Annotated in this window: 53 protein-coding genes, 1 rRNA gene and 1 riboswitch (1 of these 55 only partly in view); of the genes, 28 read left to right on the top strand and 26 right to left on the bottom strand. The window is 70.6% G+C overall.

Features of this window, described 5'->3' with window-relative positions; all coding sequences use genetic code 11:
• Positions 1-2294 carry the 5' portion of a hypothetical protein gene (locus ABZ459_RS28150; RefSeq protein WP_357976192.1) on the bottom strand. The gene continues 739 nt to the left of window position 1, outside the view, so 2294 of the gene's 3033 nt are visible here — the first part of the coding sequence; the start codon lies at positions 2292-2294; its stop codon lies off the left edge, out of view.
• Between the two features lie 82 nt (positions 2295-2376).
• Complete coding sequence (locus ABZ459_RS28145) at positions 2377-3177, bottom strand: DUF3027 domain-containing protein (protein ID WP_357976190.1); 801 nt, start codon at positions 3175-3177, stop codon at positions 2377-2379.
• Positions 3178-3344: 167 nt separating this feature from the next.
• Here ABZ459_RS28145 and ABZ459_RS28140 point away from each other — a divergent pair, with 167 nt between their 5' ends.
• Positions 3345-4811: an MFS transporter gene (locus tag ABZ459_RS28140; protein WP_357976187.1), complete on the top strand. Its 1467-nt coding sequence runs from the start codon at positions 3345-3347 to the stop codon at positions 4809-4811.
• On the opposite strand, the gene ABZ459_RS28135 is transcribed toward ABZ459_RS28140, so the two are convergent.
• The gene (locus tag ABZ459_RS28135; RefSeq protein WP_352320910.1) at positions 4808-5203 is read right to left on the bottom strand and encodes a cold-shock protein; all 396 of its coding nucleotides are present in this window, start codon (positions 5201-5203) and stop codon (positions 4808-4810) included. The two genes, ABZ459_RS28140 and ABZ459_RS28135, sit on opposite strands and share 4 nt — an antisense overlap.
• A gap of 90 nt (positions 5204-5293) precedes the next feature.
• Positions 5294-5902 (bottom strand): haloacid dehalogenase-like hydrolase, encoded by a 609-nt coding sequence (locus ABZ459_RS28130; RefSeq protein WP_357976184.1) that lies wholly within the window; start codon positions 5900-5902, stop codon positions 5294-5296.
• A gap of 112 nt (positions 5903-6014) precedes the next feature.
• Here ABZ459_RS28130 and ABZ459_RS28125 point away from each other — a divergent pair, with 112 nt between their 5' ends.
• The 3 genes from ABZ459_RS28125 to ABZ459_RS28115 all read left to right on the top strand — a co-directional run bounded on the left by ABZ459_RS28125 (position 6015) and on the right by ABZ459_RS28115 (position 9974).
• Positions 6015-6407, top strand: coding sequence for a hypothetical protein (locus ABZ459_RS28125; RefSeq protein ID WP_357976181.1), 393 nt, complete (start codon positions 6015-6017; stop codon positions 6405-6407).
• Between the two features lie 34 nt (positions 6408-6441).
• Entirely contained in the window at positions 6442-7059 is a 618-nt protein-coding gene (locus ABZ459_RS28120) for a helix-turn-helix domain-containing protein (protein ID WP_357976178.1), read from the top strand.
• 584 nt (positions 7060-7643) lie between these two features.
• A complete protein-coding gene (locus tag ABZ459_RS28115; RefSeq protein WP_357976175.1) occupies positions 7644-9974 on the top strand; it encodes a helicase-associated domain-containing protein in 2331 nt (776 codons plus the stop codon).
• A gap of 25 nt (positions 9975-9999) precedes the next feature.
• Here ABZ459_RS28115 and ABZ459_RS28110 read toward each other — a convergent pair whose 3' ends face one another.
• On the bottom strand, positions 10000-11346 hold the full coding sequence (locus tag ABZ459_RS28110; protein ID WP_357976172.1) for a hypothetical protein: 1347 nt from the start codon (positions 11344-11346) through the stop codon (positions 10000-10002).
• A 422-nt stretch (positions 11347-11768) separates the two neighbouring features.
• On the opposite strand from ABZ459_RS28110, the gene ABZ459_RS28105 reads away from it, so the two are divergent.
• From ABZ459_RS28105 to ABZ459_RS28095, 3 genes are all read left to right on the top strand, one after another.
• Entirely contained in the window at positions 11769-13244 is a 1476-nt protein-coding gene (locus ABZ459_RS28105) for an AMP-binding protein (RefSeq protein WP_357976169.1), read from the top strand.
• Positions 13245-13312: 68 nt separating this feature from the next.
• Positions 13313-13666, top strand: coding sequence for a hypothetical protein (locus ABZ459_RS28100; protein ID WP_357976166.1), 354 nt, complete (start codon positions 13313-13315; stop codon positions 13664-13666).
• A gap of 67 nt (positions 13667-13733) precedes the next feature.
• Entirely contained in the window at positions 13734-15386 is a 1653-nt protein-coding gene (locus ABZ459_RS28095) for a DNA repair helicase XPB (RefSeq protein WP_357976162.1), read from the top strand.
• Between the two features lie 219 nt (positions 15387-15605).
• Here the strand turns inward: ABZ459_RS28095 and ABZ459_RS28090 are convergent, their stop codons facing one another.
• Complete coding sequence (locus tag ABZ459_RS28090; RefSeq protein ID WP_357976159.1) at positions 15606-15941, bottom strand: hypothetical protein; 336 nt, start codon at positions 15939-15941, stop codon at positions 15606-15608.
• 120 nt (positions 15942-16061) lie between these two features.
• Between ABZ459_RS28090 and ABZ459_RS28085 the strand changes: the two genes are divergently transcribed.
• Positions 16062-18062, top strand: a complete 2001-nt coding sequence (locus tag ABZ459_RS28085; protein ID WP_357976156.1) for an AAA family ATPase — start codon at positions 16062-16064, stop codon at positions 18060-18062.
• Positions 18063-18123: 61 nt separating this feature from the next.
• Complete coding sequence (locus tag ABZ459_RS28080) at positions 18124-18654, top strand: YbhB/YbcL family Raf kinase inhibitor-like protein (protein ID WP_357976154.1); 531 nt, start codon at positions 18124-18126, stop codon at positions 18652-18654.
• A 100-nt stretch (positions 18655-18754) separates the two neighbouring features.
• Here the strand turns inward: ABZ459_RS28080 and ABZ459_RS28075 are convergent, their stop codons facing one another.
• The 6 genes from ABZ459_RS28075 to ABZ459_RS28050 form a co-directional block, all read right to left on the bottom strand.
• Complete coding sequence (locus tag ABZ459_RS28075) at positions 18755-19249, bottom strand: hypothetical protein (protein ID WP_357976151.1); 495 nt, start codon at positions 19247-19249, stop codon at positions 18755-18757.
• Between the two features lie 152 nt (positions 19250-19401).
• On the bottom strand, positions 19402-21030 hold the full coding sequence (gene groL, locus ABZ459_RS28070; protein ID WP_357976148.1) for a chaperonin GroEL: 1629 nt from the start codon (positions 21028-21030) through the stop codon (positions 19402-19404).
• Between the two features lie 342 nt (positions 21031-21372).
• Positions 21373-21573 (bottom strand): cold-shock protein, encoded by a 201-nt coding sequence (locus ABZ459_RS28065; protein WP_106250594.1) that lies wholly within the window; start codon positions 21571-21573, stop codon positions 21373-21375.
• Between the two features lie 243 nt (positions 21574-21816).
• Positions 21817-22092, bottom strand: a complete 276-nt coding sequence (locus tag ABZ459_RS28060; RefSeq protein ID WP_357976145.1) for a MoaD/ThiS family protein — start codon at positions 22090-22092, stop codon at positions 21817-21819.
• A 25-nt stretch (positions 22093-22117) separates the two neighbouring features.
• Positions 22118-23350, bottom strand: coding sequence for a threonine synthase (thrC, locus tag ABZ459_RS28055; protein ID WP_357976142.1), 1233 nt, complete (start codon positions 23348-23350; stop codon positions 22118-22120).
• Positions 23351-23363: 13 nt separating this feature from the next.
• Positions 23364-23504: riboswitch (SAM riboswitch) on the bottom strand.
• 79 nt (positions 23505-23583) lie between these two features.
• Positions 23584-24138, bottom strand: coding sequence for an RNA polymerase sigma factor (locus ABZ459_RS28050; RefSeq protein ID WP_189654051.1), 555 nt, complete (start codon positions 24136-24138; stop codon positions 23584-23586).
• A gap of 31 nt (positions 24139-24169) precedes the next feature.
• On the opposite strand from ABZ459_RS28050, the gene ABZ459_RS28045 reads away from it, so the two are divergent.
• Entirely contained in the window at positions 24170-25594 is a 1425-nt protein-coding gene (locus ABZ459_RS28045) for a trehalose-6-phosphate synthase (RefSeq protein ID WP_357976139.1), read from the top strand.
• Positions 25595-25635: 41 nt separating this feature from the next.
• Positions 25636-26820: a hypothetical protein gene (locus ABZ459_RS28040; RefSeq protein WP_357976136.1), complete on the top strand. Its 1185-nt coding sequence runs from the start codon at positions 25636-25638 to the stop codon at positions 26818-26820.
• Here ABZ459_RS28040 and ABZ459_RS28035 read toward each other — a convergent pair.
• From ABZ459_RS28035 to ABZ459_RS28025, 3 genes are all read right to left on the bottom strand, one after another.
• Positions 26798-27382: a hypothetical protein gene (locus tag ABZ459_RS28035; RefSeq protein ID WP_357976133.1), complete on the bottom strand. Its 585-nt coding sequence runs from the start codon at positions 27380-27382 to the stop codon at positions 26798-26800. The genes ABZ459_RS28040 and ABZ459_RS28035 overlap by 23 nt on opposite strands.
• Before the next feature lie 107 nt (positions 27383-27489).
• A complete protein-coding gene (gene otsB / locus ABZ459_RS28030) occupies positions 27490-28260 on the bottom strand; it encodes a trehalose-phosphatase (protein ID WP_352361731.1) in 771 nt (256 codons plus the stop codon).
• 39 nt (positions 28261-28299) lie between these two features.
• Complete coding sequence (locus ABZ459_RS28025; RefSeq protein WP_357976129.1) at positions 28300-28599, bottom strand: DUF3263 domain-containing protein; 300 nt, start codon at positions 28597-28599, stop codon at positions 28300-28302.
• A gap of 120 nt (positions 28600-28719) precedes the next feature.
• On the opposite strand from ABZ459_RS28025, the gene ABZ459_RS28020 reads away from it, so the two are divergent.
• From ABZ459_RS28020 to ABZ459_RS28000, 5 genes are all read left to right on the top strand, one after another.
• On the top strand, positions 28720-29526 hold the full coding sequence (locus ABZ459_RS28020) for an SAM-dependent chlorinase/fluorinase (protein ID WP_357976126.1): 807 nt from the start codon (positions 28720-28722) through the stop codon (positions 29524-29526).
• A gap of 129 nt (positions 29527-29655) precedes the next feature.
• Positions 29656-30219, top strand: a complete 564-nt coding sequence (locus ABZ459_RS28015) for a hypothetical protein (RefSeq protein WP_357976123.1) — start codon at positions 29656-29658, stop codon at positions 30217-30219.
• Positions 30216-31400, top strand: a complete 1185-nt coding sequence (locus tag ABZ459_RS28010) for a S8 family serine peptidase (RefSeq protein WP_357976120.1) — start codon at positions 30216-30218, stop codon at positions 31398-31400. The genes ABZ459_RS28015 and ABZ459_RS28010 overlap by 4 nt, the downstream gene beginning before the upstream one ends.
• 26 nt (positions 31401-31426) lie before the next feature.
• Positions 31427-31834, top strand: coding sequence for an OB-fold domain-containing protein (locus tag ABZ459_RS28005; protein ID WP_357976117.1), 408 nt, complete (start codon positions 31427-31429; stop codon positions 31832-31834).
• Positions 31831-33018: a lipid-transfer protein gene (locus ABZ459_RS28000; RefSeq protein WP_357976114.1), complete on the top strand. Its 1188-nt coding sequence runs from the start codon at positions 31831-31833 to the stop codon at positions 33016-33018. The genes ABZ459_RS28005 and ABZ459_RS28000 overlap by 4 nt, the downstream gene beginning before the upstream one ends.
• 48 nt (positions 33019-33066) lie before the next feature.
• Here ABZ459_RS28000 and ABZ459_RS27995 read toward each other — a convergent pair whose 3' ends face one another.
• From ABZ459_RS27995 to ABZ459_RS27975, 5 genes are all read right to left on the bottom strand, one after another.
• Positions 33067-34083 (bottom strand): dipeptide ABC transporter ATP-binding protein, encoded by a 1017-nt coding sequence (locus ABZ459_RS27995; protein WP_352320859.1) that lies wholly within the window; start codon positions 34081-34083, stop codon positions 33067-33069.
• Positions 34067-35104: an ABC transporter ATP-binding protein gene (locus ABZ459_RS27990; protein WP_357976111.1), complete on the bottom strand. Its 1038-nt coding sequence runs from the start codon at positions 35102-35104 to the stop codon at positions 34067-34069. The genes ABZ459_RS27995 and ABZ459_RS27990 overlap by 17 nt, the downstream gene beginning before the upstream one ends.
• A gap of 13 nt (positions 35105-35117) precedes the next feature.
• Entirely contained in the window at positions 35118-36098 is a 981-nt protein-coding gene (locus ABZ459_RS27985) for an ABC transporter permease (RefSeq protein WP_357976108.1), read from the bottom strand.
• A complete protein-coding gene (locus ABZ459_RS27980) occupies positions 36091-37035 on the bottom strand; it encodes an ABC transporter permease (protein WP_352320853.1) in 945 nt (314 codons plus the stop codon). The genes ABZ459_RS27985 and ABZ459_RS27980 overlap by 8 nt, the downstream gene beginning before the upstream one ends.
• A gap of 130 nt (positions 37036-37165) precedes the next feature.
• On the bottom strand, positions 37166-38800 hold the full coding sequence (locus tag ABZ459_RS27975) for an ABC transporter substrate-binding protein (RefSeq protein ID WP_357976104.1): 1635 nt from the start codon (positions 38798-38800) through the stop codon (positions 37166-37168).
• 470 nt (positions 38801-39270) lie between these two features.
• Between ABZ459_RS27975 and ABZ459_RS27970 the strand changes: the two genes are divergently transcribed.
• From ABZ459_RS27970 to ABZ459_RS27960, 3 genes are all read left to right on the top strand, one after another.
• Complete coding sequence (locus ABZ459_RS27970; protein ID WP_357976101.1) at positions 39271-40206, top strand: ABC transporter permease; 936 nt, start codon at positions 39271-39273, stop codon at positions 40204-40206.
• A complete protein-coding gene (locus ABZ459_RS27965; RefSeq protein WP_357976098.1) occupies positions 40199-41065 on the top strand; it encodes an ABC transporter ATP-binding protein in 867 nt (288 codons plus the stop codon). Before ABZ459_RS27970 ends, ABZ459_RS27965 begins: the two co-directional genes overlap by 8 nt.
• Before the next feature lie 133 nt (positions 41066-41198).
• Positions 41199-41354, top strand: a complete 156-nt coding sequence (locus tag ABZ459_RS27960; RefSeq protein ID WP_185845322.1) for a hypothetical protein — start codon at positions 41199-41201, stop codon at positions 41352-41354.
• Between the two features lie 510 nt (positions 41355-41864).
• On the opposite strand, the gene ABZ459_RS27955 is transcribed toward ABZ459_RS27960, so the two are convergent.
• Entirely contained in the window at positions 41865-42788 is a 924-nt protein-coding gene (locus ABZ459_RS27955) for a hypothetical protein (protein ID WP_357976095.1), read from the bottom strand.
• A 465-nt stretch (positions 42789-43253) separates the two neighbouring features.
• Complete coding sequence (locus ABZ459_RS27950) at positions 43254-44570, bottom strand: lysine 2,3-aminomutase (RefSeq protein ID WP_357976092.1); 1317 nt, start codon at positions 44568-44570, stop codon at positions 43254-43256.
• Positions 44571-44745: 175 nt separating this feature from the next.
• Here ABZ459_RS27950 and ABZ459_RS27945 point away from each other — a divergent pair, with 175 nt between their 5' ends.
• The 5 genes from ABZ459_RS27945 to ABZ459_RS27925 all read left to right on the top strand — a co-directional run bounded on the left by ABZ459_RS27945 (position 44746) and on the right by ABZ459_RS27925 (position 51992).
• A complete protein-coding gene (locus ABZ459_RS27945; protein WP_357976090.1) occupies positions 44746-45306 on the top strand; it encodes a DUF1707 domain-containing protein in 561 nt (186 codons plus the stop codon).
• 154 nt (positions 45307-45460) lie between these two features.
• Entirely contained in the window at positions 45461-46480 is a 1020-nt protein-coding gene (plsX, locus tag ABZ459_RS27940; RefSeq protein ID WP_357976088.1) for a phosphate acyltransferase PlsX, read from the top strand.
• A 41-nt stretch (positions 46481-46521) separates the two neighbouring features.
• Positions 46522-48813: an HAD-IC family P-type ATPase gene (locus ABZ459_RS27935; RefSeq protein WP_357976085.1), complete on the top strand. Its 2292-nt coding sequence runs from the start codon at positions 46522-46524 to the stop codon at positions 48811-48813.
• Entirely contained in the window at positions 48810-50537 is a 1728-nt protein-coding gene (gene argS, locus ABZ459_RS27930; protein WP_357976082.1) for an arginine--tRNA ligase, read from the top strand. Before ABZ459_RS27935 ends, argS begins: the two co-directional genes overlap by 4 nt.
• Before the next feature lie 162 nt (positions 50538-50699).
• Entirely contained in the window at positions 50700-51992 is a 1293-nt protein-coding gene (locus tag ABZ459_RS27925; protein ID WP_357976079.1) for a hypothetical protein, read from the top strand.
• Between the two features lie 6 nt (positions 51993-51998).
• Here the strand turns inward: ABZ459_RS27925 and ABZ459_RS27920 are convergent, their stop codons facing one another.
• Complete coding sequence (locus ABZ459_RS27920) at positions 51999-52382, bottom strand: cell division protein SepF (RefSeq protein ID WP_352320833.1); 384 nt, start codon at positions 52380-52382, stop codon at positions 51999-52001.
• A 170-nt stretch (positions 52383-52552) separates the two neighbouring features.
• Here ABZ459_RS27920 and ABZ459_RS27915 point away from each other — a divergent pair, with 170 nt between their 5' ends.
• The 4 genes from ABZ459_RS27915 (at position 52553) to ABZ459_RS27900 (ending at position 55151) form a co-directional block, all read left to right on the top strand.
• Positions 52553-53323 carry a PhzF family phenazine biosynthesis protein gene (locus ABZ459_RS27915; RefSeq protein ID WP_357976077.1) on the top strand — a complete coding sequence of 257 codons (771 nt, stop codon included), beginning with the start codon at positions 52553-52555 and terminating at the stop codon, positions 53321-53323.
• A 98-nt stretch (positions 53324-53421) separates the two neighbouring features.
• Complete coding sequence (locus ABZ459_RS27910; protein ID WP_357976074.1) at positions 53422-53856, top strand: Hsp20/alpha crystallin family protein; 435 nt, start codon at positions 53422-53424, stop codon at positions 53854-53856.
• 56 nt (positions 53857-53912) lie between these two features.
• On the top strand, positions 53913-54224 hold the full coding sequence (locus tag ABZ459_RS27905; protein WP_357976071.1) for a MerR family transcriptional regulator: 312 nt from the start codon (positions 53913-53915) through the stop codon (positions 54222-54224).
• A gap of 471 nt (positions 54225-54695) precedes the next feature.
• A complete protein-coding gene (locus tag ABZ459_RS27900; RefSeq protein WP_357976068.1) occupies positions 54696-55151 on the top strand; it encodes a hypothetical protein in 456 nt (151 codons plus the stop codon).
• Positions 55152-55291: 140 nt separating this feature from the next.
• Here ABZ459_RS27900 and ABZ459_RS27895 read toward each other — a convergent pair whose 3' ends face one another.
• The 3 genes from ABZ459_RS27895 to rrf form a co-directional block, all read right to left on the bottom strand.
• Complete coding sequence (locus tag ABZ459_RS27895; protein ID WP_357976065.1) at positions 55292-55822, bottom strand: hypothetical protein; 531 nt, start codon at positions 55820-55822, stop codon at positions 55292-55294.
• On the bottom strand, positions 55819-56172 hold the full coding sequence (locus tag ABZ459_RS27890) for an ATP-binding protein (RefSeq protein WP_357976589.1): 354 nt from the start codon (positions 56170-56172) through the stop codon (positions 55819-55821). Before ABZ459_RS27890 ends, ABZ459_RS27895 begins: the two co-directional genes overlap by 4 nt.
• Before the next feature lie 747 nt (positions 56173-56919).
• Positions 56920-57006 (bottom strand): 5S ribosomal RNA (gene rrf, locus ABZ459_RS27885); the annotation flags it as partial.

The following is a 57006-nucleotide window of genomic DNA, read 5'->3' as shown; positions in this document are numbered from 1 at the left end:
ACCGGATGGTTGGCCAGCCACCACGCCGTGTAGGAGGGCACCTCCACGCCCTCGACGCGCAGCGGGTGCAGCGCGGCCCGCAGCGGCGGGCGGGTCAGCAGCGGCAGCGCGGCCGCCCAGTCGGCCACCAGCTCAAGGTCGCGCACCGCCGCGAACTCGGCCACCACCGGCGGCACCGCGAGGTCGGGCAGCAGGTCGAGCACGTGGTCGAGCCAATCGTCCTCGCCGTCGAGGTCGTGGTCGCAGTCGTCGTGGTCGAGCAGCACGTCGGAGTCGTGGGCGACGGCGAACCCGTCGAGCACGCCCGCCGCCGCCAGCACCCGCGCCCCGTAGGTCTCCTCCAGCTCGGGCGCGGCCACGCCGAGGTGGCTGTCGGCGGCCAGCAGCCCGGCCAGGGCCCCGTCGGCGAGCATCAGCTCACCGGCCGCGTAGAGCTCGCCGTCGGCGCCGCGCAGCGCCAGCTCGGCCAGCCACGGCGCCTCGCCCGGAACCAGCCCGGACGCCGCCACCAGCGACAACACGGCCCGCGCGACCGGCTCGGGGTCGGCGCTGTCGAGCGACTGCGCGACGGCGGCCTTGGTCAGCGGGTCTTCGAGCACCGTGCGCGGGGTGGCCTCGGCGGCGCCCAGCCGCAGCAGCGCCGGATGGGCCGCCTCCGGATGCACGATGCGCAGCCCGAGCGGGGTGAGGTCGAGGTCGGCGCCGCCGTCGGTCAGGATCAGCGTGCCGCGCGGGCCGCGCACCACACGGCCGTCGGTCAGCGGCACCGGCAGCGCGCCCAGCGACTCGGGATCGTCGGCGGGCAGCACCGCGTACAGGGAGCGCCACCAGGACGGCTCACGCGCCTCCACGGCCTCCCCGGACAGCAGGTCGACCACGTCGGCCAGCTCCACCCGGCGCACGCCCAGGGCGACCATGGCCGGATGCCTGGCCGGCCACCCGGCGGGCAGCAGCCCCGGCACGAAGGCGGCCACGGTGTCGAGCAGCTCGGCGGTGGCCCCGGCCACGACGGCCGCCTCCCGGCCCGCGACCACCCAGCCGTCGCCCTCGGGCTCTCGCGCCGGATGCTCGACCCGCCACTCGGCGTCGGGCTCGTAGACCTCGGCCTCGGCGAAGGAGGGGGTCTGGACCGCGGGCGCGGGCGCCGACAACGCGGGCAGCAGCGGCGCGGACGGCAGGCGTTCGAGCACGGCCCGCCGGACACGCGCGTCGAGCTCGCCCTTGCCCATGAGGGACGGCACCAGGTCGAGCAGCCTGGACGTGCGAGGCAGCTCGCCCAGCAGCCGGACGTAGGCGTCGGCCGCCCGCTCGACCAGGAAGTCGGTGAGCGGCCCCTTGGCGACGTGCCGCCGGTCGGTGGCCATCGGGAAGGACGCGATCAGCAGCGCGGGCAGGTCGACGGGCTCGTCGCTCGGCGTCGGGGCGTGCACGACGGGCGGCACGGCGGCGGGCAGCGGGCCGGGCTCGCCGGTGCCGGTGACGGGCACCGCCCAGCGCAGCGACCAGAAGGGCCGCGCCCGCTCCTCGGTGGGCCGGTCGGCGAACAGCCTGGCGACCTCGTCGGCGGTGAACTCGCCGGAGTCCGACACGACGTGCCAGCCGTCGGCCACGACCGTGCGGGTGGCGCCGTCGAGGTCGATCTCGATGGCCTCCAGCGCGGGCAGGCCGAGCAGCAGCGCCGGGCTGGTCTCGGCCAGCATGACCCGGACGGCGTCGACCGCCGCGGCGTCGCGCAGCGGCAGCCGGACGAGCGTGTCGAACCCATCGGGCACCTCCAGCGGCGGCGCGTCGAACGGCAGCCTGAGCAGCGGCACGTGGCCCGCCCGGTCGGCCAGCTCACCCGCCAGCACGGGAATGCCCGCGACCAGCTCGGACGTGCCGGCCCGCGACCAGCGCACCGAGCCGCCGCCGCGCGAGCCAATGGCCGGCTCGTCGCAGACGGACACGACGGCCGCGAAGCCCACGCCGAACCTGCCGGCCGCGCCGATCTCGTCGCGCTTGCCCGACACGCGCAACGTGGACAGACCCTCCACGCCGGTCGCGTCGAGCGGGGCGCCGGTGTTGGCGGCCGTCAGCACGTCGCCGCGCAACGTCAGCCGCAACACCCCTGGCACCCCCGCGCGCAGCGCCGCGTCGGCGGCGTTCTGGGCGAGCTCGACGATCAGCCGGTCGCGGTAGCCGCCGAGCGCGAAGTCCTCCTCGGCGTTGGCGTCCTCGCGGAACCGGGCGGGCGAGGCCGTCCAGGCGGAGAGGACGGCGGCTCGCATCCGGTCAGTGCCAAAGGTGTCGGTCATCGATCACGATCCTGGTCGAGTGAAGAGGGGCCAGGGTAGGTTAGCCCCCCTGACCGACGAAACCGCCGTGCTCGTGCTCCGGTCAGGAGTGGCCGAGCTCCTCGGTGGCGGATCCGTCCACCGAGCCCTCTTCCTCCTCGATCAGGTCGTAACCCAGGTCGTCGAGGATGGGGATGGCCTGCTCGACCGGCGGGGGCAGCACGGCCGCCTCCGAGTGGGCGCCGCAGCCGTGGTCGGCGGCGACGACCTTGCCGTCGTCGGGGGCGTACTCGTTGGTGCAGACGCCGAACGACAGCCGCAGCTCACCGGAGAGCAGCCAGTAGAACCCGCAGGTGGAACACTGCGCGGGCGCGGCGTGTGCGATCGGAGTGTGTGGCCCGTGCTCGCCCGCGTGCCAGCGTCTGGCAGCCCGGTCTCTGCCGATGGCCGAGAGCACACGGGCTCGGCCCAGGCCGTACTCGAAAACCATCTGGCGATCGGCGTCTTCGTCGAGCTCGGTGAAACCGGGCGCCAGCCTGTCGTCGTCGTCGGGGGTCGGCAGCAGGTCGCCGACGCCCAGGTCGCCCGGCCGCAGCCGCTCGCTCCACGGCAGCCACTCGGGGGCGAGCAGCGCCCCGGAGCCGGGCAGCAGCACGGCCTCGCTGACCGTGACCTTCTTCGCGCGCGAGGCGCGGGTGACCGTGACGGCCCACCGCCAGCCGCGATAGGCCCGGTCGAGGCAGGCGAAGTAGTGGGTGACGATCCGGTCGCCCTCGCTCTCGAAGCCGAGGTGCTCGCCGGCCTCGCCCGGGTGCGCCAGCTCCTGCGCCGCGGCGCGCGCCAGATCGACTGCGGCGACGCAGGCCTGGTCGGGAGCGGGGACGCGGGCCCGGGTGCGGCTCATCGGGCCGCCTCCGCCTGAAGGTGCTGTTCGCTCACACTTCATTCTCACCCATAGGCGGACCTGGCAGACCCACAACCGCCGATCCGAAGCTGAGAAGAGGGGTGAATCGGGTAAGACTGGTAGGCGTGGGGGGTGGCTGGGAGCAGGCTCGGGACATCTCGCGGCGGATGGGTCATGCCATCGGCGGCGCGGGACGCGCCGGCGTGCGCGCGGGCCGGGCCACCGCGAGCGGCACCGTCCGGGCCGGCCGCGCCACCGCCGCGGGCGCGCGCAAGGCGGGCAGGGCGACCAGGAAGCTGACGTACGCGGGCGGCGCGGGCCGTACGGGGCTCGGCCGGCTGATCGAGCTGTCGGCCGGCAACAGCGCCGCCGACGCCCTGGTCACGGTGGCCCTGGCCAGCACGGTGTTCTTCGGCGTGCCGGTCGGCGAGGCGCGCGGGTCGGTCGCGCTCTACCTGGTCATCACGATGTTGCCGTTCGGGCTGCTCGCGCCGTTCGTGGGGCCGATCCTCGACCGGTTCAGGTCGGGGCGCCGCTACGTGATGGCCGGCACGCTGTTCGGCCGCGGGCTGCTCTGCTTCGCCATGGCCGCCGCGGTGGGGGCGGGCGACCTGCCGACGCTGTTCATCGGCGCGCTGGGCGTGCTGGTGTTGTCGAAGGCGTACAACGTGTCCAGGGCGGCGATCATGCCGAGCGTGCTGCCCGCCGACATCACCCTGGTCTCGGCCAACGCGCGGGTGGCGCTGTTCACGCTGGTCGCGGCGGGGGTGGCGGTGCCGGTCGGCGCGGGCCTGACGGCGTGGCTGGGCAGCGCCGTGGTGCTGCGCATTGCCATGCCGGCCTTCCTGCTGCTCGGCGTCGCCGCCGTACGCCTGCCGCGGCACGTCGACTCGCCCGACCAGGAGGAGGAGGGCGTGGCGCCGCGCTGGCGCACCCTGCTCAAGGTGGGCCCGGCCGTGGCCGAGGCGGTCTGGGCCAACGTGGCGCTCCGGATCTTCTCCGGTTTCCTGGTGTTCTTCCTGCTCTTCCTGGTCCAGGACAAAGCGGTGCCGTGGCTGGCCGCGCCGGCGGCGGCCGGCTCGTTCCTCGACGTGCCCAAGACGATCGCGCTGCTCGCGCTGGCCGCCGGGCTGGGCGGCCTGGCCGGCGCCGCGGTCGCCAACTGGACGCGCAACCACGCTCCCCAGGTGATCGTGCTGGTCACGCTGGCGGTGACGGCCGCGACCACGATCGCCACGGCCGTCCTGTTCGGCCTGTGGACCGCGCTGGCGGTCTCGCTGGTCACCGCGTTCGCCCAGGAGCTGGGCAAGCTCGCGCTCGACGCGATCGTGCAGCGGGAGATCGGCGAGGAGGTGCGCTCGTCCACGTTCGGGGTGGTGGAGGCGGTGCTGCAGTTCGCCTGGGTGTTCGGCGGCCTGCTCGGGCTGGTGTTGTCGCTGACCCGCAGCTCCATGGCCGGCTTCGTCGCGCCGGCCGTCGTGCTGACCGGCGCGCTCGGCTGGCTGCTGGTCACCAGGCGCGGACGGGTGCGGGCGGCCGAGGCCAAGCTGGCCGGGCAGCGGGCCGAGGCCCCCGATCAGCAACGGACCGAGACCCTCGACCACACCAAACCCCTGACGAACCCGGGCGGTTAGGCGTCGAGGTCGTCCGCGACGGCCCTGAGCACCTGGGCGATCTTCTTGGCGTGCGCCGCCTCGGGGTGCTTGCCCCGCTGGTAGGAGGTGGAGACGCCGTCGAGCAGCTTGATCAGGTCTTCGACGATGACGACCATCTCGTCGGGCGTCTTCCGCTTGCCCTTGGGTTTCGTCTTGGCCAGGGTCGGCGGCTGGTCCAGGATCCTGACCGACAACGCCTGCTGGCCCCGGCGTCCCTCGGCCACGCCGAACTCCACCTTCTGGCCTGGCTTGAGCGGGCCGGCGTTTGTGGGAAGCGCGGAGGAATGCACGAAGACCTCACCGCCGTCGTCACGGGTGAGGAAGCCGAAACCCTTGTCGGCGTCGTACCACTTGACCTTGCCACTCGGCACAGGAGGACCTCGTTCAAACAGTCGAAAAGGATGAATGGATGTAGGTTATGCCCCGAAGCGCGCGGAGGCGACCGGGAAAATGCCGGGCAATTACCGTAGTTCGGCGCGCGCACGCCATCCGGCGAACCAGTCGGCGAATTCGGTCAGGTCGGCGAGCGCCACATCGGCTCCGTGCTCACGCAGCTCTCCCACCGTGTAAGGGCCCGTCGCGACGGTCACGCTCATGGCGCCGCCCGCGCGTGCCGCCTCGATGTCGGCGACATGGTCACCAACATAAGCCGCCGCGCCGAAGCGCGCGAGTGCCGTTCCCTTGGCGGCCCCGAACACCGATCCGACCACTTCGTCCACGGCCAGCCCGAGCAGTTCGACGGTGCCGGCGGCGTCGCGCGGGTTCTTGCCCGTCACCACGATCACCCGGCCGCCGCGGGCCCGTACGGCGGCGATGGCCTCGTACGCGCCCGCCATCGCGGTGTGCACCGGAACGCCCACCGCGGGATAGATCTCCCGGAACAGCTCGGCGGCCGCGGGAATGGCCGCCGCCGGCATCCAGTTGGCCAGCTCGTACTCGAGCGGCGGCCCCAGCCGGGTGACGATCTCACCGCTGTCGATGTGCACGCCCAAACGGCTTGACAGCTCGTCGTAAACGGCCGCGATGCCTGATCGCGTGTCGGCCAATGTCATGTCCAGGTCGAAACCCACTGAGGTAGTCACCCGTGCAGGATGCCAAACGCCGCATCGACGTCGGTAACGGCCCTTGTTGTGGGACTCTGGGAATGGGCAGAAAGGAATTACTTATCGGAGAGGAGTGACCGTGTCAGAGACCCCCCGCACGACCGGCACGGGAGACCGGCTCGTCGCCGCCGCCGCTCCCCGTCCCCACCGGCCCGCCCGGCCGCGCGGCACGCCGGTGACGGCCTGGCGGCGCGTCGTGGCGTCGGTGGCGTACGCGGTGCGGCTGGCGTCCAGGCTGGCGGCGCTCTCCCTGGCGCTGCACGCCGTCTTCACGGTGTTCCGGGCCAACCCGGCCAACGGCTGGTACCAGCTCGTCGAGTCGCTGGCCGCGGGGCTCTCGCTGGGCCTGGCCAACCTGTTCCAGCTCACCGACCCGCGCTGGACCACGCTCGTCAACGACGGGCTGGCCGCGCTGGTGTGGCTCGTGGCCGGTTCGGCGCTGGCGGGCCTGGTCAGGCGCGCTGCGCCCTAACGACTACTCTCGTTGCGGAGGTATCTGCACAGACATGACCAGATCGACCCGTGAGCGGATCATCGACGAGGCCCTGCGGCTGTTCGCCGAGCGTGGCTACGCCGCCACCTCCGTGGCCGAGATCGAGGCCGCCTCAGGGCTCTCCCCCGGCGCGGGCGGGCTCTACAGGCACTTCAAGTCCAAGTACGAGGTGCTCGCGGCCGCGATCAACGAGCACGCCGCCCGCACCAGGAGCCAGGTCGCCGAGAGCCTGGCCGAGCTGAGCACCATGGAGGCCGCCGCCGGTCTGGAGGACCGCCTGTCGCTGCTGTGCCGGGCGGGCCTGGCCAAGGTGCGGGAGGAGTCGGAGCTCACCCGGGTGTTCTTCCGGGACCTGAGCCAGTTCCCCGAGCTGGTCGCGGTGGTCCGCGAGGGGCTGCTGCAGCCCATGTTCGACGCGATCACCACCTGGTTCCGCGCCCAGCCCGAGTACGCCGACGCCAAGGTCGACTGGACGGGCATCGCCGCGGTGCTCGGCGGCTCGGTGGTCCACTACCGGCTGTTCCAGGAGACCGTGGGCGAGATGCCGGGCCACGCGGAGAAGGACCAGTTCGTCGCCGCCTGGGTACGCCTGGCCGTCGGCCTGCTCCCCAGCCCCGCGCCGGTCAGCTGACGTCGAGCAGCCGGTAGGCCGGCCAGACGACGCCCAGAGCCGTACCGATCATGAACATGACTCCGCTGACCTCGAAGAACCGGGCGACGAACGCCTCCAGCCCCGGCCCCGGCCAGCTTGTCGCCCACCGTCCACGTGTCGCTGAACAGCACGGCCACCGCCCCCGCCGCCCACACCAGCACCGGCACCTGGAAGATCGCCACGGCCGGCAGCCCCACCGGCACCAGCAGCGCGGCCAGCGCCAGCACCACGACGGCGGCGACGTCGCGCGGCCGCCCCCTGAGCACACTGCCGGCGGGGTCCGCGGGTGGGTGGGCCAGGCGGCGGGCCTCGCGTTCCACCAGGGCCGCCGGGTCGCCGAAGCGCGTCAGCACCTTCGCGACGTCCCGGGCGTCCTGGCTGCCCCGCCGCTCCGCCTCGATCCTGGCCCGCAGCCGCCGTGCGAAGTCGAGCCGCTGGTCGGGCCTGAGCACGCCGTGCGCCGCGTCGGCCGCCCTGCTGACGTAGTTCAGGACCATTTGGTCCGCGCGCTCTATCACGTCTGGCAATGCTGCCCCGATCAGGGGGGACATACCATGGCAACGATGGAGTTCACGGAGTGGATCAGGGGGCGCACCGACGAACAGCTTCGGGCGCTCGTCTCCGCGCGGCCTGAGTTGATCACTCCGGTGCCCGCGCATCTGGAAGGGCTGGCCGCGCGGGCCGCCAGCCCTTCGGCGATCGGCAGGGTGCTCGACCGGCTCGACCGGTTCACGCTGGCCGTCGTCGAGACGCTGGCCGTACAGGACGGGCCGGTGACGAAGGCGGCGCTGCGCGGCCTGGTCGGGCGGGCGCTGGCGGCGGGCAGGCCCGAGCCCGCGCTGAGCGCGGCCCTCGACCGGCTGCGTGACCTGGCGCTGGTCTTCGGCCCCGACAACGCCCTTGACCTCGGGCCGGGCGTGCGCAAGGTCCTGGAGGAGCCCGCCGGGCTCGGCCCCAGGGTCGTCGACGTGTTCCGGCACCACCCGCCCGAGCAGCTCGACGAGATGGCCGACGACGTCGCCCCCGGCACCGACGGGTCCGGCAAGGAGCGGCTGGCCGCCGCGCTGGCCACCCCCGAGACCCTGGTGGCGGCGGTCTCGGCCGAGGCCAGGGGCGCGCTCGACCAGCTCGTGTGGGGGCCGCCGACCGGGCGGGTGCCCAACGCCAGGCGCGAGGTGCGCGTGTCCTCGGCCCGTTCGCCCATCGAGGAGCTGCTGGCGCGCGGGCTGCTGGCGGCCACCGGCGAGGAGAGCGTGACGCTGCCCCGCGAGGTGGGCCTGCACCTGCGCGGCGGGCGCGTCCACCGCGACCTGCTCGCCGTGCCGCCCGCGCTCGGCGGGGCCGCGCGCGACCGCGAGCTGGCCGACCGTACGGCGGCGGGCCAGGCGTTCTCGTTCGTCAGATCCGTGGAGGAGCTGTGCGAGCGGTGGAGCATCGATCCGCCGGGGGTGCTGCGCACCGGCGGGCTCGGCGTACGCGACATGAAGCGCACCGCGACCGACCTCGACCTGCCCGAATGGGCGGCGGCGCTGGTCGTCGAGGTGGCGCACGCGGCGGGGCTGGTCGCCGCGGGCGGCGGCGTCGACGGCGAGTGGCTGCCGACCTCCGGCTACGACCTGTGGCGGGTCAGGGCCACCGCCGACCGCTGGGTGACGCTCGCCGCGGCCTGGCTGCACATGGACCGGGTGCCCGGCCTGGTCGGCGAGCGCGACGACCGCGACCGGCCGCTCAACGCCCTGCACACCGACCTGCGCCGGGCCTCCGCGCCGGGGGTGCGCACGGCCGCGCTCGGCGTGCTGGCCGCCGCGCCGGGCCTGGCGCCCGACCGCGACTCGGTGCTCGAACGCCTGGCCTGGGAGCAGCCGCGCCGGCGCGGGCCGCTGCGCGAGCAGCTGACCGAGTTCGCGCTGCGCGAGGCCGAGCAGATCGGCGTGACCGGGCTCGGCACACTGTCCGGCCACGGGCGGGCGCTGCTCGACGGCGGCGACGCGGCCGGCCTGCTCGCACCGCTGCTGCCCGAGCCGGTCGACCACGTGCTGCTGCAGGCCGACCTCACCGCCGTCGCCCCCGGGCCGCTGACCAGCGAGCTCAACCGCTGGATGACGCTCACCGCCGACGTCGAGTCCAAGGGCGGGGCGACCGTCTACCGGTTCGGCGAGGGCTCGATCCGGCGGGCGCTCGACGCCGGGCACGGCGGCGAGGAGCTGCTGGCGATGCTGGCCCGCCATTCGGCCACGCCGGTGCCGCAGGCCCTGTCGTACCTGGTGACGGACGTGGCCCGGCGGCACGGGCGGATCCGGGTGGGCACGGCGAGCGCCTACGTCCGGTGCGACGATCCGGCGCTGCTCGACCAGATCACCGCCGACCGCCGTGCCGCCGCGCTGCGCCTGCGCCGGCTGGCCCCCACGGTGATCGCCTCGCGCTCGTCCAGGGCGGCGCTGGTGGACTCGCTGCGGGCCATGGGGTACGCGCCGGTCGCCGAGTCGCTCGACGGCGACGTGATCATCTCCCAGCTCGACAGCAGGCGTACCGAGGGGGTGGCGCCCGTACGCGCCGTGGCCTCGGCCGGCGGGCTCGATCCCGAGGTGGCCTCGGCGGCCGTACGCGCGCTGCGCGCGGGCGACGCGGCTCACCTGGCGCGGCGCGAGCCGGTCGACGCCCCGGGCGGCGCGGTGCCCCGCGGGCCCGCCACGGCCACGATCTCGGCCCTCCAGGACGCCATCAAGCAGGGCGTACGGGTGTGGATCGGTTACCTCGACTCGCAGGGCAACGCCACTTCGCGCATCCTGGAGCCGGCCCGGATGGAGGGCGGCTACCTGACCGCGTACGACGAGACCAGGGCGGCCGTCCACCGCTTCGCCCTCCACCGCATCACCGGCGTCGCCGGCCTCTGACCCGCCTTCCAGGCCCGCGTCCTGGTCAGGGATGGGTGAGCGCGTGGGCCGCGAGCCGGGCCGCTGGGCCGTCCCCGGCGGCCAGGCGGCGCAGGTGGGCCGCCGCGTCGGCCGGGTAGCGCAGCGACAGGCCGCCGCACAGTCCGGCGACCGCCGCGACCGCCCGCGGGTCGGCCGGGTCGCGTGCCCAGGTGAGCGCGAGCCGCAGGGCCTCGGGGGCGAGGGCGTCGTCGGCGCACATGTACGACAGCGCACCGCCCGCCGTCAGCCGTTCGCCCGCCCGCCCCCGGGCCCACACCTCCAGGAACTCCTGCCGCGCCTCCCTGAACGACCAGGCGGCCAGCAACGCCACCCCCTCGGCCGCCCGCGCGCGCACGTCGTCCCCCTGCAGGGCCAGCGAGCGCGCCCACTCGCGCAACGGCTGCCACAGCCAGTAGCCGTACCGGGCGACCAGCTCGCCGAGCACCTGGGCGCGGTGGTGCGGGAGGCGGAAGACGACGAGACCGTCGTGCACGGCGATCAGCGGATGCGGCGCGCCGGTCGGCCCCGGCCCCGCCTCGTGGGCCTCCCGGACCGGCTCGAACGCGGCGAGCCGGCGGGCGAACTCCGGCTCGGGCAGCCCGTGCGCGAACGCGAGCGCCGCCACCGCCCGCACCTCGTGCATCGGCGGCTTGGTGTCGAACCAGGCAGCCACCTCCTCGCCCACGGGCTCGTCCCGCACCAGGCGCGTGGCCAGGCGGACGACCTCGGCGGGCGTGGGCAGCGCCAGCGCGCGGACCCGGGCGGTGGCGGCCCCGGCCGGTACGCTCCGGCCGCCGAACGCGCTCAGGTACAGGTCGAACAGGTCGCCGGAGTCGGGCGCGCACCACGGCTGCTCCACCTCGACCGCCTGCGACGGGACGCCGTTCCGGGTGATCACCAGGTACGACCCCAGCTCGGCGAGCTTGCGGGCCAGGTCGAGCAGCTCGCTCCGGTCGGTGCTCCCGGCGATCCAGTCGTGCAGCAGGTACGCCCGCCCGGGCCCGTACTCCGTCCTGGAGAGCAGGTCGGCGGCGCTGCCGGCGGGCGAGAGCACGGTGATCCTGCCCTCGGCCAGCGACATGCGCGACAGCAGGGCGATGGCGCCGAGCCGCTTGCCCATGTCCGCCTCCCCCACCAGGACGAGCAGGTGGCGCATGGACAGCCGGCGCACCGCGTCGGCGAAGCCGGCGGGCTCCAGGTAGGAGCGCAGCAGGGTGTCGGCCGCGCGCCGGTCGAGGTCGCGGGCCACCGGGCCGACCAGAGGCCGGAGCTGCTCGTTGATGGCGGTGACGCGCTCGATGAGCGTTTTGTCGTCGAGATCGCTCTCGCCCTGTTCAAGCGTGTCGCTCACGAAGTCACCTCGGACCTGACTGGAAAGTTGTCTACGGAAAATGTCTTTCGTGAAAGTTTTTGTCCGGCGACTTGTTTCCGCGGCTTATGGATTGCCCGTGCGCCTCCCGGGAGCCACCGTTCTGACCAGGCATTACTCGCGAAGCTCGCGGCCACGGCCGCCGGCGCGCGCATGTCGATCATGTCCTCCATTGCTCTGGGCGACGGGCCGGTGACAAGAACCGCAGCAGGCCATCTGGTAGCACGGAACCCTAGTTATCCCACCAATACACGATCTAGCGCCACTCGAAAACTCGAATGATCCTCTAGGCCGATATTGGACATTTACTCGGCATGAGAGCATCGTCCACAATCGTCAGTCAAGGGCGGACGTGCGAACGTTCAGGGTTGACTGCGCGCGGCGCCTCCGATCAGGTTGTGCATGTGACCGAGCAAACGCTGGGCCAGCTGGCCGAGGAGTCATGGAACCGCTTCGACGACCACGACTCGGTGTTCTACGAAGGGGTCTGGCACCGCAGCCACGCGCTGGCCGAACGCGCGCGCCGGATGTGCGGCGGGTTCGTCGAGGCCGGGATCGGGCCGGGCGACCGGGTGGTCGTGATGATGGCCACCTCCCCCGAGGTGCCGATCGTCTACCAGGCGTTGTGGGCGGCGGGCGCGGTGGTCACGCCCGTGGTCTTCCTGGTGGGGGCCGAGGAGCTGCGGCACATCCTGCTCGACAGCGGCGCGTCCGCCGTCGTCACCTCGCCCGAGCTTGTGGAGACCGTACGGGCCGCCGCGGTGGACGTCCCGATATATGTGGACACGGCCGAGCTGGAGAGCGCCACAGAGCACGAACGGGTGCGCAGGGACCCCGGCGACCTGGCCGCGCTCATGTACACCGGCGGCACCACGGGCGTCGCCAAGGGGGTCATGCTGAGCCATCGCGGGCTCTGGCAGGTCGCCAAGGACGCGTACGAAATATCCCATCAAGAGGGGAAAAATCGTGCGATCGTGCCTGTGCCGCTCTCGCACGCGTACGGGTTGATCATCACCGTGGCCGGCCTGCACGCGACCGAGCCCCAGCAGGCCGTGCTCATGCGCTGGTTCGAGCCGGAGGCGTTCCTGAGACTGGCCGCCGAGCAGCACGTCCAGTACGGCACCGTCGTGCCCGCCATGATCCACATGCTTCTGGCCCAGCCGCTGGAGTCGCACCCGCTCCCCGACCTGGCCTACCTCACCTGCGGCGCGGCGCCGCTGGGCCGGGAGGCGCTGCAGGAGTTCGAGCGCCGGATGCCGGGCACGCAGATCCTGGAGGGCTACGGCCTGACCGAGACCAGCGCCGTCACCACCTTCAACCCGCCGGGCAGGCGCCGGGCCGGCAGCGTCGGGCTGCCGCTGGCCGGCTACACGATCACCATCCGCGACTCCGCGGGCGAGGCGGTGGAGTGCGGCGACGTCGGCGAGATCTGCGTCAGCGGCGACTCCCTGATGCTCGGCTACTGGGGCGAGCACGAACCCGACCCCGAGGGCACCGCGCTGGTCGGCGACGAGCTGCGCACCGGCGACGTCGGCTGCGTGGACGACGACGGCTACCTCTACATCGTCGACCGCAAGAAGGACCTGATCATCCGCGGCGGCTTCAACGTCTTCCCGCGCGACGTCGAGGACGCGCTCAACCAGCATCCCGACGTGGTCATGTCGGGCGTCGTCGGCCGTCCCGACCCGCGGCTGGGCGAGGAGGTCGTGGCGTTCGTGCAGCTCAGGCCGGGGGCCGAGGAGAGCGCCGAGGAGCTGATCGAGTGGGCGCGCGACCGGGTCGGACGGGTGAAGTACCCGCGCGAGGTGCGTTTCGTCGAGTCGATCCCGGTCACCAGTGTGCTCAAGCTCGACAGGAAGGCCCTGCGCCGCCTGTTGTGACCGTGCGCGCACACCAAGTCGGGCGCGTCCGTATTCCGTGATAAACGTTGACCTGTCTGGAGGTGAACGTGAGTCAAGAAGATCCGTCCGGCTACCCGCACCTGCCTTACGGGGCGCCCTACGGCGAGCAGCCGCCTCCGCAGTACGGCTACGGCTACGGCGTGCCGCCGCGGCGCGACGAGGGCCCGCAGGCCGCCGCCATCGTCGCCGTCGTGCTCAACTTCCTGTCCCTCGCCTCCTGCCTCAACGTGCTCGGCCTGCCCGGCGGCATCCTGGCCGCCGTGGCGCTGACGCGGGCCCGCGAGCAGCCCGGAAGCGCCCGTTCGCTGCTGGTCTGGAGCTGGGTGTTGTTCGGCGCCGGTTTCGTGCTGAACGTCGGGCTCTTCCTCTTCCTGGGCCTCACCGGCCGCCTGGACGACTGATCGATTACCCGTTCCGGGACTGTTCCTGCCGTCGTGTGTGTTGGATAAGGGTCAACCGTAGGAAGGGATGTCCGTGAACGACGGCCCGCTCATCGTCCAGTCGGACAAAACGCTGCTGCTCGAGGTCGACCACGAGAAGGCCGACGCGTGCCGCAAGGCGATCGCGCCGTTCGCCGAGCTCGAACGAGCGCCTGAACACGTCCACACCTACCGCGTCACGCCACTCGCCCTGTGGAACGCGCGTGCCGCCGGCCACGACGCCGAGCAGGTCGTCGACGCGCTGATCGGCTTCAGCCGCTACCCGGTGCCGCACGCGCTGCTCGTCGACATCGCCGAGACCATGGCCCGCTACGGCCGCCTGCGCCTGGAGAAGGACCCGGTCAACGGGCTGGTCCTGACCTCGACCGACCGCGCGGTGCTCGAAGAGGTGCTGCGCTCGAAGAAGATCCAGCCGATGCTGGGCGAGCGCCTCGGCGCCGACTCGGTCATCGTGCACCCGAGCGACCGCGGCAACGTCAAGCAGGCGCTGCTCAAGCTGGGCTGGCCCGCCGAAGACCTGGCCGGCTACGTCGACGGCGAGCACCACCCCATCAAGCTGCTCCAGGACGGCTGGGAGCTGCGCAACTACCAGCGCGAGGCGGCCGACGCCTTCTGGCACGGCGGCTCCGGCGTGGTCGTGCTGCCCTGCGGCGCGGGCAAGACCATCGTGGGCGCGGCGGCCATGGCCCACGCCCAGGCCACCACGCTGATCATGGTGACCAACACGGTCAGCGCCCACCAGTGGAAGACCGAGCTGCTCAAGCGCACCTCGCTGACCGAGGACGAGATCGGCGAGTACTCCGGCAACAAGAAGGAGATCCGCCCGGTCACCATCGCCACGTACCAGGTGATGACCACCAGGCGGAAGGGCGTCTACAGCCACCTGGAGCTGTTCGACGCGCGCGACTGGGGACTGATCGTCTACGACGAGGTCCACCTGCTGCCCGCGCCGATCTTCCGGATGACCGCCGACCTCCAGGCCCGCCGGCGGGTGGGCCTGACCGCGACGCTCGTGCGCGAGGACGGCCGCGAGGGCGACGTGTTCTCCCTCATCGGCCCCAAGCGCTACGACGCGCCGTGGAAGGAGATGGAGAACCAGGGCTGGATCGCGCCGGCCGACTGCGTCGAGGTGCGGGTCACGCTGACCGACGAGGAGCGGCTGGCGTACGCGATGGCCGAGGCCGAGGAGCGTTACCGCTTCTGCGCCACCACGCCGTCCAAGACGTACGTGACCGAGGCGCTGGTCCGGCGGCATCTGGGCGAGCAGGTGCTGGTCATCGGCCAGTACATCGACCAGCTCGACGAGCTCGGCGAGCACCTCAACGCGCCGGTCATCAAGGGCGAGACCAGGGTCAAGGAGCGCGAGCGTCTCTACCAGGCGTTCCGCGACAAGGAGATCCAGGTCCTGGTGGTGTCGAAGGTGGCGAACTTCTCCATCGACCTGCCCGAGGCGGCCATCGCGATCCAGGTGTCGGGCACGTTCGGGTCGCGGCAGGAGGAGGCCCAGCGGCTCGGACGGGTGCTGCGGCCCAAGGCCGACGGCGGTGGCGCCCGGTTCTACACGGTGGTCAGCAGGGACACCGTCGACCAGGAGTTCGCCGCCCACCGGCAGCGCTTCCTGGCCGAGCAGGGATACGCCTACCAGATCATCGACGCCGACGACGTGCACGGCGGCGTGTGACGGGTTGAATGCCCGGCCGCTCGTTGCCTGAGCGGCCAGGCACGGCGTTTATGTCACGTCCACGAGACTCCACGGGTCGTCGACATCGAACCACCCCCCTCACCTGCGTACTATCACGCCGCCTGCGACATACCCCCATGATCCGACAATCGCACCTGAAATGCCCGACTTTTTCGGTATTCCCACGTTCACTCAGAGATACGGTCTTTGCCGGGTTCGCTAGCCGGCCAGCAGGCCGCCGAGGAACAGCACCGCTCCGGCGACGATCCACGCGGCGACCCCCGTCCCCATGAGGCGGCCGAACGTGCGCGGGTCCTGCCGGAACGCCGGGACCAGCCAGGCGGCCAGCGTGGCGCAGGCGGCCGGCACGGCGAACAACCCCGAGGCCGTGGAGACCGCGCCGAGCCGCCGGGAGCACGCCGACGGAGACTCGCCTCCCGCGCAAAACGCCTCCAGCCCCCAGCCGGCGAAGACCGACATCCCCCAGAGCGCCGCCAGCAGGAAGCTCGCGACCGTGGGGATCATCGGCGAGAGAACCAGGCGAAGCCGCGCCACCTTCCCTCTTTACCCCGCCGCGCGCCGGTAAATGCTTTGGAGGCACCGGACGGCCGCCGTTAAACTAGTCGATTCGCTGCCTTGACCACCTCCGTTTTCGACCCTGGGAGGCGCTTTCGCATGCCCACACATCAACTGGCTCCCGACATACCCTCCGACGTGCTCGCCGCCGAGCAGGCCCACCTGGCCGAGTCCAGGGCCGCGCTCAAGGCGATGCGGGCCCACGCCCAGTCGTTGTCGGCCGACGCGGCCGGCGACTGGGTCTCGCAGCAGATCCTCCAGTCGCTGCTGGACCAGCGCGTGGCCGCCCTGGCCGACCATCCGGACACCCCGCTGTTCTTCGGCCGGCTCGACCGCGAGGGCGGCGACGACCTGCCGGGCACCATCTACGTCGGCCGCCGCCACGTGCACGACGGCACCAGCCGGCCGCTGGTCATCGACTGGCGCGCGCCGGTGTCCCGCGCGTTCTACCAGGCCAGCCCGGCCGACCCCATGGGCGTCGTCCGCCGCCGCCGCTTCGGCTACCACGGCGGCGCGCTGACCGCGTTCGAGGACGAGCCGCTCGGCGACGGCGGCGAGGTCGGCCCCTCGAAGATCCTCACCGAGGAGATCGAACGCCCGCGCACCGGCCCGATGCGCGACATCGTGGCCACCATCCAGCCCGACCAGGACGAGATCGTCCGCGCGACGCTGGCCCAGACCGTGTGCGTCCAGGGCGCCCCCGGCACCGGGAAGACCGCCGTGGGCCTCCACCGGGCCGCGTACCTGCTGTTCACCCACCGCGAGCGGCTGGCCCGGTCAGGCGTGATGATCGTGGGCCCGAACCGGGCGTTCCTGTCCTACATCTCCTCCGTCCTGCCCGCGCTGGGCGAGGTCAAGGTCGACCAGACCACCGTGGCCGGACTGCTCGGCGAGCACGCCGCCGAGGAGGACCCGATGGTCTCCGCGGTCAAGGGCGACGCCAGAATGGCCGCGGTGCTCGAACGGGCGCTCTGGATGCACATCGTCAAGCCCGAGGACGGCCTGGTGTTCAGCAAGGGCGCCTACCGCTACCGGGTCGCCGACCACGAGGTGCGCGAGATGGTGGCCTCCCTGCGCGGCACCACCCGCTACCTGCCGGGGCGGGCCGCGCTGGCCCAGCGCCTGGCCCACCAGGTGCTGGTACGGATGGAGCAGCGCGGCGAGTCGCCCGACGACCGGGTCCAGGACGCGGTGGCCAGGTCGAGGCCGGTCAAGCAGCTCGTCGACGCGGTGTGGCCGAAACTGACGCCGGAACAGGTTCTGCACCGCCTGTTGTCCGACCCAGAATTCCTCACAAAGGCCGCCAAAACTGATTTGTCGCCTGACGAGCAGGAAATGCTGCTTTGGCGGAAGCCTTATCGGAGCTGGAAGTCCGCCAAATGGTCGGCCGCCGACGCCGCGCTCCTCGACGAGCTGCGCGACCTCATGGAGCGCACCCCGTCCCTCGGCCACCTCGTCGTGGACGAGGCCCAGGACCTGTCCGAGATGCAGCTGCGGGCGCTCGGCCGGCGCTGCCGCAACGGCTCGGCCACCGTGCTCGGCGACCTGGCCCAGGGCACCACGCCGTGGTCCACCAGCTCGTGGGAGACCGTGCTGAAGCACCTCGGCCAGGACGAGGGCGAGGTGACCGAGCTGACGCTCGGCTTCCGCGTGCCGCGCGAGGTGCTCGACTACGCGGCCCGCCTGCTGCCCTCGATCGCCCCCGCGCTGGCCGCCCCGCGGTCGCTGCGTCCTGGCGCGGGCTCGCTCACGGTCCGGCCGGGCGGCACGGTCGCCGAGGCGGCCCGGGAGGTGCTGGCCAGGGAGGGCTCGATCGGGGTCATCGTCCCCGACGCGATGGTGGCGGCGGTCTCCGAGTCGCTGTCCGGCCTGCCGCACGCGGTTCTCGACCCCGACGCGACGCAGGAGCACCGCCTGCTGATCGTGCCCGCCACGCTGGCCAAGGGCCTGGAGTACGACCACGTGATCGTCGTGGAGCCCGCCGACATCGTCGAGGCCGAGCCCCGCGGCCTGGCCCGCCTGTACGTGGTCCTGACCCGCGCGGTCACCTCGCTCACCGTGCTGCACGACAGGCCGCTCCCGGCGCAGCTCGGTACCTGACGGAGGGCGGGCACGGCCGCTTCTAGGATGGCCTGAAGGACTGTCGACCTAGGAGGATGCCGTGCCCGCACCGCTTCCGCATGAACACCTGCCCCCGGTCCCCGCGCTCGTGGTGGAGAGCGACGACATCCGCGACGGCGAGCGGCTGAACGACCTCCACGTCTTCGACGACTGGGGGATGACCGGCGGGAACGTCTCGCCCCAGCTGCGCTGGTCGGGCGCCCCCGAGGGCACCCGCGGCTACGCCGTCACCTGCCACGACCCCGACGCCCCCACCGGCAGCGGCTTCTGGCACTGGGTGCTGTTCGACCTGCCCGGCGACACCGCGGAGCTGCCCAGAGGCGCGGGCACCGGCCCAGACTTCAAGGGCCTGCCCGCCGGCGCGGTGCACGCCCGCAACGACTACGGCACCAAAGAGTACGGCGGCGCCGCTCCCCCGCCCGGCGCCCCCCACCGCTACGTCTTCACGGTGCACGCGCTGGGTGTCGACGAGCTGGGCGTCGGCGGCGACGCGAGCCCGGCGGTGGTCGGCTTCAACATCACCGCCAACACGCTGGCCCGCGGTCACATCGTCGCGCACTTCGGCGTCTGAGACCGGCACAACACCGCGGCGAAGGCGCCCCGTTCACGTACGGGGCGCCTTCGCCGTGGTGCCGCGTCGGGTTCGTACGCCCGGCGTCACCAGACGGGGTTCAGTCGCCCTGCACCAGTTCGTCGGCGAACGTGATGTCCCCGGGCGCGTTGGACGACAGGTCCTCGCTCTCGCCGGCCATCTGGCCCTCGAAGGCGTCCGAGGCGTCCTCGCGCTCACCTGACAGGTCCGTGCCTTCGTCCGAGGTGTCCTGGCGCTCGCCCGACGTGTCCGTGCCCTCCTCCGAGGCGTCCTGGCGCTCGCCGGACCTGTCGTCGGCCTCCTCCGACGACCCGTCCTCGCCTTCCTCCGACGACCTGTCCTCGCCCTCCTCCGACATCTCCCCGCGCTCGTCCGACGACGTCCACCTCGACGGCGAGGCGCAGTAGTCGCGGTCGTACAGTTCCAGGTAGCCCGCGCAGTAGGGTACGTCGACGTACTCCAGGGCCTCGTCCAGGTAACCGTGGTCGTCTGCCTGGGCGGGCATCGTCATGGCGGCCGCGGCGGCCATCATGACGGCTCCGAGCCCGAGAACGCGCGCGGTGCGGGAATTCATGTAACTACTCCTTTGTGCGGTGAATCGTCACTTCGTTTCGTTACTGTCCGTAGTCAATAACTACTAAACGTGACGCGACCGGACACAACAAAAGGCGGCCGGATCCTTGGAGATCCGAACCGCCTTCTGATGCGTCAGCGACCAGGCGAAGCCTAGAAGTCCATGTCGCCGCCGCCGGGCATGCCGGCCGGAGCAGCAGGGGTCTTCTCGGGCTTCTCGGCGATGACGGCCTCGGTGGTGAGGAAGAGCGCCGCGATGGAGGCGGCGTTCTGCAGCGCGGAGCGCGTCACCTTGGCCGGGTCGATGATCCCGGAGTCGAACATGTTGACGTACTCGCCGGAAGCGGCGTTGAGGCCCTCGCCCGGGGTCAGGTTGCGCACCTTCTCCACGACGACGCCGCCCTCGAGGCCCGCGTTGACCGCGATCTGCTTGAGGGGCTCCTCAAGAGCCTTCTTCACGATCGCCGCGCCGGTGGCCTCGTCGCCGTTGAGCTCGAGCTTGTCGAACGCCTTGGCGCCGGCCTGCAGCAGCGCCACGCCACCGCCGGGGACGATGCCCTCCTCGACGGCCGCCTTGGCGTTGCGCACGGCGTCCTCGATGCGGTGCTTGCGCTCCTTGAGCTCGACCTCGGTCGCCGCGCCGGCCTTGATGACCGCCACGCCACCGGCCAGCTTGGCCAGGCGCTCCTGCAGCTTCTCGCGGTCGTAGTCGGAGTCGGTGCGCTCGATCTCGGCGCGGATCTCGTTGACCCGGCCGGAGATCGCCTCGGCGTCACCGGCGCCGTCGACGATGGTGGTCTCGTCCTTGGTCACCACGACCTTGCGGGCGCGGCCGAGCAGGTCGAGGGTGGCGGTCTCGAGCTTGAGGCCGACCTCCTCGGCGATGACCTGACCGCCGGTCAGGATCGCGATGTCGCCCAGCATGGCCTTGCGGCGGTCGCCGAAGCCCGGGGCCTTGACGGCCACGGAGCGGAACAGGCCGCGGATCTTGTTGACCACCAGGGTCGCCAGGGCCTCGCCGTCGACGTCCTCGGCGATGATCAGCAGCGGCTTGCCGGACTGCACGACCTTGTCGAGCAGCGGCAGCAGGTCCTTGTTGGCCGAGACCTTGCTGTTGACGATCAGGATGTACGGGTCTTCGAGAACGGCCTCCATGCGGTCGGAGTCGGTCACGAAGTACATCGACGTCATGCCCTTGTCGAAGCGCATGCCCTCGGTGAGCTCGAGCTCGAGACCGAAGGTGTTGCTCTCCTCGACGGTGATGACGCCTTCCTTGCCGACCTTGTCCATCGCCTCGGCGATGAGCGAGCCGATCTCGGGGTCGGCGGCGGAGATGGAGGCGGTGGAGGCGATCTGCTCCTTGGTCTCCACGTCCTTGGCCAGCTTGGAGAGCTCCTCGCTGACCCGCTCGACGGCGGCCTCGATGCCCTTCTTCAGGGCCATCGGGTTGGCGCCGGCGGCGACGTTGCGCAGACCTTCGCGCACCAGAGCCTGGGCGAGCACGGTGGCCGTGGTGGTGCCGTCGCCGGCGACGTCGTCAGTCTTCTTGGCGACTTCCTTGACCAGCTCGGCGCCGATCTTCTCCCACGGGTCCTCGAGCTCGATCTCCTTGGCGATGGAGACACCGTCGTTGGTGATCGTGGGAGCGCCCCACTTCTTCTCCAGCACGACGTTGCGCCCCTTGGGGCCCAAGGTCACCTTGACGGCGTCGGCGAGCTGGTTCATACCGCGCTCGAGACCGCGCCGGGCGTCCTCGTCAAACGCGATCATCTTGGCTGCCATAAGGCTAGACCTCCCAGATGCAGGGTGGCGTGTCCTGGACCGAGCCGACGCCCGCGACGGCATAGGCCTGCATCTCCGTTCGGCAGACCCCATCGTCTCGATCCGAGTTGTTGGCACTCTGCCACACAGAGTGCCAACGAACTGTTTAGCACTCTACCCTGCCGAGTGCAAGCCACGGGCACCCCACCCCAGCTCATCGGGCAGGTCATCGGGTGCGCCGGTTCGTACGGCGAGCCGCCCCGGAGGTGCGACCCGCCGTGCGAAGCCGACGGAGGAAACAGTGGCGAGCCGTACGGACTGCGCTGCCGCACGTCCCACCTGGTGCATACCAGCGAGGGTGAATCAGACCGTGCGGACGGACTCCGCCTGCGGCCCCTTCTGGCCCTGCGTGATCTCGAACTCGACACGCTGTCCCTGTTCGAGAGAGCGGTACCCGTCCATCATGATCGCTGAGTAATGGACGAATACATCCTTACCACCGTCTACCGCGATGAAGCCGTAGCCCTTGTCCGCGTTGAACCACTTGACGGTGCCCTGCGCCACTTCCGACTCCTCTTACTGGGCTCGCAGATCTCGCCCATTCCTTCGCGAGACCCGTAATCGCATGACTTTTGGGAAAATCAGCCAGACGATCGCCCTCGACCATACCTGTGGCACGGGGTTTGGCAACAGAGTCAACCGACAAAACGCTAATTTCATCGAAGGCTGAGTCGTTCGAGGTTGAATTTGGTTCTAAAACAAGAAGGCGCCCACAAGGGGCGCCTTCAAGAGTCGGTGGTCCGGCGGTCAGCCGCCCGCGACGGCAGGGATGATGGAGATCTGAGCGCCTTCAGGGGCGGGAGTGTCCAGCCCCTCGACGAAACGGACATCCTCTTCACCAACGTATACGTTGACAAAACGACGAATCTTGCCCGATTCATCCAGAATTCTCGCGCCGATCCCCGGGTAGTCGGAGTCGAGCTTGGCGAGAACGTCACGAAGAGTCGCCCCTTCGCCACTCACCTCGGCGTTACCCCCGGTGTAAGTGCGCAGAATGGTGGGAATCCGCACAGAAACGCTCATGGTTTTTGTTGCCTTTCCTGGATTGTCAGACAGTCGCGCGGAACGCGTCGAGAGAGGGCCGGATCACGGCGGTGGGCCGCGCGTCGTCGCTGATCGCGTCGAGCGTCTTGAGGCCGTCGCCGGTGTTCAGCACCACGGTCTCGGCCTCGGGGTCGAGCCTGCCCGTCTCGACGAGCTTCTTCAGCACGCCCACCGTGACGCCGCCCGCGGTCTCGGCGAAGATGCCCTCGGTGGAGGCCAGGAGCTTGATGGCGGCGACGATCTCGGGGTCGGTGACGTCCTCGACGCCCCCGCCCGTGCGCCGGGCGATGTCCAGCACGTACGGCCCGTCGGCGGGGTTGCCGATGGCCAGCGACTTGGCGATCGTGTCCGGCTTGACCGGCTGGACCACGTCGTGCCCCGCCTTGTACGCCGTCGAGACCGGCGAGCACCCGGCCGCCTGTGCCCCGAACACCTTGTACGGGGTGTCCTCGACCAGCCCGAGCGCGATCAGCTCCTTGAACCCCTTGTCGATCTTCGTGAGCTGGGAGCCGGAGGCGATGGGGATGACGATCTGCTCGGGCAGCCGCCAGCCGAGCTGCTCGGCGATCTCGTACGCGAGCGTCTTGGACCCCTCGGCGTAGTAGGGCCGCAGGTTGACGTTGACGAACCCCCACTGCTCGCCCAGCGGGTCGCCGATCAGCTCGGAACAGAACCGGTTGACCTCGTCGTACGTGCCGTCGATGCCGATCAGCCGGCCGCCGAACACCCGGGCCATGGCGATCTTGGCCGCTTCGAGGTCGGCCGGGATGAACACGCACGCGTCGAGACCGGCCCGCGCGGCGGCGGCGGTGACCGCGCCGGCGAGGTTGCCCGTGGAGGAGCAGGAGAGCGTGTGGAAACCGAAGTTCCTGGCCGCCTCGACGGCGATGGCGACCACCCGGTCCTTGAAGGAGTGGGTGGGGTTGCCCGAGTCGTCCTTCACGTGCAGGGACCGGATGCCGAGCGCCTTGCCGAGATTGCCGGCCTTGACCAGCTTCGTCCAGCCCGGGTTCATGTTGGGCTTGCTCGCCACGTCGGCGGGGACCGGGAGCAGGGAGCGGTAGCGCCAGATGTTGGCGGGGCCGGACTCGATGTCCGCGCGCGTCACCTGGCCGAAGGAGTAGGCCGCTTCGAGCGGCCCGAAACACTCCAGGCAGGCGAAGCTGGGGCCCAGGGGGTAGCGCGTGCCGCACTCGCGGCAGGACAGAGCGACGGCAGGACCAAAGTCGAGCGACATGAAGCGAGGCCTTCCCTCATCTTCGCCCGCGGCCACCTTGACCGCGAACCGGAATTGGCACCTTGTCCCGGTCGGCCTCGCCAGGTCGCGAGTACAAGCCGGGAGGGTTGCCGGGGCTTCGCAGGGCCGGTCCCTCCACCCCTCTGGATGAGCAATATTCAGTTGTCGAAAAGGACTCTACCTTCTCAAGTGGCGGAAACAACCGCCCGTCTCACGATTTGAGAGGACACGTCTCACCGATAGTCCTCCCCGAGGACTCCCTGCACGTACTTGCGGGCCTGGTGGATGCGGGACTTGGCCGTGCCGAGCGGGATGTTGAGCTGCTCGGCCACCTCGTTGTAGTCGAGCTGGACGATGTCGCGCAGCACCAGCGCCTGGGCCAGGTCGGGCTTGTCGGCCTCCAGCGCCTCCATCGCGTCGAGCAGGTCGAGCCGCGAGCCGGCGATCACGCTGACCCGCCGCGCGTCCGGCTTCTGCATCGGCAGCTCCTCCGACGTCTGCTCGGCGGCCCTGCGCTTCAGCGAGCGGTACGTGGTGCGCGCGCAGTTGGCGGTCACGATGTGCAGCCAGGTGCTGAACCTGGCCCGCCCCTCGAACCGGCCGATGTTGCGCGCCACGGCCAGCAGAGTGTCCTGCGAGGCTTCTTCCGCGTCCTGGTGATAGGGCAGGATCCGGGCGCAGTGGCGCATCACGTCAGGCTCGATCCTGGCCAGGAGCTCGCCGAGCGCGCGATGGTCTCCGGCCGCGGCCGAGCGGGCGAGTTCCTCGGTTAGCTCATCTAGCGCCATAGCTGGGATCCTATGGGCGAAGGGAGCCCAAATGAACAGCGTTCTCGTGGCGTCCAACCGCGGGCCGGTCTCCTTCACCGTCGACGACGACGGTGAGCTGACCATGAAACGCGGTGGTGGCGGCCTCGTCTCGGGCCTGTCGGGGGTGGCCAAGGAGCACGGCGTGCTGTGGGTGTGCGCCGCGCTGTCCGACGGCGACCGCAGCGCCGTGCGCCTGGCCCCGGGGGGCCGGCTCGACCGCGGCGGCTACGACACGGGCGCCCTGCGGATGCTCGACATCCCCGCGGCCACCTTCCACCGCGCCTACAACGCCGTGGCCAACTCGACCCTCTGGTTCGTCAACCACCTGCTGTACGACATCCCCAACTCCCCCAGTTTCGGCACCAAGTTCCGGCGTGAGTGGGAGTCCTACCGCGACTACAACGGCGCGTTCGCGCTGGCGCTGGCCGAGGAGGCCGGGCACGGGGCGCGCGTGATGGTCCAGGACTACCACCTGACGCTCACCCCGGCGATGCTCCGCGCCGAGCGGCCCGACCTGCGCATCGCCCACTTCAGCCACACGCCGTGGGCGCCTCCCGAGTACTTCTCGCTGCTGCCGGACGCGGTGACCAGGGAGGTGCTCGACGGCATCCTGGGGGCCGACCACGCGGGCTTCCTCACCGCCCGGTGGGCGGGGGCGTTCATGGACTGCTGCGAGGCGCTGCTGGGCGCGCGGGTGGACCGCGCGGCCGGCACGGTCACCCACGAGGGCAGGACGACCCGCGTCGGCGTGCACAGCCTGGGCGTGGACGGCGCGGCGCTGTGGGCGCGGGCCTGCGAGCCCGACGTCGAGTCGCACATGGCCGCGCTGGCCGAGCAGGTGGCCGGCCGCCGGCTGATCGTCCGCATCGACCGCACCGAGCTGTCCAAGAACATCGTGCGCGGGCTGCTGGCCTACCGGGAGTTCCTGGCCGCCCATCCGGAGTGGCACGGCAAGGTGGTCCACCTGGCCTTCGCCTACCCCAGCCGGCACGACCTGCCCGAATACCGCGAGTACACCGCGTCGGTGCAGCGCTGCGCGCGCGAGATCGAGGACGAGTACGCCACCGAGGACTGGGATCCGGTCATCCTCAACGTCAACGACGACTACCCGCGCTCGCTGGCCGCCTACCGGCTGGCGGACGTGCTGCTGGTCAACCCCATCCGCGACGGCATGAACCTGGTCGCCAAGGAGGGGCCGGTCCTGTCGCCACGCTGCGCCCTGGTGCTCTCGCGCGAGGCGGGGGCGGCGGCCGAGCTGGGGCCGTACGCGCTGGTGGTCAACCCCTACGACGTGAGCGGCACGGCGGACGCGCTGCACGAGGCGCTGGTGATGCCCGAGGACGAACGCAGGCGGCGCCGCGACCGGCTGCACGAGGCGGCCACCGCGCTGCCGCCGCACAAGTGGCTGGAGTCCCAACTCGACGCCCTGCTTTAACATGAGAAGTCGGGTTCACTGCCAATGACGGAGGCTGCCGGGTGTCGACGGTCTCAGTGCCCATCAGACTCGTCCGGGACCGTCCGACCTGGCTCATCTACTTCCTGCTCGGCACGTTCGCCACGTTCGTGTACGGCCTGAGCGCCGCCCTCCCGCTGCTGCGCGCCGACCAGCGCACCACGGCCACCGTCGCCGGGCTGCACGGCACCGCCATGGCGGTCGGGACGATCGGCGCCGGGCTCGCGCTCCCCCTGCTCACCCGGCTGCTCGGCCGGCGCTCGACGTGCTGGTTCGGCCTGGCCGGGATGAACGCCGGCGTGCTGCTGGTCATGGCCACCTCCGCGCTGCCCCTGACGCTGCTCGGCTACGGCGTGGCCGGCGGCTTCGGCTCGGTCATGCTCTACGCGGCGATGGCCGAGCTCAGCGACCACCACGGGCCCGCCGGACCGGCCGCGCTCAGCGAGGCCAACGCCGTGGGCGTGCTGGTGGGGATGGTGGCGACGTTCGTGCTGAGCCAGGTGGCGCAGAGCGCGCTCGGCTGGCGGTCCGCCCTGCTGGTCACCCCGGCCGTCAGCGCCCTGCTCGCGCTGGCGCTGGGCCGCTCCTGGCCCGCGCCCCGAAGGGCCGCCGGAGGGCAGGGCGACGTGGTCACCGGGGAGGCCGTCCCGGCGCGGGAGGGCGGCGGGTGGCGCTTCCATCTGGCCGGGGGCGTGCTGTTCTGCTGCGTGGCGCTGGAGTTCTCGTTCAACCTGTGGGCCGCCGACCTGTTCGCCCTCAGGACGGGCGTGACGGCGGCCGTCGCGGCGACCGGGCTGACGGCGTTCGTCAGCGGCATGGCGGCGGGCCGGTTCGCGGGCGCGCAGCTCGCGCTGCGGCTGCCGGCCACGCCGCTGCTGGCCGGCGCTCTGGGGCTGATGGCCTTCGGCTGGGTGCTGTTCTGGGCGAGCACCGCGCCGATCCTGTCGTACGTGGGGCTGGCGCTGAGCGGGCTGGGCGCGTCGCTGCAGTTCCCGCTCGCGCTGAGCACGCTGATCAGCGCCTCCGGCGACCGGGCGGACCGGGCGGCGGCCGCCTCGCCCGTGTGGGCGGGCGCCGCCATGGCGATCGGCCCGCTGCTGCTCGGCGCGCTGGCCGACGGCTACGGCACCGGGAACGCGTTCCTGCTGGTGCCCGTGGTCATCGGCCTGGCGGTCGCCGGGGTGCTCATCTCCAGTCGGCGTACTTGAGCGTGTCGGCCAGGCCGGGCGTGTCCCACTGGTCGACGACGAGGATCCGGCTCTTCGGCAGGTACCACTCGCGCTGCGTGAAGCGGGCCTTGACGCCGCCGCCCGAGTAGCTGACGCACGTGGCCTGCCAGGCGTTGTAGGCGGCCTTGTGCCCGGCCCCCATCTGCCGGTAGCCCCTGGTGACCTTGGGCCCGATCACCTCGCCCCACTTGCGGTTGAGCGGGCAGGGCTGCACGTCGCTGGCCGGATAGTACGGGTCCTTGCCCGTGTAGGGCCCGAACCCCTCGGCGCCCCGCCTGATCGCGCCGGGACCGAGGATGTAGAACGCGTCGCACTCCGGCGAGCCCCAGCCCTGCGGCTTGGCGCACCGGCCGGTGACCACCTGGACGACGTCGCCGCCCTTACGGTGGACCACCCACTCGATCGGGATGTAGAGCGTCAGGCCGCCGCGCAGCTTGAGCTGCTGGGCGGGGGCGGCGGAGGCGGCGCCGGGAGCGGCGAGCACGGCCGCCAGGGTCGCCAGGGCCGCGGCCGAGGCGGCGGCGAGAGATCGTCGTGACATGCGCACCACCGTAGGATCCGCCACTTGCAGCCCAATCACGAACGGCTGAAAGCCGCGAGCCGGCCCAAACGGCGCAAGGCCGCGAGCCGGCTCACGAACGGCTGCGCTCAGGGGCGGGTGAAGGCCGTCGTCAGCTCGCGCAGCAGCGCCACCACGCCGTCGGGCCCGTCGACCACGATGTCGGCCCGCTCGGCCAGCGCGGTCACCTCGGCCGAGCCGCTGCACACGGTCACGCCGGGCAGCCCCGAGGCGCGTACGGCGTCGAAGGCGGCCAGGTCGCCGAGGTCGTCGCCGACGAACATGACGGACCTGGCGTCCCGCTCGGCCAGGAACAGCCCGAGCGCGTGGCCCTTGTCCATGCCGGGCGGGCGCAGCTCCAGGACCATGCGGCCGGGCTCGATCACCAGGCCGTGTTTCGCGGCCAGCTCGGCCAGCGGCTCGCGCAGCACGGCGAGCGCGCCCTCGGGGTCGGGGGCGCGCCTGGTGTGCACGGCCACCGCCCTGCCCTTGTCCTCGATCACCACGCCGTGCAGGCCGAGCGCGTCGAGCAGCAGGGGCAGCTCGGCCCGGACGCGCGGCACGCCGGGTGGCGGCGGCGGCGCCGAGACACGTCCGTGCTCCCACCGTTCGAAGCCGTAGTGGCCGAGCACCACGAGGCCGGGCACGTCGGCCAGGCCGGGCCCGAGTTCGAGCGCGGTGGCCGCCGGCCTGCCGGTCACGATGGCCACGGCGCCGACGTGCGCGCCCAGTTCGGCGAGCACGGCGGGGGCCTCGGGGTGGATCTTGGCGGAGGCGGGATCGGGCACGATCGGCGACAGGGTTCCGTCGAAGTCGAGCCCGATCACGGCGCCGGACGGATCTTTAAGGATCGCTTCCATACCAGGGATGTTCCTCACGCGGCTGCCGTACCCAGCCGGTCAGGGACGCATGCCGAGCCGTCTCGCCGCACGGTCGCGCTGACGGGTGGAGCGCAACCTTCGCAACCGTTTGACCAGCATCGGGTCCTGCTCCAGCGCCTCCGGTCTGTCGATCAGCTCGCCGAGCAACTGGTAGTAGCGGGTGGCCGAGAACCCGAAGGTCTCCTTGATGGCCTGCTCCTTGGCGCCCGCGTGCCGCCACCATTGGCGTTCGAAGGCGAGGAGTTCGAGATCACGGTCGGTGAGGGGTGGCTGGGACGGTTCCTGGGCAGCACTGTCACCGCTGAGCGGTGCTCCCATGATGTCCTCCTCGGGAAGGGGCGTGCGACGATCACATCGCACGCTTCGCGGCCCGTGGCCAATCGTAATGTGCGATCTGCGGCTGTTCACGGCGGATTGCCGGACGTACAGTCACCAAATGTGACCCCAGTCATCACGCTCCTCACGGACTACGGGCTCGAAGACGGCTATGTGGCCGCCTGCCACGGAGTGATCGCCGGGATCGCGCCCCAGGCGCGGGTGATCGACGTGTGCCACCTCGTCCCGTCCGGCGACGTACGGCGGGGCGCGGCGATCCTCGCCCAGACCATCCCCTACCTGCCGGAGGGCGTCCACGTCGGCGCGGTCGACCCCGGCGTCGGCGGCGCGCGGCGGTCGGTGGCGGTCGAGGCGGGCGGCCGGGTGTTCGTCGGCCCCGACAACGGCCTGCTGTCCTGGGCGGTGCACGCCAGCGGCGGCGCGCGGGCCGCGTACGCGCTCAGCAACGAGGAGCACTTCCTGCGGCCGGTGTCGCCGACCTTCCACGGCCGGGACGTCTTCTCGCCGGTCGCCGGGCGGCTGGCCGGTGGCCTGGACCCGGCCGAGCTGGGCCCCCGGGTGCCGGTCGAGCGGCTGGTCACGCTGCCCGCGCCGACCTCGCTGCTGCGGGAGGGCTCGGTCGAGGGCGAGGTCCTCTCGGTCGACCGCTTCGGCAACACGCAGTTGTCGATCGCGGCCGGCGACCTGCAGGCGCTGGGCGTCCAGGTGGGCGACACGCTGGGGGTGTGGCTCGGGCGGCGGCAGCTCGCGATGCCCTTCCGGGCGACGTTCGCGGCGGTGCCGCCGGGCGAGCTGGTGGCGTTCACGGACTCGGCTGGGCTGATCGCCATCGCGGTCAACTCCGGCGACGCGGCGCAGCGGCTGGGGCTCCCACCTGGGGCGCATGTCCGACTTTCGCCGACACCCTAGGGCGAATAGCCGCATAACATCAATTACTCCGCGTATCGGGCTGTTTACCGAAGCGTCGGAACGAATCATCGGCCGCGTGCCAGAATGCACGGCAGATCGGGCGTCCCTCCCCTCCCGTTCGAGGTTGACGTGTACCAACTGTCCGTCGTGCTGCTCTCCATCCTGTCCGTGTTCTGGCCGCAGGCCGACGCGCCCGTGCCGGAGCGCTGGCACGCCTGGCCGGTGACGCGGATCTTCCCCCTGGTCGTGCCGGGCCTCAGCCCGTCGGGGGCCAGGGTGACGTACGTGCTGGCGGGCGTGGCTCCCGAGGCGCCGTGCCGGGTGGCGTTCCAGCCCGCCGCGGTGCGGCCCGGCTGCCTGACCGCCCTGCGGGCCACGTACGCCGACAGCACCCAGACGTACGTGGCCACCGTCGGGATCGCCGTGCTCGGCGTGCCGGGCGCCGGGACGTACCGCGGGGCGCGCCCGCCCACCGTGCGGCCCGTCGCCTTCCCCGGCGGGCCGGCCGAGCGGTTCGGCCGGCGGCAGTACTTCACCGGGGCGCTGGCCGGGTCGGGCGACCCCTACCTCGTGGCGACGGCCGCGGGATACGCCGACGGGCGGGCGTACCGGCCGGGCGATCGCGCCGCGCCGCGGCTGCGCGGGGTCGCCCGGCAGCTCGCCGAGACGTTGTACCGGGCGCTGACCCGATGAGGGTGCTCGCGTCCCTGCTGCCGGCTCTGATCCTGGCGGCCGGGGTCGCGGGCGTGGCGTCCAGCGCCACCGACGACGTGCGGACGGCGGCCTCGCCGAGCGTCCCCGGCGGCGTCGGCGCCGCCGCGCGGGCCCGGCAGTGGCAGCTCGGAGCGCTGCGCGCGCCCCGGGCGTGGCGGGAGAGCCGGGGCGCGGGCGTGCTGGTGGCCGTGCTGGACACCGGCGTGAACGGCCGCCACCCCGACCTGCGCGGGGCCGTCACCCAGGGCCCCGACCTGACCGGCGCGCCCCCGCGGCTCTGGGGGCACCACGGCACCGCCATGGCCGGCCTGATCGCCGGCCGCGGGCACGGCGAGGGGCGCGCGGAGGGCGTGGTCGGCGTGGCCCCCGCGGCGCGGGTGTTGTCGATCAGGGTCACGCTGGAGAACACCGACCCGCTGCGCGCCGAGCAGCGCGCCGGCCGCCGCGACGCCCTGGCCGCCGGCATCAGGTACGCGGTCGACCACGGCGCGGACGTGATCAGCATGTCGCTGGGCGGCGGCAGCGGCGCGTGGGAGGGCTCGGCGGCCGAGGAGGAGGCCGTGCAGTACGCGCTCGCCCGCGGCGCTGTCCTGGTGGCCTCGGCGGGCAACGACGGCGACACGGCCAACAGGAAGAACTTCCCCGCCGCCTACCCGGGCGTGATCGCCGTGGGCGCGGTGGACCGGCGGCTCAGGGTGGCCCCCTTCTCCAACCGCCAGGACTACCTGTCGGTGGTCGCGCCGGGCACGGACGTCGTCACGGCCGACGGCGGCGACGGGTACGTGGTGGGCGACGGCACCAGCTCGGCGGCGGCCATGGTCGCGGGCGTGGCGGCCCTGGTGCGGTCGGCACAGCCGGAGCTGTCGCCGTACCAGGTGCGCACGGCCATCGAGCGCGGCACCAGGAGACGGCCGGCGCGCGGCCACAGCCCCGCCTACGGGCACGGGGTGGCCGACGCGCCGCTCGCCCTGCGGGAGGCCCGGCGGCTGGCCCACGGAAGGGTTTCGCCGGCCGCCCGGCCCGGCCCGTACTTCGGGCGGGGGCCGGCCCGGCCGCCCGCCTCCAGGGCGCCGGTCGTGGCCGGGATGGTGGTGCTGGCGGCGGCCATGTCGGCGCGGGTGGTCGCGACCCGGCGGAGGCGCCGGAGGGATTCACCCTAGCAAGCGCTTGTGTGATACTCCTGGCTATGACCTTAGCGATCGACGGCTGGTTCGCCATCGACGGTGACGGCGCCACCCACCTCATCGGCACCACCTGCCTGACCTGCGGGACCGTCGCCTTCCCGCCGCAGCCCGGCCTGTGCCGCAACCCGCGCTGCGAGGGCGAGGAGACGGCCGAGGCCCGGCTGCCGCGGCGCGGGCGGGTCTGGTCCTACACCGAGGCCTGCTACCCGCCGCCGGAGCCGTACGTGGCGGAGCGGCCGTACCGGCCGGTCACGCTGGCCGCCGTCGAGCTCGACGGCGCCGGGCTGGTGGTGCTCGGCCAGGTCAAGGACCTCACGGCCGGCGACCTGGAGGTGGGCATGGAGCTGGAGCTCGTGCACGGGCCGCTGGCCGACGGCCCGCTGGTGTGGATGTGGGGGCGGGCCTCGTGAGCGCGGTGGTGGTGCTCGGCGCGGGCATGCACCCGTGGGGCAAGTGGGGACGTCCCTTCGCCGAGTACGGCGTCGCCGCCGCCCGCGCCGCCCTCCGCGACGCCGGCGTGGCCTGGACCGACGTCCAGTACGTGGTGGGGGCCGACACGATCAGGAACGGCTACCCCGGCTTCGTCGCCGGCGCCACCTACGCCCAGGCGCTCGGCTGGACGGGCGCCAGGATCGCCTCCTGCTACGCGGCCTGCGCGTCGGGGGCCCAGGCCGTGGACATCGCGCGGACCAGGATCATGGCCGGGCTGTGCGACGTGGCGCTGGTGGTGGGCGCGGACTCCACCCCCAAGGGCTTCTTCAAGCCGGTCGGCGGCGACCGGCACGACGACCCCGACTGGCTGCGCTTCCGCCTGCTCGGCGCGACCAACCCCGCCTACTTCGGCCTGTACGCCCGCAGGCGCATGGCCCTGTACGGCTCCACCAGCGAGGACTTCGCCGCCGTCAAGGTCAAGAACGCGCGCGCCGGCTCGCTCAACCCCATGGCCCGCTACCGCCGCCCGGTCACGGCGGATGAGGTGCTCGCCTCCCCCATGGTGGCCGACCCGCTGCGCCTGATGGACATCTGCGCCACCTCCGACGGCGGCGCCGCGGTCGTGCTGGCCTCGGAGGCGTACGCCAGGCGACTCGGCGCGACGGCCCCGGTGCGCCTGGCCGCCGTCTCCACGGTGACCCCGACCTTCCCCAACGCGCTCCTGGAGCTGCCGAACTTCGCCACCGAGTCCTGCGCCGCCGTCCCCGCGCCCGAGAGGCCCTTCAGGGCCGCGATCGCGCACGCGGCCTACGAGGAGGCCGGTCTGAGCCCCGAGGACGTCTCCTTCGCCGAGGTGTACGACCTGTCCACCGCCCTGGAGCTGGACTGGGTCGAGGACGTCGGCCTGTGCCCGCCGGGCGAGGCGGACAAGCTGCTGCGGGCGGGCGAGACCGCGCTCGGCGGCCGGGTGCCGGTCAACCCGTCGGGCGGCCTGGCCTCCTTCGGCGAGGCGATCCCGGCCCAGGCGATCGCGCAGCTGTGCGAGCTGACGTACCAGCTGCGCGGCGCGGCGGGCGGGCGGCAGGTGCCGGGCGCGCGCGTCGGCCTGGCGGTCAACCAGGGGCTGTTCGGCCACGGCTCGGCGATCGTGGCCACCACATGAGAAGGCCCTCCGGGAAGTTCTCCCGGAGGGCCCCATGGTCCGGCGCGGTCAGCCCGCGTGCACCACGTCGTGCGTCTCGGCGAAGTGACAGGCGCTCTCGTGCCCGGTCCCCGTCCGGATCTGCAGCAGCGGCTCCTCCTCCGCGCAGATCTCCTGCGCCTTCCAGCAGCGGGTGCGGAAGCGGCATCCCGACGGCGGGTTGGCGGGCGAGGGCGGGTCGCCCTGCAGGATGATCCGCTCGCGCTGCTCCCGGCCCTCGGGGTCGGGAACCGGCACCGCCGACAGCAGCGCCTGCGTGTACGGATGGGCCGGCTTGTCGTAGATCTCGACGTCCTTGCCGAGCTCCACGAACTTGCCCAGGTACATCACGCCCACCCGGTCGGAGATGTGGCGGACCACCGACAGGTCGTGGGCGATGAAGATGTAGGCCAGGTTGAACTCGTTCTGCAGCCGCTCCAGCAGGTTGATCACCTGGGCCTGGATCGACACGTCCAGCGCCGAGACGGGCTCGTCACAGACGATGATCTCCGGCTGCAGCGCCAGGCCGCGGGCGATGCCGATGCGCTGCCGCTGGCCGCCCGAGAACTGGTGCGGGTAGCGGTTGATGTGGTCGGGGTTGAGCCCGACGACCTCCAGCAGCTCCTGCACCTTGCGGCGGCGGTCGCCCTTGGGCGCCACCTCCGTGTGGATCTCGTACGGCTCGCCGATGATGTCGCCGACGGTCATCCGGGGGTTCAGCGAGGTGTACGGGTCCTGCATCACCATCTGGATGTTGCGGCGCATGCGCTTGAGGTCGCCGCCCCTGGCCTTGGCGATGTCCTTGCCGTTGATCTTCACCGAGCCCGAGGTCGGCCGCTCCAGCGCCATCAGCACCTTGGCCAGCGTGGACTTGCCACAGCCCGACTCGCCCACGATGCCCAGCGTCTCGCCCCTGTTCAGGTCGAACGAGACGCCGTCCACGGCCTTGATCGCGCCGATCTGCTTCTTGAGGACGATGCCCTGGGTCAGGGGGAAGTGCTTGACCAGGTCGCGAACCTCAAGGATGCGCTCACTGCCGTTCGCCATCGAGGACCTCCCTCCAGTAGTGGCAGGCGCTGCCACGCGTGCCGCTGATCTCGTAGAGCTGGGGGGCGGCGGTCACGCAGTTGTCCTGCCGGTACGGGCACCGGGGATTGAACGCGCACCCGCTCGGCAGGTCGAGCAGGTTGGGCGGCAGGCCCTTGATCGCGTACAGCTCCTGGCCCTTGAGGTCCACCCGGGGGATGGACTCCAGCAGGCCCTTCGTGTACGGGTGCGCCGGCGCCCGGTAGATGTCGTGCACCGGGGCGTTCTCCACGATCCGGCCGGCGTACATGACCGAGATCTTGTCGGCCACGTCCGCCACGACGCCCAGGTCGTGGGTGATCAGGATCATGCCCATCTGGCTCTCGCGCTGCAGCTCGGCCAGCAGTTCCATGATCTGCGCCTGGACGGTCACGTCCAGGGCGGTGGTCGGCTCGTCGGCGATCAGCACCTCGGGGTCGAGCGCGATCGACATCGCGATCATGATGCGCTGCCGCATGCCGCCCGAGAACTGGTGCGGATAGTCGTTGACGCGCTGCCGGGCGGCCGGGATGCGGACCTTGTCCATCAGCTCGACGGCCTTGTTCATGCCGTCGCGCTTGGACATGCCGCGGTGGACCCGGAACATCTCGCTGATCTGCCAGCCCACGGTGAACACCGGGTTGAGCGCCGAGAGGGCGTCCTGGAAGACCATCGCGATGCGCTGGCCGCGCACCTGGGTGCGGGCGTCCTCCGAGAGCTTGAGCAGGTCGGTGCCCTTGAAGCGGATCTCGCCCTTGGGGATGACGGCCGGCGGCATGTCCAGGATGCCCATGATCGCCTGAGCGGTCACGGACTTGCCCGAACCCGACTCGCCGAGCACCGCCAGCGTCTCACCGGGGTTGACCGTGTAGCTCACGCCGTTCACCGCGCGCACGATGCCCTGGCGCGTACGGAACTCCACGTGCAGGTCGTCCACCGCGAGCAGCGGTTCGTTGCCCAGCCCTCCCTCGGCGGGCAACACGTCTGTCGACGTCTTCTTCACTTGATCCCCCCTTCTACCTGAGCTTCGGATCGAGAGCGTCACGCACGGCGTCGCCCAGCATGATGAACGCGAGCACCGTGATGCTCAGGAACAGGGCCGGGAAGAACAGCGGCAGCGACGCGTCGAGGAACCGCGGCCGGGCGTCGGCGATCATGAGGCCCCACGAGATGTCCGGCGACTGCACGCCGACCCCGAGGAACGACAGCGCCGCCTCCGCCGCGATGTAGCCGCCGAGGTTGATCGTGCTGACCACGATCACCGGCGCCAGCGAGTTCGGCAGCAGGTGCTTGAACATGATGCGCCACTGGCCCGCGCCCACCGACCGCGCGGCGACCACGAAGTCCTGGCTCTTGGCCGTGATCACCGAGGCCCGCATGATGCGGAACACCATCGGCCAGCCGAGCACCGCCAGGGCCGCGATGACCAGCATGATGCTGTTGATGCCGCTGTCGCGGAAGGTGGCGGCGATCAGCAGGGCGCCCAGGATCGGCGGGATGGCGAAGAAGATCTCGGTGACCCGGGAGGAGACCGAGTCGATCAGGCCGCTGCGGAAGCCGGCGAACAGGCCGAGCAGGCCGCCCACGATCATGGTGATGATCGTGGTGGTCACGCCGATCACGATCGAGTTGCGGGCGCCGTAGATCGTCCTGGCGAACACGTCACAACCCTGGCTGTCCTTGCCGAACGGGTGCCCCACGCTGGGGAGCTGCCGGGCGGTGGACAGGTCGCAGGTCTGGGCGTTGGTCGGGTCGATCGAGGTGAACAACGACGGCCAGAACGCCATGACCAGCAGGATCGCGATCAGCACCGCAGAGATGATGAACATCGGCCGGCGACGCAGGTCGTACCAGGCGTCGGTCCACAGGCTGGCGGGCTTGTCCTGCTTCTGCTTGCCGCGCCTGCCCTGCTTGTCGGGGGACGGTGGCGCCGGGGCCTCCGTGACCAGCGACTTCGCTTCCGGCAGCATGGGCCCGACGTTTGCTTCGTTACTCATAGCGGATCCTCGGGTCGAGCACTGCGTACAACATGTCGACGACCAGGTTGGCCAGGATGTAGATCAGCACCAGCACGGTCACGATGCCCACGACGACCGGCTGTTCTCGCAGCAGGATCGAGTTGAACAGCTGGTTGCCGATACCCGGCAGGTTGAAGATCGTCTCCGTGATGACCGCGCCGCCCATCAGGTTCCCGAGGTCGGCACCGAGGTAGGTGACCAGCGGGATCAGGGCGTTGCGGAGCCCGTGCCTGCCGATGACGCGGCGTTTGGCCAGGCCCTTGGCCGTGGCCGTGCGGATGTAGTCCGCGCGCAGCGTCTCCACCAGGCTCGTCCGAGTCAGCCTGGTGAGATAGGCGATCGACGTGCCGGCGAGCACGAAACCGGGCAGCAGGTAGCTGCGGAACCCGGCCGAGATGCCGGCCACGGGGAAGATGTCGCTCCCCGTCCACAGCTTGAGCTTGACCCCGAGCACCAGCTGCAGCACGAAGCCCGTCACCAGCGTGGGGACGGAGATCAGCAGCAGCGTCGAGGCGAGGATGGCGGTGTCGGAGGCCCTGCCGCGGCGCAGCGCCGCCCACAGGCCGAGGCCGACGCCGATGATGGCCTCCATGACGAGCGCGGTCAGCGCGAGGTTCAGCGTGACCTGGAACTTGCCGGCCATGAGCTGCGAGACCGGGATCCTGGAGAAGGTGGTCCCGAAGTCCCCGTGGAAGAGCACGCCGCTGAGGTAGTACCAGTACTGCAGCAGCAGCGGGTCATTCAGGTGGTATTGGTCGCGCAGGACCTCGGCCACCGCCGGGTCCAGGCGCTTCTCGCCCGCCAGTGCCTGGATGGGGTCGCCGGGCAGGGCGAAGACGATCGCGAAGATGAGTAGCGTGGCGCCGAGCAGGACGGGTATCGCCTGCAGCAGTCGCCTGATGACATAACGGCCCATTCAAGCCCTCCGGTACATGCGTGGAGGCAGTCACCCTCGTAGCCGCGGTTTGCCCGGCCCCAAAGTGACTGCCTCCAAGCTCAGTCCTCCGATGGGCGGACGGCAGGAGCCGTCCGCCCGGCGAATGACGTCAGGCCTTCTCGACGTCAGACCACTGAACCTGGTTGAGCAGGTTCAGCTTGACGCCCTTGACCTTGGCGGAGTGGCCGAAGTTGCTCCGGTAGAAGTACACCGGGATGTACGGCATGTCCTTGATCAGGATGTCGTCGGCCTGCTGGTAGAGCTTGAGGCCCTCGGCGGCGTCGGCGGCCTGGTCACCCTTGGCGACGATGTCGTCGAATTCCTTGTTCTCGTAACCGCCGTAGTTCGAGCCGGTCGAGATGGCCTGGGTGCCGAAGATCGGCGTCAGGTAGTTCTCGGCCGACGGGTAGTCGATCGACCAGCCCATGCGGAACAGGCCCTTGTACTTCTTGGCGTCCAGGTCGTCCAGGATGGCCTTGAAGTTCTCGAACGGCTTCGGCGTGACCTCGATGCCCAGGTTGGCGCGGAGGTTGTTGGCGACGGCCTCGATCCACTCCTTGTGGCCGCCGTCGCCGTTGTAGCCGAGCTCGAGCTTGGCCGGGCCCTTGGCGTCGGCGTAGAGCTTCTTCGCCTCGGCCGGGTTGTACGTGCAGGCCGTGCAGGCGCCCTGACGGTAACCGGGGATGGCCGGGTTGATGAAGTCGTCGGCCGGGGCGCGGGTGCCCGCGAAGACCGTCTCGGTGATGGTCTTGCGGTCGATGGCCATGGAGATGGCCTTGCGCACGTCCGGGTTCTTGAACTCGGGGTTGTACTTCAGCGGGACGCCGATGTAACCGACAGAGGCGTCGGGCTCGTCGAAGTAGCGGTCGCCGAGGACGGACTTGGCGGTCGCGATCGCCGAGGCGGGCAGCGAGTCGTCCACGTCCAGGTTCTCGGCCTGGAGGTCCTGGAAGGCGGTCTCGGCCGAGCTGTAGATCTTGAACTGCAGCTTGGTCCAGTTCTTCGGCTTGGTGCCGGGGAACTTGTCGTAGACCGTCATGTCGATGGTCTGCGCGCCGCCCTTCTTGTAGGGCTTGTCGACCTTGAAGAGGCCCTGGCCGATCGGCTGCTCGCCGTAGGCCTGGGTCACCTTGCCGTCGGCGCCGAGCGCGGAGGCCGGCAGCGGGTAGAAGGCGGTGTACCCGAGCATCGTCTTGAACTGCGAGAACGGTGCGGACAGCGTCACCTCAAGGGTGCTGTCGTCGACAGCCTTGAGGCCCTTCATCTCCTTGGCCGTCGGCGTCTTGCCCTCGCCCGGGTGGACGTCGGCGAAGCCGTCGATGCGGGAGAAGAAGGCGGAGGAGCTCATGGCGTTGTCCTGGTTGGCGCCATAGTTCCAGGCCCGCGCGTAGTCGGCGGCGGTGACCGGCTTGCCGTCGTGCCAGGTGTAACCGGCCTTGAGCTTGATCGTCCAGACCTTGCTGTCCTGGGTGGTGATCGACTCAGCGGCCTCTTCAACCGGCTGCTTGTTCTCGTCGTACTTGACGAGCGGCGAGAACACCGCGGCGAGGACTTCGGAGCCCTCGGTCTCGGTGGTGTTCAGCGGGTTGAGGAGCTCCTGAGGCTCACCGATCTCCATGCGGACCGGCGTTTCGCCGCCGCCCGCGGCAGTGCCGCCGTCCGAGGCACCGCCGCCACACGCGGCAACCGCGAGGGCGAGCAGCGCGGTACCGGCGACGATCTGTGCGCCCTTAGTAACACGCATGGTGAAAAAAATCCTCCCTCTACAGGTGGGCGACAGCGCTGAGCTGCGGTGATGGTAAGCAGCCTGACGGGGGGTTCCTGGTATCCCCCGGATTTGGCTGACATGGTCAAACCAGCCGACGCCCTGCCAGTCGATCGCGACTATCCCTTACTACTTGCCACCAGCGAGTCTCTGGCGCGTTGCAGTTCGGTCACACGTGCGCCAATCCAGCGTCACAGACATTCTTCCTATAAGACTACAAACACCCCAGGGATGCTCAAACAGGTCAAGCCTCGACGTGAACGGCGGATGAAAATTACCCCCTACAGGACCGTGGTCGCGCCCTTCCCGCCATGGCCCCCCTCGCTGGGCTACGGTTGAGCGAGTCTTGACGGCACCTTGGAACCTGGCGCCCCAAGACTCCGTCCAAGCATCTGCCGCGTCCCTCGCGGCAGGCACCCCACCGACCTGGATCCAATAGAGTCCTAGCCATGAGCCAGCCGGAATCCGCTGTCGCGGACGCCCAGGCGGGCGGCCGAAGCGGGCAGGAGCCGCTGGCCAAGCTCGCCGAGAGATACGGACTTCGCCGTGCCATCGCGCGGCCGAGGTTCCCTGTCTATCTGCGCCAGCTCTGGGAGCGGCGACACTTCATCCTGACGTACGCGACGTCCCGCAACGTCTCGAAGTACTCCAGCTCGGCCCTGGGCCAGCTGTGGCAGGTGCTGACCCCCCTCCTCAACGCCGGCATCTACTACGTGATGTTCGGCGTCATCCTGGGCGGCCGGGGCGGCATCGAGAACTACCCGGCCTTCCTGCTGACCGGGATGTTCGTCTTCACCTACACCCAGCGCGTGGTGACGGCGGGCGCCAAGTCGATCTCCGGCAACCTGTCGATGATCCGGGCCCTGCACTTCCCGCGCGCCTCGCTCCCGCTGGCGTACACGATCCAGGAGCTGCAGCAGCTCGCCATCTCCATGGGCGTGCTCCTCGTCATCGTGACGGCCACCGGCGAGTGGCCCACCTGGTTCTGGCTCATGATCCCGGTGGTGCTGGCGCTCCAGACGATGTTCAACATCGGGGCCAGCCTGGTGATCGCGCGGCTGGGCGCCCAGATGCGCGACCTCAACCAGTTGCTGCCGTTCATCACCCGCACCTGGCTCTACGCCTCGGGCGTCTTCTTCTCGATCCAGGACAAGGTGGTCGGGTCCGCGAAGCTGCCGCAGTGGGTGGCCGACGTGATGTACCTCAACCCGACGGCCTCCTACATCGAGTGGATGCGCGACATCCTCATCAAGAGCTACCACCCGCAGAACGGACACTATCCCCCGACTATGGTGTGGGTGTCTTGCGTATTCTGGGCAGTGTTCTCACTCGGCTTCGGCTTCTGGTACTTCTGGCGGTCCGAGGAGAGGTACGGGCGTGGCTGAACTGACCGAGGAGCTGTCACAGGTGAAGGGCGAGGAGCCCGCCGTCCCCAGCAAGGACGTGAGGGTGCACCCCAACCCGGAGCCCCGGGGCAAGAGTCCGCTCGACGTTCCGACGGGCACCCCGACCGTCATCGTCGACGACCTGCACATCGTCTACCGCGTCTACGGCACGGCCACCGACAACGAGAAGGGCAACGCGGTCAACGCCCTCACGCGCCTGCTGAAGCGCCAGGGCCGGCCGCAGATGAAGGAGGTTCACGCCGTCAAGGGCGTGACCTTCGTGGCCTACCACGGCGACGCCATCGGCATCGTGGGCCGCAACGGGTCGGGCAAGTCCACGTTGCTGCGCGCCATCGCCGGCCTCCTCCCGCCGCACGAGGGCGCCGTCTACACCGACGGCCAGCCCTCGCTGCTCGGCGTCAACGCCGCGCTCATGCGCGAGCTGACCGGTGAGCGCAACATCGTCCTCGGCTGTTACGCCATGGGCATGACGCCGACGGAGGTCAAGGAGAAGTACCAGGAGATCGTCGACTTCTCCGGCATCGACGAGTTCGTCCAGCTGCCCATGTCCACGTACTCGTCGGGCATGGGCGCGCGGCTGCGCTTCGCCATCTCCTCGGCCAAGACCCACGACGTCCTGCTCATCGACGAGGCCCTGGCCACGGGCGACCGCGAGTTCCGCAAGAAGAGCGAGGCCCGCATCCGGCAGATCCGCGAGTCCGCCGGCACGGTCTTCCTGGTCGCCCACGACCTCAAGGTCATCGAGGAGACCTGCAACCGGGTCATCTGGCTGCACAAGGGCAAGATCCGGATGGACGGCGACCCCAAGGAAGTCATCGCCGCCTACAACAAGGGCTGACCCACCCGCTTTTCGATCACCTGCGCGAAACGTGGGTGACTCGCGCGCCGAAACACTGACAGCGTGACTGCCGTTCCGATAGTATTCGAACGCGAATTCGATCCAAGGAACGCTGATGGAGTGGGGGCGCGCGATGGGAGAGCTTTCGGCCGCGATCGACCACCTGGCCATCGAAGACGTGGCCGAGATCCCCAGGATGCAGCTCGCCGAGCAGCTGCTGGAGCTTCACTGGCAGATGGCCCGGCTGCAGGCCCAGATAGCCCGGCGCACCGGCGTCCGGCTGCCCTAGCGGCCCGCGCCGTACAAGGGGGGAAACGAGAAGGCCGCCGACCCCTTGGCGGGGCCGGCGGCGGGCTCGGCGCGGCGCCGCTGCCCTGCAGTCAGCGGCGGTACACGTGTGCGAACCCCCGGGCTGGAGCGCATCCGCCCAGACCCGTGGCGGGCCCGTCCGCCCGAGCGGCGGACCCGCGACCGACGCGCGGCAGTGCCGTCGGGGCGCTCGGCACCTTGTGAGCGCACCCCATCGGCCTGTCCTGTCGGTGCGACGGCGCCCCCGTCGTTCCACGGGCGTCCACCGACGCCGGGGAGAGCGGGAACCCGCCGTCGCGGGAACAACCTGGCACCTGAACGCGGGCCACCTCACGGCCGTCACGTCCGGTTCGCGAGCGTCGGCACCTGGGACGCCGGCGAACCGTCGCACGGCCCTCGGCGGGGCCGCGTCCGCGCGTCGTCACGTCATGTCCGGGACGCGCCCGCGCGGGTCACGTCCGCGACACGTCCGGGACGCGCCGTGCTCGCCTCAGTCGCGAACCCAGGAGCCCCGCACCGAGCTCGTCAGCGCGTCGGTGCTCCAGCCGAGGGCGGAGATCATGTCGCTGTAGGAGCCGGCGGCCTTGGAGCCGTTGGCCGAGACGAGGCCCGCGCTGTCCTGCATGAGCGGGGTGATCTCGTCGACGGAAGCGGTCCGGGTGGTGCCCGGCAGCGCCTCGACGACCGGCGCGGCCTCGACGGGGGCGACCTGCCCGACCATCGGGGACAGCTCGCCGCCGGACGCGTGCGGCAGGGCCATCCTGGCGGCGCGGGTGAGCCCGCCCATCCCGGACTCCGTGGACAGGTCGCGCAGGCCCTTGGTGGCGCCCGTCATGCTCGTGGTGGCGGTGCCGGCCGTGCCGGAGCCCGTGCCGGGCAGCAGCGCGCCGCCGCCCACCTTGCCCATCGCGCCGCCGACCGAGGCGCCGGCCAGGGCGGTCATCGTGTCCATGGCGCCGCGCAGCGGGGCGCTGGTGCCGGTGAGCCCGCCGTTGCTCTGCGGCGCGCCCTTGACCAGCGGCTGCGCCATGCGGGCGCCGCCGAGCAGCGGCAGCGACTTGGCCAGGCCCCGGCCGCCGCCGCCGATCGCGCCGCTGCTGAGGATGGGCGACAGCTCGGGCAGCGGACCGCTCTGGCGGGTGACGTCCTCGGCCGCGTTCGGCGTCATCGCCAGGCTGGCGCGTCGGTTCTCGTCGGCGATGTCGCGTGCCCTGGCCTCGCCGGCGGCGTCCGCCGCCTTGGACTTGTTGGCCCCGGTCAGGCCGCCGAGGCCGCCGCCCAGGCTGCTGAGCAGCCCGCCGCCGAGCAGCCCGCCGAGCAGGTCGAGCGGGCCTCCGCTGGTGCCCCCGCCCAGGCCGTCCAGCGGGACGATCTTGGCGGTGTGGGTGAATTGAACTTCTGCTTGAGCTGGCACGGCCAAAGCCGCCGCCAAGCCGAATGCTGTGACGGCAACGGCCGCCTTGACTACTCGATTCATGATTGCCTTCCCGGCTCGTGATCGATCGCTCTCGAATGCGGTGGAAATGCGAATCGATAACCCCCGAATGCCGTGGCGTACACGCTATGGGCACCACACGAAGCGTGCTGTCACGGCTGAGCTACGGAAGCAGTTGTATCACTGACGGTGACCCCCCGCAGGCGGCCGGAAAGCCCATGTAGCAGGGTTTGCAGCCCGGTTACCGAGTAAAGGGGGAGCGTTGAGCGGAGAGACAAAACGGGAAATACCCCGGTTTTGATTTCGATTCTGCGCGGACCCGATCACCGTCGGACCCGCGACACCGACGTGCGCCCGCACGGCCCGCGAACAAGTGGTCGCATTAACAAATGTCGCGGGCCGGGGGCGCACAATTCAGTGGTGGTGGTGCGAGAACGCGACCACTCAGATGGGCAGCAAGGCGTCGGCCGGCTCGAACGGAAAACGATCGGCGAACGCCGGCCGCAGATCCGTCAGCCAGACCGCCGACGGGTCGTACCGGGCGAAGAACGGCCGCCCGACCAGCTCGGGGTCGCGGGCCTGGATCAGGTGGAGCACGAAGACGCGCTCACCGGCGATCTCGGTCACGCCGTCCACGCACACCTTGCCCGGCGTGGCCGACATGGACGGCCCCCGGACCGTACGGCAGAGCCCGGAGACGGTCGAGTAGGCGTCCCTGAAGATCTCGTACGCACGGGCCAGCGGGACCGCGAAGTAGTCCTGCGGCCCGGTGTCGCGCTCGACGAACATGTAGTAGGGAATCAGCCCCATCCGCAGCTGCCGCCGCCACATCGACGACCACACGGCGGGATCGTCGTTGATGGACCTGATCAGCGGCGCCTGGGTCCTGATCGTGGCCCCGCTGCCGAGAATGCGTTCCACCGCCGACTCCACCAGCGGCGACTCCAGCTCCCGCGGATGCGAGAAGTGGGCCATGAACGCCAGGTTCTTGCCGGCCTTCACCACCTCCTGGAACAGGCCGAGCGTGGCGTCGGCGTCGGGATCGGTGGTGAAGCGCTGCGGCCAGTAGGCCAGCGCCTTGGTGCCGATACGGATCGATTCGAGCTGGTCGAGGCCGAGCAGCGGCTCGATGTAGCGCCGGATGACCGGCTCACCCATGATCATGGCGTCGCCGCCGGTGATCAGGACGCTGGTGACCTCGGGGTGCTGGCGGATGTAGGACACCATCCGGTCGACGTCGTCGGAGGCGAACTTCAGGTCCGCGTCCCCGATGAACTGCGCCCACCGGAAACAGTAGGTGCAGTAGGCATGACAGGTCTGTCCCTGTTTAGGGAAGATGAGCACTGTCTCTGGATATTTGTGCTGCATGCCGGGCACCGGCTCGTCGCCCATCCTCGGGACGTTGAGCTCCTTCTGACCGGCGGGATGCGGGTTGAGCTGCGCGCGTACGCGGTTGGCCTCGGCCTGGACCTCGCTGTTGGGCGCCTCGGCCTTGAGCAGATCGGCCAGCCTGGCCACGTCCGCGGCGGGAAGCATGTCCTCCTGCGGGAAGACGAGGCGGTAGATGGGATCGTCGGGCGCCGCCGACCAATCTATGAGTTCATCCACGACATAGGCGTTCGTCCGGAAGGGCAGCACCGTGGCCACGGCGCGGACCCGCAGCCGCTCGTCGTCGTCCAGCCCTGCCCGTCGCAGGAGCTCGTCGAGATGCTTGGACGTGTACGCCTTGAAGCGTCGGGTACCTGCCTGGTTCAAGATCACTAGGCCTTTCCCATCTTTTTTGTTCGCTCGCGTGTAAACCTCACGACCCAGTCGCGCGTCTACGGTTCTTAATATCCGGACGCGACGCGCCGCGTCCCCGGTTCCACTGGGCTCCAAGTTTCCTTGCAGGTTTGACACTCGCGACATATCGCGATTCGACATACACTGATTCATCGTGACCGAGGATCTCGACCTGCGCGCCTCCGACGCCGACCGCGACCGCGTCGCGGCCCTGCTGGGCGACGCGCTCGCCACCGGAAGACTGACCAGCGTCGAGCATGCCGACCGTCTGGAGATCGCCTACACGGCGAAGACGATCGGCGAGCTCGTCCCCCTCACCCGGGACCTGCCCCAGGTGTCCGCCCCGTCCGCGCTGCCCGAGGCCATCGAGCACCAGGTGATCAGCTCGAAGTTCAGCAAGATCGTGCGCAAGGGGCGCTGGGTCGCGTCCCGGCGCACCAAGCTGTCGGCCCGCTTCGGCGCCCTCGTCATCGACCTGTCCGACGCCGTGCTCCCCGGCCGGGAGATCACCATCGAGACCGACGCGAAGTTCAGCAAGATGATCGTCCGGGTGCCGGAGAACGCCCACGTGATCGATGAGGGCAGCTCGGTCTTCGGCAAGCGGAACGTGAGCGGCGGCTCGGCGGGCGACGGCCCGCTGATCCGGCTCACCGGTTCGTCCAAGTTCTCCAAGGTCGTCGTGACCCGCGGCCTCGACGACTGGAACCTCCGCTGACGGGCCCCGGCGACTGGAACCGCCGCGCCGGGGAAGCGGGGAGGTCCACCCGCCGGTCGACCTGACATCCGGCCTGCCTACGATGCGGACATACACGAGCCCGCGTACCGGCCCGGCCGGGCGACGGCGGGCTCGTCTGTCCCACGAGGTGACCATGTCCGACAGCAGGCCCGTCGCGCTCGACGCCATGGGCGGCGACCACGCCCCCCACGAGATCGTGGCCGGCGCGGTCCACGCCGTACGGGAGCGCAAGCTGCCCATCGTGCTCGTCGGCTCACCCCGCATCCTGTACGAGGCCCTGGCCGACCACGACGCCACCAAAGAGGTCCCCATCGTCAGGGCGGAGGAGGCCCTGGCCATGGACGAAGGCGCCCTGGCCAGTCTGCGCCGCCCGCGGTCCAGCATCGCCATCGCCTGCCACCTCGTCCGCCGCGGCGACGCCTCGGCCGTGGTGTCGGCCGGCTCGACCGCGGGCATCGTCGCCACCGGCCGGCTCCGGCTCAAGGCCCAGCAGGGCGTCCTGCGACCGGCCATCGCCGTGGCGCTCCCGACGCTCCCCACCCCCACCCTCCTGGTGGACGCCGGCGCCAACGCCGAGGTCAAGCCGGAGATGCTGGTGCAGTTCGCGCACCTCGGCGCGGCCTACGCCGAGCTGGCCTACGACATCCCCGAGCCCAGGATCGGCCTGCTCACCATCGGCAGCGAGGCGGAGAAGGGCAACAAGCTCGTCAAACGCGCCCACGAACTGCTGCAGTCCTCCCCCGGCATCCACTTCACCGGCAACGTCGAGGGCCACGACCTTCTCACCGGCAAGGTCGACGTGATCACCACGGACGGCTTCACCGGCAACGTCGCGCTCAAGACCATGGAAGGCGCGGTCCGGTACGCGTTCGGCGAGCTGGCCGAGACCATCGGCGAGAGCAGGATCGCCAAGTTCGGCGCGCTCATGCAACGCGGCCGCCTGCGCGAGCTGCGCAGACGTCTCGACGCCGAGGCCCACGGCGGCGCCGTCCTGCTCGGCCTGAACGGGACGGTGGTGATCGCCCACGGCTCCTCCAGGGCGCCGGCGATCAGCGCCGCCTGCCAGGTCGCCGCCGACCTCTCCGCGGGCGGCATCGTCGCCAGGATCGGCGACCGGATCGCCGCCACGCATCGCTCACACAGACTCTGGTGACGCCGTAGTGTGTGAGACCGATCCACAGGAACGGGGGAAATGTGGACGGCCTCACCTCAGCACAGGTCGCGGGGGCGAAGACCAACGAGGTGCCGCGGCGGTCGAGCAGATCGCTCAGCGCGATCATCAGGGCGAACGTGTTCACCCTGTTCAACCTGGTCATCGGCGTGCTCTGGGCGCTGATCCTGATCTTCGGCGAGTGGCAGGACGGCCTGTTCGGCCTGGTGATCGTGGCCAACGCGCTGATCGGCATCGTCCAGGAGCTGCGCGCCAAGCGCACCCTCGACAAGCTCGCCGTGATCAACGAGGCCCCGGTCCGCGTCCGCCGCGACGGCCGTGAGCAGCAGGTCGAGCCGCACCGGGTCGTCCTCGGCGACATGGTCCTGCTCGGCTCCGGCGACCGCCTCCTGGTCGATGGCGAGGTCGTCGGCTCCGACGGCCTGGAGGTCGACGAGTCGCTGCTGACCGGCGAGGCCGACCCGGTGCACAAGAAGCCCGGCGACCAGGTGTTGTCGGGCAGCTTCGCGGTCGCCGGCTCCGGCGCGTACGTCGCCACCCGCGTCGGCACCGACGCCTACGCCGTGCGGCTGGCGGAGGAGGCGAGCAAGTTCCACCTCGCCCACTCCGAGCTGCGCGAGGGCGTGGCGAACTTCATCAAGTACATCACCTGGCTGGTCGTGCCGATCGGCGCCCTGCTGATCTACAGCCAGCTGCACAACTCCGCCGACTTCCGCACCGCCATCACCGGCGCGGTCGCCGGCATCGTCACCATGATCCCCGAGGGCCTGGTGCTGATGACCTCGATCGCGTTCGCCGTCGGCGTCATCCGCCTCGGCCGGCGCAAGTGCCTGGTCCAGGAGCTGCCCGCGATCGAGGGGCTGGCCAGGGTCGATGTGCTCTGCCTGGACAAGACCGGCACCCTCACCGCCGGCGGCATGGACCTCGACCAGGTGCTCCCGCTGCGCGACGGCCACCCGGTCGAGCCCGCGCTGGCCGCCCTGGCCCACCTCGACGCCCGCCCCAACGCCACCGCCCAGGCCATCCGGGCCCGCTACCCCGCCCCCGCCGACGGCTGGTCGGCGGGCTCGTCCGTGCCCTTCTCCTCGGCCCGCAAGTGGAGCGGCGCCGACTTCGGCGGGCAAGGCGCCTGGCTGCTGGGCGCCCCCGACGTGCTGCTGCACGACGGCGACGGCTACGACAAGGCCGCCGAGCTGGCCGCCACCGGCACCCGCGTGCTCGTCCTGTGCCGCACGGACGACCTGCGGGCCGCCCAGGACGGCGGGCCCGTCGAGCCCGTCGCGCTGGTCACCCTCAGGCAGCGGATCAGGCCCGACGCGCTCAAGACCCTCGGCTACTTCGCCAAGCAGGGCGTCACGGTCAAGGTGATCTCCGGCGACAACCCGGAGGCGGTCTCCGCCATCGCCATGAGCCTGAAGATCCCCGGCGGCGACCGTTCCATCGACGCCAGGACGCTCCCCCACGACGACCCCGTCAAGCTCGGCGAGCTGCTCGACTCCCACACCGTGTTCGGCCGGGTCAGCCCGCAGCAGAAGCGGCAGTTCGTCGGCGCGCTGCAGGCCCGCGGGCACACCGTGGCCATGACCGGCGACGGCGTCAACGACGTCCTCGCGCTCAAGGACGCCGACCTCGGCATCGCCATGGGCGCGGGCAGCCCGGCCACCAAGGCGGTGGCCCAGGTGGTGCTGCTGGACAACAAGTTCGCCACGCTGCCGCACGTCGTCGGCGAGGGCCGCCGGGTGCTGGCCAACATCGAACGCGTCTCCAACCTCTTCCTCACCAAGACCTTCTACGCCATCGTGTTGTCGCTGGCCGTCGGCGTGGCCGGGGTGATGTTCCCGTTCGCGCCCCGCCACTCCACCCTCACCAACGCGCTGACCATCGGCATCCCGGCGTTCTTCCTGGCGCTCGCGCCCACGTTCGAACGGGCGCGGCCGGGGTTCGTCCGGCGGGTGCTGCGCTTCGCCGTGCCGGCGGGGGTGTTGTGCGCGGGCGCGGTGCTGCTGTCGTTCTGGACGGCGCACAGCGGCACCTCCACCCTGACCGAGGACCAGACCTCCGCGGTGATCACCCTCTTCCTCACCACGTGGTGGGTGCTCGTGCTGATCACCAGGCCGCTCAACTGGTGGCGGATCACGCTGCTGGCGTCCATGGCGGGGCTCTTCGCGCTCGCCCTGTCGCTGCCGCCCGTCAGGCGCTTCTTCGCCCTCGCGCCCGGCGACCTCAGCAACGACCTGACGGCCGTCGGCATCTCCCTGGTGGCCGCTGCCGCGATCAGCATCGCGGTCAAGGTCGCCGGTACCCTTAGAACATGACCGACCCGCAGCTAGTGCTCACCGAGCGCGTCCAGCAGGCGCTGGCCAACGCGTTCGGCGCCGAGCACGCCGACGCAGACCCGCTGATCCGGCCTTCCCAGTTCGCCGACTTCCAGGCGAACGTCGCGATGAGCCTGGCCAAGCGCCTGCGACGGTCCCCGCGGGAGGTCGCCGAGGCGATCAAGGCCGAGCTGTCCGACTTCCCCGGCACGGTCGAGGTCAGCGGCCCCGGCTTCCTCAACATCACGCTCGCCGACTCCTGGATCGAGTCCCAGGCCGCGGGCATGCGCGACGACCAGCGCCTCGGCGTCGGCACGAGCACACCCGCGCAGACCGTCGTGATCGACTACTCCGCGCCCAACGCGGCCAAGGAGATGCACGTCGGCCACCTGCGCACCACCATCGTCGGCGACTCCCTCGCCCGCCTGCACGAACACCTCGGCAACAAGGTGATCAGGCAGAACCACCTCGGCGACTGGGGCACCCCGTTCGGCATGCTCATCGAGCACCTGCTCGACATCGGCGAGCCGGCCGCGGTCGACCAGCTCGAAGCGGGCATGGGCACCGAGTTCTACCAGGCGGCGCGGGCCAAGTTCGACACCGACGAGGGCTTCAAGCAGCGCGCCCGGGTCCGGGTCACCACCCTCCAGTCGGGCGACCCCGCCACCATGCGCCTGTGGCACGTCTTCATGGACGCCACCGTCCGCTACTTCAACAAGGTCTACTCCCTGCTCGGCGTCACGCTGACCGACGCCGACCTCGCGGGCGAGAGCATGTACAACCCCATGCTGGAGAAGACCTGCGCCGACCTCGAGTCGTCGGGCGTCGCGGTCCACAGCGAGGGCGCGCTCTGCCTGTTCCCGCCCGGCTTCACCGGCTCCGACGACAAGCCCCTGCCGCTCATCATCAGGAAGAGCGACGGCGGCTACGGCTACGCCTCCACCGACATGGCGGCGATCCGCTACCGCGTCCACGACCTGAAGGCCGACCGCATCCTCTACGTGGTGGGCGCCGACCAGGCGCTGCACTTCCGCATGGTGTTCGCCTCCGCGCAGATGGCCGGCTGGCTGCCCGACACCGTCTCGGCCGAACACGTCCAGATCGGCATGATGCTCGGCAAGGACGGCCGCCGCTTCAAGACCAGGTCGGGCGAGTCCATCAAGCTGATGGACCTGCTCCAGGAGGGCGTCGACCGGGCCTCGGCGGCCATCGCCGAACGCGACTACGACGAGGCCACCCGCAACGAGATCGCCCTGGCCGTCGGCATGGGCGCGGTGAAGTACGCCGACCTGTCGGTCAGCCACGACAGCGAATACGTCTTCGACTACGACCGCATGCTGGGCTTCACCGGCAACACCGGCCCCTACATGCAGTACGCCACCGCCCGCATCCGGTCCATCTTCCGCAAGGCGGACATGGAACCGGCGGCCGCCACGTCCCCGATCCTCCTGGCCGAGCCCGCCGAGCGCGCCCTGGCCCTGCACCTGCTCGGCTTCGGCACGCTCATCGAAGAGGTCACCGCCCGCTCCGAGCCCCACCGGCTGTGCAACTTCCTCTTCGAGACGTCGAGCCTGTTCAGCACGTTCTACGAGCAGTGCCCGGTGCTGCGGTCCGACGTCGAGCCCGACACCCGCGCCTCGCGGCTGGCCCTGTGCGCGCTGACCCTGCGCGTGCTCGAAACCGGCCTCGACCTTCTGGGCGTCCCCGTCCCCGACCGCATGTAACAGGCAGTTGGCTCAAAGTCTCCCGTTCCGTCATGGGCGCGCCTCCACCGGGTTGGCGCGCCCTAACGGCTAGGCTTTACGCGGTCATGAACTGAGGCCGAAATGGGGGAGTTCTCTGCCTTGAGCACGGACCTGACTGCGAGCCCCCAAGCAGCGACGGAGTTGCAACGCTACGCCGAGGCGCTGCTGGCGCACCTCGCCGCCAATGGCACCGCTCCTCCCGCCGCTCCGGGCTTTCGCGACATACCCGGCCACTGGCTGCCCCCTGCCGTCGAAGCACTGGTCGCCATCCTCGCCGGCGACGACCCGCTCGAACCGCTGAGCCGGGCCGCCGGCCGTGACCAGCAGCAGACCGCGCTCTTCCTGTGCCTGGCCCTGGCGGTGTCCGGGCAGGGCAGCCGCATCCACGCCTCCTGGCTCGGCACGGCCTTCGGCGAGCTGTCGCTCGACCGTCCCGTCACCCACGGCCAGCGCTCGCTCTGGCTGGCCGCCGCCCGCGGCGCCTACGGCCCGGCCGGCAAGATCTTCGTGCTGCGCAAGCTCGACGCGCTGGCCGTGCAGGAGCACGCCGACGTCGAGGAGTGGGTGCAGGCGCTGGTGCCCGGCGAGCCCGCGGTCGTCGTGCCGCCGTCGCTGGCCGACTTCCCGGAGATGGCCGAAATCCCCGACCTGGCCCGTCCGGCGGTCGCGGCCGCCCGCCTGTCCAGGCTGCGCGGCCGCTGCGCCGAGATCACCTCGGCCCGGCAGGCCGACCACGACTCCGCCGCCCCGCTCAGCAACAGCTCGGCCAGCCCGGCCGCGTCCTGGGCCGAGGACGAGCCGCTGGCGGTCCTGCGCGCCCAGATCGGACAGGGCGGCCCGGCCGGCCCGATGGCCTCGCTGATCTCCCACCTGCTCGACGACCTGCGTCCCGGCGCCGACCCGCACCTGGCCGCCATCGCCCTGCACGTCGCCGCGCCCATCCTGCGCGGCCTGGCCGAGGAGCTCGAAGCCGACAGCCGGCTGACGCCGCCCGCCACGCTGACCGTCCCGCTGCTCGGCCACCGCATCCACCTGCGACCCGAAGGCCCCGACGAGACCTCGATCGCCACGGCGGAGCACGCCATCCTCACCGAGGGCGTCGTGCCGCGCGGCCGGCCGTGGGCCGCATTCGTGCTGATCGTGGCGGGCGTCGCGTGCCTGGCCGGAGCGGCGTTCAGCGCCTCGCTCCTGCTGGCCGCCGCCGGCGTGGCCATGCTCGGGCTGGGCGGCTGGCAGCTCTGGCAGCGCCACAAGACGGTCGTCGCCGACGCCCGTTACGTGGCCGCCCAGGTCAACGAGCTGAAGGAGCTGGCCGAGGGCGCCGTCTGGGCCCTGCACGCCTACGCCAGAGAAGCGGACGCACGCGCGAAACAGGCCGCTGACGATGCAGCCGAGCTCACCCGGCTGATTCGTCGCGGCCCGCGCGCTGCTTAGACCCGATCAGGTCGTCTCGATCTCCACGTGCGCCGGCGCGAGCAGGAACACGCGATCGGCGATGCGCTCGATCCGACCCTCGCAACCGAACGCGAGCCCGGCGGCGAAGTCGACCATCCTCGTCGCCTCGGGCATCGCCATGCCCGTGACGTCCATGATCACCGTCTGCCCGTCACGGAAGTGCTGACCGATCAACGGTGCGTCGTTGTACTTGAGCGGCTGGACCATCACGATGCGCGACGCGTCGACGTTCGCGCGCCACCGCCGGGCGGCCCGCTCCGTCGCCGGAACGTACTCGTCCTCGTAGTGCTCGTCGTCGTCATAGCCGTCGTCGTAGTGATCGACCCCGCTCAGGCCAAGGTAGTTCACCACCTTGCGCACTGCCCCCATCGGCTTGTCCTTTCCTCAGGAACTCACCGTAATCGGCACGTCCCTACACATTGGACGGTAACCGACGATTCCGCATTCGCCACGCGACACGCCCAGCCCTAATTCCATTTTGTACGGCTTGCAACCCGCTTGCATCTGGATATCCGTCCCCCCCGTATAGCATCGGCCACATGCGCCTGTTCACTGTAGACGCCTTCACCGACACAGCTTTCAAGGGTAATCCCGCAGGTGTCTGCCTGCTGGACTCTCCGGTTACTGATGGGTGGATGCAGAGCGTAGCCGCCGAGATGAACCTCTCCGAGACCGCCTTCCTGCTCGGCGATTCCCTGCGGTGGTTCACCCCTGTGGTCGAGGTCACTCTCTGCGGTCATGCCACGCTGGCGACCGCTCACGTTCTGTATTCGACCGGAGCCGCGACCGGCCCAGTCGAATTCCGCACGGCCGGCGGAACGCTAACCGTGAATCGCGCCGCCGGAGACCTCATCACGATGGATTTCCCGGCCAAGCAGGTGACGCCCGTCACGGTTCCCGACGGCCTGGAGAAAGCGCTCGGAGCCACCCCGGTTCGGGTCGGGAAAAGCGACCTGGACCTGCTGGTCGAGGTCGATTCAGAGGAGACGGTACGCACCCTGCGCCCCGACATCCCGGCCCTGTCGGCAGTGGAGGCGCGCGGCGTCATCGTCACCGCCCGCGGCACCGGCACGGATTTCGTCTCACGATTCTTCGCTCCCAAAGTGGGCGTCGCCGAGGATCCGGTGACGGGCTCGGCCCACTGCGCCCTGTCGCCGTACTGGTCCGCGCGGCTCGGCCGCACGGCTCTGACCGGTGCGCAGCTCTCCGCCAGAGGCGGCCTGGTCCACACCCGCCTCGACGGCGACCGCGTCCACCTCGCCGGCCATGCCGTGACGATCCTCACCGGCACACTCCTCACACCCGGGTAAAAACTTCCTTACCTTCCTTGCTTCCCTCCACTCAGCTCTCTAACCTACAAATCGAGTTGGAGGTTAGCTACCACGACAGAAGCAGGAGGTTCGGAACCATGCTGCTGACTTCGATCGACCCGTTCTTCCAGGAGTTCGAGCGCCAGTTCAACCGGCTGGCCCGCCAGACCTTCGACAACAGCGGCACCGCCACGATGCCGATGGACGGCCTGCGCCGCGACGACGACGTCGTCCTGCGCTTCGACCTGCCCGGCATCGACCCGGACTCCATCGAAGTGACCGTCGACCGAGGCGTCCTCACCGTCAGCGCCCGCCGCGAGGACGAGCTCGCCGAGAACGAGCGCCTGTTCGTCCGCGAGCGCCCGATGGGCACGTTCACCAGGCGCGTCTACCTGTCGGAGCACCTCGACAGCGACCGCATCGACGCCGGCTACGCCAACGGCGTGCTCACCGTCCGCATCCCCGTCCTCGAACGCGCCAAGCCGCGCAAGGTGGAGATCCGGCGCAACGACACGAAGGCCATCCGGGCCTGACCCGGCACCGGGGGCGGGGCATCCCGGCCCCGTCCCCGAACCCCGAGGAGGCCACGATGCCCGAGCTGCCGTTCGACGACGAGCACGCCCCGCTCTACTCCCTGGGGCAGGTCGCCGAGATGCTCCAGGTCCGCCAGGCCTACCTCCGCCGCCTGGACGAACACGACGTCATCAGCCCGAGCCGCTCATCCGGCGGCCAACGCCGCTACTCCCGCAGCGACATCCTGATCGTCCAGCACGTGACCGACCTCGCCGACCAGGGCATGACCCTGATCGCCATCCGCCGCATCCTGGAACTCGAACGCGAACTCGCCGACGTCCGCCGGCAACTCAGAGAAGCCCACACCCGCCTCGGCGACCCCACCTAACATACGGCCGGGCTGGGCGAGGCGGGCCTTCCTGCCCTCTCCCCCAACGAGGCCAGCCGACTCCCGGGGGATCGCGACGACGAGCAACAGCCCTCCAGAGCTCGCCCAGACCGCCGGCGCCGAACTGCCCGCCCCCGCCCTCCCAACCGCCTGCCGCGTCACCGCAAGGTCATCGCGCCCCCCGATCCCACCCACCGCCTACCGGCTACCACCCACCGGCCACCGGCTATCGGCTATCGGCTATCGGCTCAAGCATCGCCCCCAGACCCCGCCACCGGCCGCCCAAGGCACAAACCGCCCCCCCTGACCTGTCGGGCATAGGATGCGCCCTTGCCGCACTACCGCCAGCCCCGACAGGACTCGCCCACCATGAACCCCCACCACGAACACCTTCGCGCCCGGTTCCGAACCGCTCCGCTCCAACCCCCGCCCGCGCCCTGGCGTCCCTTGCCACCAGTAGCGGTCGGCGGCTTGACCGGCGTCGGCTTCGCCGTACACCCCGAATCCGGCGAAGACCTCATCCTCGTGACCTCTCACCAGGGACGCGGCGTCCTCAACTGCGTCACCGGCCGGCGCGTAGCCCGCGACCCCGACCCAGACCCCGCCTGGCCGGACGACTACACCCTCACCTGCCAAGGCATAGGACCTCTTACAGATACCGCCATCAAGATCTCCGGCCTCCTGGGCGGCGGACTGCACACGACCACCACGAACGGATGGTCCATCGATGTCGTCACACCCGACTGGCCCATCGCAAGCGTCCTGCTGTCCAGCAGCGGCGACCCCTACCGCGACGAACCCGGATCAACCTGGTGGCACATCCACCGCGAAGAAGCCTGCGAGCTCCGCACAGCCGGCTTCTCCCCAACGGGCCACACCCTGGCCATCGCCTCCAGCTGCACACTCACTCTCTTCACCCACCCATGACATCCGGCCAACTGCCATGGCATCAGAACAGCCAACCTGCAAAGCCTCGTCGGGGCCTCGATGTCGCCCAGCCCGGTGTCGAGGTACTCCTTGGTGTGCAGAGGTGAGTACGTCTGTACGTGCAGAGCGTTTCGTGCTGATCAATCGTCGGCGGCCACGATCAGGGCGAGGGTGTTGTTGGTGCGGTTGATGGTGATGACTTCGTGGAAGTCTTGGTGAACGCGACCATAGTCGTGATAGCAGTCCTCACCCAGGTCTTTGAGCTGGTAGCGGGCGGTCGCTTGGCGAATCCGGTCGAAGATCTCCGTTTCCAGGATGTTCTGTAGTGGTTGCGGGACATCGCCGTACTGGTGGGCCCAGCTGGCTATTGTTGCGATCATGGTGGGGATCCCGACGGGTTCGTATGCCTGGGTTGTGATGTGCTGCAGCCAGTAGTGGCCGTGTCGGGTTCCTGCAGGATCGACGCCTCCGCCGGCGTAGTCGTCGCGGAATTGGTCATGTTGGATGACGGCGTGCACGAGGTCGGCGTCGCTGGCGTTCGGGTTGAACAGGTCAAAGTGTTTCAGGTTGATCCAGCGGAAGCCGTGGTCGAGTGACTCAGCGAAGGGGTAGTCGCGGAAGTTGAAGAAATCCGTAGCGCGGTAGGCCACAAGCTGGCCGGAAGCTGTCATCCGGTGGCCCCGACTTCGGTTGTGACGGCGGCCAGGCGGTTCTTCAGTCGGTAGCTGGGGCCATTGATGGCGAGGACCTCGCAGTGGTGCAGGAGCCGGTCCAAGATGGCGGTGGCCAGGACTTCGTCCCCGAAGACCTGGCCCCATTCGCTGAATGCCTTGTTGGAGGTCAAAATGATCGACCTCTTCTCGTAACGCTTGGAGATCATCCAGAAGACCAGGTTGGCCTCCTCGCGGTCGAGCGGCAGATATCCCACCTCATCCACCACGAGCACGTGCGGGCGTAGACAGGCGCGCAGTTTGCCGGCCAGGCGGCCGATCGCGTCAGCGGCTTTGAGCTGGCGAACCATTGACGGCGGTGGCGCGGATACGGATGATGACCAGCTCCTCACGAACAGGACTCCCTACAGAAGGTGGTGGGTGTGGTGGTGAACGGGCCGGTGCCATGACCTCGTCCTGTCTCTGTCCAACCACACTTGCCCCGCCTGGCCAAGCTCATCCGCAGGCAGCGAGCTGGATGCCGTTGCCGATGGCGGCGGATATCCCGGCTGCCGGTTCTGGCCAACCTACGCAACGGCGACACCTGAAGTCTGTCTGCGGGCGCGGGATTGGCGCCGCCGTGCGCAGCCGCGGAGTGAGTGTCGACATTCAGCGGAGACGTAGGGGCGACCCAAGGACGAGCCCAGAGAAGCATCAGCCCAGGATCCGGATACGAACCCTCAGTCTCCCCGGAGGCCGGGCCAGGCCCCTCCGTCTCCTTCTAAGTAGGCGGGCTCGGACTGACTAGAGGTGGAACCGATTGGGGGTCGCCGAAGCGGTGCCTGCGCTTTGCTGCAGCGCACCCTGCGACGCGGTCCAGAGGCCGATCCACGGGCCCGATCCACAGCGGTCCACCAGGCAGTCCCCAATGCCGGTCCACGGGCCGTTCCATGGGCCGGCCCGCAGCCTCCAGTGCACCCCCGCGACAGCACCCGGACAATGAAAAACCCCGGACATGCAGAAAGGGGCCCCGACCGAAGCCGAAACCCCAACCCGGAACCCTCCCCCGGAACGCGAAGAAGCCCCACACGAACCGTGTGGGGCCTCTTCGAAAGATTGTCCGGCGGTGACCTACTCTCCCACACCCTCCCGAGTGCAGTACCATCGGCGCAGAGAAGCTTAACTTCCGGGTTCGGAATGTAACC

The organism is Nonomuraea sp. NPDC005692, from assembly GCF_040631115.1.
In the GTDB taxonomy this organism is placed as follows: Bacteria; Actinomycetota; Actinomycetes; order Streptosporangiales; family Streptosporangiaceae; genus Nonomuraea.
This window is presented reverse-complemented; position numbering and strand designations above follow the sequence as displayed.

Bases quoted from the DNA above. Each gene is read 5' to 3' on its own strand.
- ABZ459_RS28145 (WP_357976190.1), bottom strand. From the start codon at position 3,177: ATGAGCCGCACCCGGGCCCGCGTCCCCGCTCCCGACCAGGCCTGCGTC.
- ABZ459_RS28140 (WP_357976187.1), top strand. From the start codon at position 3,345: ATGGGTCATGCCATCGGCGGCGCGGGACGCGCCGGCGTGCGCGCGGGC.
- ABZ459_RS28120 (WP_357976178.1), top strand. From the start codon at position 6,442: ATGACCAGATCGACCCGTGAGCGGATCATCGACGAGGCCCTGCGGCTG.
- ABZ459_RS28115 (WP_357976175.1), top strand. From the start codon at position 7,644: ATGGAGTTCACGGAGTGGATCAGGGGGCGCACCGACGAACAGCTTCGG.
- ABZ459_RS28095 (WP_357976162.1), top strand. From the start codon at position 13,734: ATGTCCGTGAACGACGGCCCGCTCATCGTCCAGTCGGACAAAACGCTG.
- ABZ459_RS28085 (WP_357976156.1), top strand. From the start codon at position 16,062: ATGCCCACACATCAACTGGCTCCCGACATACCCTCCGACGTGCTCGCC.
- ABZ459_RS28075 (WP_357976151.1), bottom strand. From the start codon at position 19,249: ATGAATTCCCGCACCGCGCGCGTTCTCGGGCTCGGAGCCGTCATGATG.
- groL (WP_357976148.1), bottom strand. From the start codon at position 21,030: ATGGCAGCCAAGATGATCGCGTTTGACGAGGACGCCCGGCGCGGTCTC.
- ABZ459_RS28060 (WP_357976145.1), bottom strand. From the start codon at position 22,092: ATGAGCGTTTCTGTGCGGATTCCCACCATTCTGCGCACTTACACCGGG.
- thrC (WP_357976142.1), bottom strand. From the start codon at position 23,350: ATGTCGCTCGACTTTGGTCCTGCCGTCGCTCTGTCCTGCCGCGAGTGC.
- ABZ459_RS28050 (WP_189654051.1), bottom strand. From the start codon at position 24,138: ATGGCGCTAGATGAGCTAACCGAGGAACTCGCCCGCTCGGCCGCGGCC.
- ABZ459_RS28045 (WP_357976139.1), top strand. From the start codon at position 24,170: ATGAACAGCGTTCTCGTGGCGTCCAACCGCGGGCCGGTCTCCTTCACC.
- ABZ459_RS28035 (WP_357976133.1), bottom strand. From the start codon at position 27,382: ATGTCACGACGATCTCTCGCCGCCGCCTCGGCCGCGGCCCTGGCGACC.
- otsB (WP_352361731.1), bottom strand. From the start codon at position 28,260: ATGGAAGCGATCCTTAAAGATCCGTCCGGCGCCGTGATCGGGCTCGAC.
- ABZ459_RS28025 (WP_357976129.1), bottom strand. From the start codon at position 28,599: ATGGGAGCACCGCTCAGCGGTGACAGTGCTGCCCAGGAACCGTCCCAG.
- ABZ459_RS28010 (WP_357976120.1), top strand. From the start codon at position 30,216: ATGAGGGTGCTCGCGTCCCTGCTGCCGGCTCTGATCCTGGCGGCCGGG.
- ABZ459_RS28005 (WP_357976117.1), top strand. From the start codon at position 31,427: ATGACCTTAGCGATCGACGGCTGGTTCGCCATCGACGGTGACGGCGCC.
- ABZ459_RS27995 (WP_352320859.1), bottom strand. From the start codon at position 34,083: ATGGCGAACGGCAGTGAGCGCATCCTTGAGGTTCGCGACCTGGTCAAG.
- ABZ459_RS27985 (WP_357976108.1), bottom strand. From the start codon at position 36,098: ATGAGTAACGAAGCAAACGTCGGGCCCATGCTGCCGGAAGCGAAGTCG.
- ABZ459_RS27980 (WP_352320853.1), bottom strand. From the start codon at position 37,035: ATGGGCCGTTATGTCATCAGGCGACTGCTGCAGGCGATACCCGTCCTG.
- ABZ459_RS27975 (WP_357976104.1), bottom strand. From the start codon at position 38,800: ATGCGTGTTACTAAGGGCGCACAGATCGTCGCCGGTACCGCGCTGCTC.
- ABZ459_RS27970 (WP_357976101.1), top strand. From the start codon at position 39,271: ATGAGCCAGCCGGAATCCGCTGTCGCGGACGCCCAGGCGGGCGGCCGA.
- ABZ459_RS27960 (WP_185845322.1), top strand. From the start codon at position 41,199: ATGGGAGAGCTTTCGGCCGCGATCGACCACCTGGCCATCGAAGACGTG.
- plsX (WP_357976088.1), top strand. From the start codon at position 45,461: ATGTCCGACAGCAGGCCCGTCGCGCTCGACGCCATGGGCGGCGACCAC.
- argS (WP_357976082.1), top strand. From the start codon at position 48,810: ATGACCGACCCGCAGCTAGTGCTCACCGAGCGCGTCCAGCAGGCGCTG.
- ABZ459_RS27920 (WP_352320833.1), bottom strand. From the start codon at position 52,382: ATGGGGGCAGTGCGCAAGGTGGTGAACTACCTTGGCCTGAGCGGGGTC.
- ABZ459_RS27915 (WP_357976077.1), top strand. From the start codon at position 52,553: ATGCGCCTGTTCACTGTAGACGCCTTCACCGACACAGCTTTCAAGGGT.
- ABZ459_RS27910 (WP_357976074.1), top strand. From the start codon at position 53,422: ATGCTGCTGACTTCGATCGACCCGTTCTTCCAGGAGTTCGAGCGCCAG.
- ABZ459_RS27905 (WP_357976071.1), top strand. From the start codon at position 53,913: ATGCCCGAGCTGCCGTTCGACGACGAGCACGCCCCGCTCTACTCCCTG.
- ABZ459_RS27895 (WP_357976065.1), bottom strand. From the start codon at position 55,822: ATGACAGCTTCCGGCCAGCTTGTGGCCTACCGCGCTACGGATTTCTTC.
- ABZ459_RS27890 (WP_357976589.1), bottom strand. From the start codon at position 56,172: ATGGTTCGCCAGCTCAAAGCCGCTGACGCGATCGGCCGCCTGGCCGGC.